We start from the raw sequence: 57,671 nt of genomic DNA, 5'->3' as shown, positions 1-57,671 counted from the left end.
CGCGATAAATATGGAATAAGAGATTATATCCAATAAGCACAACTAGGTTAGGAGCCTGCTTGTGCTTATTATATATATCCAGTTTAGCTTGCACTCCTAAACCGATCGTTTTATACTATACCAAATGAAACAGAAGGCGAGGAGATTTTATTGAGTACAATCACTCCCCCATTTAGCCGCGAATCCGCAATTCATAAAATCCAGATGGCGTATGGGAACGAGAATTGTGAGGTTGCTGCCGGTAGTCTGATGAAGCGTAGGCTCGCTTCGATCAATGATATGCCGATTAGCGAAGACGAACGTAAAATTCATTGGCCGCTCGGTCGGCGTTGGGATGATCATCCTGGTCTTACCGATCTGGGCCTATGACTCGTACTGTATTCGAAAGGGCCGATGTTATTCCTATGGTTGCTGAGGTATTTCGCGAGCTTGGCTACGAGGGTGCATCCATGAGTAAAATTACAGCCCGTACACGTCTTTCAAAAGGAAGCCTGTATCATTTCTTTCCTGGGGGAAAAGATGAGATGGCCGCTGAGATTCTCGCACACATTGATCAATGGTTCACAAGCCACATATTTGAGCCGCTTGAACGGGACGAGCCCCGTGAAGCTATCCAGAACATGTGGCGAGAGGTCAATGCTTATTTTCAGTCAGGTCAACGAATATGTCTTGTTGGTGCTTTTGCTCTTGACGAGACACGAGACCGATTCGCTTCACTAGTTCGGGAGTATTTTAAAAGATGGATCGATGCCTTATGTGCCGCAATTGTTCGAATAGGAGCATCTATGGAGGCTGCAATCAAAATCTCCGAAGATACGGTTGGCGGTATTCAGGGGGGATTAATACTTAGTCGAGCACTCCATGATCCGACCGTTTTTGAACGTACATTAGCAGGAATCACTGAGCGAGTAACTATATTTATAGAGGAGATTTGAACGAGAGCAGCCAACGACTGGCTGCCAACAGGGATTCTTGCTACCGCTTTATCTTTGTGTCAGCGGGTATCCCAATAAATCCAGTAAGCCGATTCCCTCCCCCATTGCCGTCAATAGCTGGGGGAGCAGGATTTCGAGAGGCTCACCCTTCAAGGGATTGCGCTGCGTATCAAGCCGACCTCTACCGTGGAACGGTCTATTTGCATTTTACTGACAAATACCCCCTTACACCGTCAATTCTTATGAAGAACAGATGCATCATGTTCAGAGGCCATCATGTAACTTGCGATTTCTTGTATTACTTGTTCACACGAGCTAATCTCTTTGATTCCCCCTGCTGATGGAGAAACACTAATAGTGCCATGATCTAAGTTCCCCAAAAGAAGAGCCTCTTTATACCCGTTTTTATGGTAAGGAATCGCCTCTTCAGCCTGCCCTTCCTGGATTAAGTGATAAGCCATTACTCCAGCTGGTGTTGGAATAGTTCTTTCGTGTGCTTCCGCGAGCTCAATCATTTCTTCACTTTTTACTCCGATGATGGCTTTCTTTGCAGCAGCGCTAGCCGGGTTTTCTACAGTCGCTATGAATCGAGTTCCCATATATACCCCCTCTGCTCCCATTGCAAAGGCTGCCTTGGCTCCACGACCATCAATGATTCCACCAGCAGCAATTACCGGTACACTAACAGCGGCCGTTACTTGGGGTAAAAGTGTAAAAAGACTTACATTATTTCGCTAATATGTCCACCTGCTTCGCTGCCTGTAACAATTACGGCATCAGCTCCATGTTGTTCAGCTTCCATAATGTTTTCTACTGTTGGTGTAATAGGTCTATATAAGACGATTATTCCGTGTTCTTTCAATTTTTTCATTTCGCTGGCGATCATCTTGGTTCCAATGGCGACAACATAGTTCACCTCTTCTTCAAGCAAAATATTAAAAAGTAAAGTAGTAAATGGGTTGTATATCATTTTCGTTGAAGGGAAATACGTAATTTACTGCAAAGCTCTTATCGGTCAACTTCTTCACTTTACGAATCTCATTTCGCACATTTTCCGCATACTCTTCCATACTTTTTGGATTTTGTGTTTGGCCTGCGTTGGGTCCGAGTACACCCATCCCTCCGGCATTGCTAACGGCTGCGACAAACGCTGCTGAGGTCACCCAATTCATTGCTGCTGAGATAATGGGAAATTCTGTGCCTAACAGCTTGGTAATCCTGTTCATATTTATAATCACCTTTCTACATAACCTAGATTGAGGAAGCAATCAATGTCTTTTATAATAATTGAGACCTCTATGTTTTAGAAGAAGGCAATAATAATGGACATAGTCGCATTTTTAGTACTAATAGATGTTTAAGGAAGGACAGAATGTATGACGCGAATATGCAAGGATGGATTTCACAGGGAGTTTAAGGAACATCATCCTATGATTTTTGGGATGGCTTACACACAGAACGTGCTTTCAGGACGCTGGAAATTTCTTATTATATGGTTTTTGAAGAATCAAAAACGACGGTTCCATGAGATTAAATCATTTCTCAGTAGTATTTCTCAGGGATCTTTGACCAAACAGTTAAAAGAATTAGAGGAGAACGGATTTATTGTAAGGGAAGTATTTCCTGAGGTTCCGCCACGAGTAGAATATTCCCTGTCTGAGAAAGGACGCGACTTCTTACCTATTTTAGAGATGATGGAGAGGTTTGGAGAGAAGCATGGAGAAATACAAGATATAAATAATACTAAAATCAGTAGTACTACTGATGAAATCTAATGTGAATTTTGTGTATGTACACCTCTAATCTGTTATCGTGCTGTTCCTGTCCATTGCAGAAATCGGTACAAGTTCGTGAGTCTACTCGGAATATGAATTTGTACCGAAAACATAAAAAAAGCCGCTACCATAGCGACTTCAATGAGAATATGTACTTGTCCCTCGACAATTCACCCGCATTTGCTCTGTAGCTTGTTTAATCCCTTTAACAGAATGGTTGTTTTTTGAATATCTCCGCCACGATCAATATATACAGACCATTTAGGGAACACCTCTTTGAAGAATTCATTTCCTAAATCAGTTAAATCAGAGCTTCGTAGTACCAAATCGTCCCTGAGCGATCCATCTTCTTGGAAAGGTTCTATAACAATTAACTTGTGCTCCACTAAAAAATTTATTAGTACCGTTGTCATGGAATGAACTTGCTGTTGATAAGACAAGCTTTTACTTCTTTTTAACATCGTCGGATAACTATATCTTAATATACTCACGCTTATCACCTCGGATTCCACCTACTCGCTATGACTATTCTAACGGATACGTAAATTTCCAGTCAAATGAGGAGCAGATAAAATATGACTCTTCCAGCAGAGCGTGAAGACGTATCTGATGGTTAATTAGTGGTAGGGCATTCAATCCATGCGTATACGCCGGAAGAAATGGTTCTTTCCATCGGAAGATAATGAAGATAAGTATAGTTCTATCTGTGCTATAATGTAAAAATTAGGTTGCCTCTAACGAAAATCGTAATTCTAATTAGTCTAGACATTTAGGGGGAGAAATGAATGGATTTAGGATTGAAAGATAAAATAGCACTAATTACAGGTGGCAGCAAAGGGATCGGATTAGAGACAGCAGTTATTCTAGCAGCGGAAGGCGCAATGGTGGCAATTGTAGCCCGCAACGAAGGTCCTCTTCAAGTCGCGGCGCAGCGTATTAAGGAGACTACAGGGGCAGATGCGCTAGTCATCACTGCAGATATTTCAATAGAAGCAGAGGTACGACGTGCGGTGGAGCAGACTGTAGAACATTTCGGCGGACTAGATATCTTGGTTAACAATGCTGGAACCGCAGCAGCTAATCGCTTTGAAGAGGTCAGCACCGAAAGCTGGACTTCAGATTTGGATTTGAAATTGTTAGGAGCAGTTCATAGTTCTAAGGCGGCAGTTCCTTATATGCGTCAAAGAGGCGGTGGTTCCATCCTTAATGTGACGGCGACGGCAGGTAAGGCACCATCTGCGTCGTCTTTGCCAACATCAGTCAGCCGTGCGGCAGGACTTGCCCTCACGAAGGCCATGAGCAAGGACCTCGCCAAGGACAATATTCGTGTTAATGCCGTGTGTATCGGTCTAATTCGTAGCGATCAGATTGAGCGGAAGTGGAAGGTTTCCGCACCAGAACAAAGCTGGGAGGAGTTCGCTTCCGACCCGATTCATGGCATCCCACTCCAGCGAATTGGTCAGACAGACGAGGCGGCAAAAGTGATTGCTTTTCTTGTGTCAGGAGCAGCCTCCTATGTAACAGGAACTGCCGTGAACATAGACGGTGGTACATCCCCCGTATTATAAAAAACGATGCTGTAGTTATATATTTTAATAAGCGTAGTTCGCTAAAGTCCCTTGTTAGGGAACCAAGTTCTTGTTCTCGGCTTGGCGAGAAGAACTTGGTCTCCTTTATCATTTTCGGAGACACATTTTAATGTAGTTGGCGTTCCTAGTTTGGCCACAGCATGTTGAAGTAATAAATCGCTGGCTTCTCTGATTAACATGTTATCAACTCCTTAAATTCAACGTTCGGCAGCCTCTATGATTAGTTTTGCCTGTTTTTGGCCTGACATCAGCAATTCATCACTAAGCTTGGAATCACTGACCGCACGTGCCAGAGCAAGCGTGCCGACCATGCTGCTTACCAACGCATAGCCTGTAGCTCCATCCACAGTTGCCATATCGGTTATAAATTCAATAAATCTCTGTAATTCATGGGTGAAGGCTTGTCGCACCTCTTCGGATAATTGAGGAATTTCCCCTGATAACGCTGGTAAAATACAGCCGATTTCCGTCTGATCACGATGCAAGGGGCTTAAATAAAAATCAATAATAGCCTCAATTTTAGGCTGGTCTTCTTTTTTGTCAGCCACGCTTTGCAACATCTCTATTGTATCGTTAATGGCAAAATGGCATGCCTCAATCACAAGCTGCTCTTTGTTCGCGAAATGGGAGTAAAACCCTCCATGTGTCAATCCTGCTCCCTTCATGATGTAAGGGAGACTGATGTTACGGATTCCATTCGATCGAAACGCTTTAGCCGCACTCGTAATGATATATTGTCGAACTTTTATCTTATGGCCTTGTGGATAAGGCATCCCTCTTCATCTCCTTCAACTGCATTCAAATCCTTCATTCGATTAAAATATTATATCCATCATATAATTAGGTGTCAATTTATTGGCATGTCTCTTATTTAGCGCAGCTGCGAGCAACAGCATAGTATTGACTCTTTTAAAATATGATGATTATAATATATTACGGTCATCATATTTTACTTGGAGGTGCAGTACATGATTCACTTCGAGACAGTAGACACATTAGTTATTGGATCAGGGCCGGGGGGTTATATGGCCGCGTTACGCTCATCACAGCTTGGGATGAAGACAGCCATTGTAGAACGTAATCAATTAGGTGGAGTATGCACCCACGTAGGCTGCATTCCTTCCAAGGCGTTAATCGCTGAAGCTGAACGTTTTGCGCTTCGCAGGCAATGGGGCGATGTTCAAAGGGGGGCTTCTTTCGATGAGGCTCAGGCATTCAAACGAGCTGTTGTTAATAAACAATCTGGGGGCATCCGTTTTTTGTTGAAAACAGCGGGAATCACAGTGATTGAAGGCGAAGCAAGCTTAATCGACCTGCATACTGCTGTCATTCATCATGCCGATTCAAGTGAGCAGCAAATTACCTTCAAGCATGTAATATTGGCAACAGGCTCTCGTCCGATCGAAATCAAGTCCCTTCCCTTCGGTGGCCGTATCTTATCCTCCACAGAAGCGCTATCTCTCCCTCACATTCCTGACAGTCTTGCTATAGTTGGTGGTGGCTATATCGGAGTAGAGCTAGGGCAGATGTTCGCCAAGTTCGGTACGAAAGTAACGATTCTTGAAGGGGGTGGCCAAGTGCTGCCAGGATTTGAAGGTGAACTTGTTGCTCCTGTAGTTCGTCAACTTGAAGAAGATGGAATAACGATCGTTACAGGCGCCAACGTCGTAGGCGCTGATCAGCATGCACACCATCTTGAGCTTCACTATTCACATCAGGATGAGCGCTGCACGGTTCAAGCGGAATATGCACTGATTACTGTCGGAAGAACACCCAATACGGATAGGGAATTGGGTCTAGAACGCATCGGTCTGCCCTGTACAGCCCAAGGACTGATTGAAATCGACGATCAGTGCAGAACGTCCATTCCGCATATTTATGCCATCGGTGATATTATCCAGGGACCCGCTCTGGCTCACAAAGCTTCCTATGAGGCGAAGATTGCTGCAGAAGCCATCGCAGGCAAGCCTTCCATTGTCGACTACAAGGCGATTCCGCTTGTGGTGTTCTCCAGTCCGGAATTGGCTAGTGTTGGCCTCAATGAAACCGAATGCAAGCAACAATCAATTCCAGTTGTCGTTGGAAAATCTGCATTCTCTATTAATGGCCGAGCATTAGCTTTGAAGGAGCCAGCAGGTGTTGTGAAAATTATAGCGCATCAAGCATCTGGCCTTGTATTAGGAGCACAGATTGTGGGTGCTGAAGCATCTACCCTTATATCTGAGCTTGCCTTGGCCATCGAGATGGGAGCAACTGTTGAGGATTTGGCCATGACGATCCATCCTCACCCGACGTTGGGCGAAGTCATTATGGAGGCCGCAGAGCATGCCAATCGTAAGATGGAAAAGCTCTCAAGCCAATAATCCTAGTTTTATGAGAAACGACAAATAGGGAGAGATAGGATGGCTTGGATTATAGATACTTCGAGAATCGCAAGGACAACGGTCATCCATCTACGAAACGAAAAATCCATTCGAGTTCTAGAACGTTTAGGTATGAGACGCGAAGGACATCTGTTGCAAAATTACATGTCAAAAGGAAATTGGGTAGATGAGTATCAGTATGCGGTTCTCCAGTCAGAATGGTTAACTAGACATCGTTGATCGTAACACACATAAGCAGCCTGCCAGCAGGCTGCTTGAGCCACATTCCTTCAATCTGGTTCTATGATTGCAAGTTCTCATCCTTTCCAATCAACAGGTGTGCTGGTCCGTTTAAATCATGATCTGTCTTCGTTCCATACCAGCTACTGCACCGCCAACCCGGACCTGTTTGATTTCACCGCGATCGTCCAGGAGCAATCCTGCTTTGATTTCGGAAGGGCAATCCATCGAATACCCCTGACTGAAGGTGACCTGCTCCACTTCCCCCATAGATCGCTGACCATGTCGGAACAAATAGCTGAGCAAGGCACCGTTGGATGTTCCTGTCGCGCTTTCCTCAGGAATTTCATAAAGTGGAGCAAAATTACGGCATTCTGCAACAGCATGGTCTGGCGTATCCATCGTGAACAAATGATATCCAACCACATCATATTTTTCGGTAATGGCGGTTATGGCGTCAAAATTTGGCTGAACCTCATTCAAGAGCTTCCTGGTGCGGATCGGGATTAAAATGTCCCGCAGCCCCGTCGAGACAATCTGGATGGGCAACGCGGTTCTCAGAACCTCAGGCTCTATCCCCAAGGATGGAGCGATTTCCTCACAGGCTATCTTTTCATGAAACTGTGGTAAAGCCTGTGCTAAGTAAACAAGACCTTCAGAGCTAATATCCACCTCCAAAATTCCTGCTTTGGTTTCAATCGTATAGGAGGCTCCTGCTTTAGCCAGGCCCAGCGAATGCATGAGTCCAAATGCAGCAATCGTGGCGTGCCCACACAGATCAACCTCGTTGACGGGGGTGAAATAGCGGATTTTGTAATTCGCTATCATGGATTTCTCCACAAAGGCTGTCTCGGAGTAGCCCACTTCCTTCGCTATGAGCTGCATTTCAGCAGCATCCAGTGAAAGGCTATCGTCCAAGACTACGCCTGCAGGATTACCGCCACGCTCACCTTTCACAAACGCATGTAACGTATACACTTCCACATTCATATTCCGTTCTTCCCCTTCTTCAATCCAATAAAACCACATGTATTATTGCACGTATCAATATACCATGCTCCACAGAAATATGAACTCATGGGTATTCTTTTTTTCTTTCATGTTGAAATTGGATAAGCAACTCCGCCTCCAACGCATCCCAGCTCGGGGTAGGCACATCCGACTTGGCTCTCTCCTCAGTAAATGCCTCAATCAGTGCCTTGAGCTCTACTGCCGTCCCATCAATCAATCGGCTCACCGGGAGCGCGAAGAAAAGCTTCATGGCCCAGCGGGTTAAGCGTGGATGGCGCGTAATCCAAGATGCTTGCGCCGCTGGGGTCAGCGGATACCCTAATGAATCCAGTACGCGGAAGCCCTCCCCCATCGCGGCCACCAACTGACGCATTCGCTTGTCGTCCCGGACAATCTGTTTCATCTGGAAGCGATGGAACAGAATGACCATGTTCATAGGCACGACCAACACCATGTGATTTTTCAGCCAGGCATCGATCTGATGATGATGGTTGAGCTTGTACTTGGTTCGCATGAATGCCTGCTCCAGCAGGGATTCGAAGGGAATAGCCCCGTTTAATCCCCCGATGACCATCTGCCCGTGGCCGGCACGTATGCAAATGGCTTGCCCGTTCGCACGTGTACCCCCGGTAGTCTGGAATCCAAATGCGACCTGCTTGGGAGAGCGCCCAGATTTGCTCAGATAGTCCTGCATAGCATAAGTATCCATATTGTTGCCGACTAGTACGATATGACGGCTATCGTTGTCTGCGAGGATCGGCAGCACAGCCTCGAAATCTGAAAATTTCATGGTGACGAAGATCAGGTCATACGCGTCACCTGGCTCCAGTGTTCGAATCACACGAACCGGATCGACGGTTGTCTTGCGCTGAAGGTAATGTCGGATGACCAGTCCAGACTGTTCTAGTTCCTCTGCTCGTTTTCCTCTTGCCAACACGGTCACGTCATGCCCTCCCCGTATGAGGACATGCGCCAGATAGCTTCCTTGCACACCTGCACCGTACACGAGTATATTCAATTACATCCTCTCCTCCTACAATTAACAGTTGTTGAATATCTAACATCTGTGTACTACAATCAAGGTATCATTCGAATGGATGCAAGCGCAATGGCTAATAACATTCGCTTTTGTTGAGAAATGAACAACGGATGCTGGATGTGTTCAAGAAAGAGGGGAAGATTATGGATCGACGTATTATGCGATCAAGACAAATGATTATGCAAGCGTTCATAGGGCTGCTGGGGGAGCAGGATTTTGAAAGGATTACCATTCAGGGGATTGCGGATCGGGCCAATGTCAACCGCGGAACGGTCTATTTGCATTTTGCAGACAAATATGACCTCCTGGAACAGAGTGTGGAGACGTATCTGATGATGCTTGCTGACAGCTGCGTACCGGATGAAGAGGCAGACACTTTACTGTCCCAGGATCTGCTGATTCGTACGTTCACGTATCTGAAGGAGCATGCAGCAATCTATAGCGTTTTGATCACTAACAAAGGCATTCCGGCTTTCAGACACCGCATGACGCAGATGATAGAAACGAATATAACCGTGGTGGTGAACCATATGGAACTGCGTACCGATATCCAAAGAGATGTGCTGGCACAATTCTTATCCGTTTCTATCACGGGGTTGATTGAGTGGTGGATCGTCCAATCCATGCCATATACCCCAGAAGAAATGGTCGAACAGATGACTAAGATTCTGGAGGCCAGACTGCAGCTATGGTGAACCCTTATCTAAGCCAGACATCTTTGGTTTTGAACTCAACATTTAGCTATGCATCGAAATCGGTAATCGAAGCCAGTCCTTGTCCATTTCGGCAATTAGCCTGTTATATCAACTAGATTCATATGTTATCTCTAAATCCTTGTTAAGGAAATAGAGTTAAAGACTGCTTTCGTCTGCCTCATCGAATTTCAATTCTCCATCCCTTCAATTGCTCTGACCCATAAGTAAGGGAATATTTTTGAATTAGCTGCTGTATTGTTACTATCTGTTCTGAAATAGCTTCACTACTCGCTTTCACAATAAATACAGGATGAATATCGTTTTCGCTTAATATTTTAATAATCAATGTCAGAATTTTAATATCACTGTTTAGAGGATCGGATATTTCTTCAAATCCAAAAATTTTGTATGGACTTAAATTATTAACCTGAAGAATCATCTTAAGATACTTATGTGAGTTGTTTTTGACTAATTCAGATATTTTTATCAAATACGGAGAAGTTGAATTTTGATCATAGGGTCCAAATATATCGAGGTTAATCCATTTGTTTTGTTCACTGCCAATGGTTTCGTGACTGTAAAATAACCCATTATGCCTTGGAAGAACAAATGCTGGATCGATTATTTCCCTACAGTATTCTCGCATCTCATGCTTTTTCTTATTTTCATTGCGAAATTCTTTTGGTCCCTCTGGGAAAATTTTATTGAATTTTTGATAAAAATATCTAGGAGAAGAAAAACCACTCTCGATTGATATTTCAACTAGACTTTTGTCTGTAGTTAATAATAGTTTTATCGCGTGCTCAATTCTTAAGTAATGAAGTAAATTTTGCAGCGTATCTCCTATTAACAATTTAAATTGTGATGATAAATAATCTAAATTTAAATACTCCTCTGTAATTTTAGCAATATCATTTAAAGATGCCTTGTTGGTGTAGACCCTACTATTAAATAAATATTCATATAGTTTCTCCATTCGTTGCAGCTTGGTTGGATTTCCTTCGAAAATTCTTTTGACATTAAAATTTGTAGTGAGCAGATCCAACAATTGTTCTGTTATGTTCATTAGAGCTAAGAAGCGGATCTCACTCTTGTTTACAATTGGCGATATTAACGTACAAATTGTTTCATTCATTTCTTTTATTCGTTCTAACCCTAGATAGGTACCAGGGCTAAATTCATGCGCAAACCAGATTTTTGATATATCCGGGCAATACTCTTTTGCGAATTCAGCATCTATATTTATCTGGAGTACTAAATTATTTTCATTAGTCTGAAATAGACGGTGAACTTGATTGATATTGAAAATTTCTATTGCACCGACCCCTAATTTCCTGCCCTCGTCTGCAATTGCAACATGAACGCTACCTTCCAATACAATCACTACTTCAATGGAATTATCCCACCGAAACGGTTCATCTTTGACTCTTAGAAGCTGCGCTTTTAAGGGAGTATTTTGGCCCAAAAAACGTTTACTACTCATCTTTTATTTCCTCCTCTCAATTCAAATATTAATAAGCAGCAAATAAATGAGTCTAAGAAATGTACCAACAACTCAAAGAAATGTGAATTGTTCACTCGTCTTCATTTGAGGAAAATGAAATACATAACAACAATGAAATTTAAAATCAAGAATTGGGGGAGAAATCATTGAATCAAATTGAAATCACATCGAAGCTTAATCCACAACAACAAGAACAAGTTGCAAATTTATTTTACGAAGCTTTTCCATTGAAAGTAAAACATCTATGGTTTTATGCAAAAACTAGAGAGCAGGCAGTTGAGCTATTATCTCAATCTATTCAATTTGAACAAGGTATATATGCCATAAGAAATGAAGAAGTAATTGGATTTCTAGGATACAATATAGGAAAAAAAGCTTTTACACCTGCGAATTATAACGCTTTTCGGAATGTTTACTCTCCATTCATAGCGATTTGGCGATTTTTATTTTATACGTTTTATTTAAGGTTCCATTTATACAATGAAAATATATTGCATATTGACCCTATTGCTGTGTCTGTAAAAGCTCGTGGCAATGGAATAGGGAAGTTGCTATTAAACAAGGTAGAGCAACTCGCAAAAGATATGCAAATCACTAAAATAAATCTAGAGGTTGTTGATACTAATCCGTCAGCACAAAAATTATATGAACGTTTCGGTTATATTATCAAAAAAGAACTTAAATCCAGCTCATTTACTGTAAAAGCTGGTTTCAAAAAGGTGATATTTATGCAAAAATGTTTAGAGTTCACTACCACGACCTAATCTGCACGTTACTTGAACAAAAGCAGCTGATCATGTTAATCAGCTGCTTTCTTCGTTTCTAACAATTAAGAATATAAAGAGCTCCCAAAATCAGAAAATGGAATGCGATGCGCATATGTACTTCGACATTTCACTTTTTAATTGTGCGAACACCGCAAGATCAATGTACCTGCCTTTCTCAAACTCATGCTGACGAAGTACACCTTCCTGTTGAAAACCAAGCTTGTGCAGCAGACGAATGGATGCCTCATTCTCCGGTTCAACCTTTGCTTCGATCTTGTTCAACTGCATGCGCATGAATCCAAAATGCAGTACAGCACGAGCCACTTCCGTCATAACGCCGCGGCCCCAGTAGTCGGAATGCAGATCGTATCCGACCTCTGCACGGTTATGTACATTTTCATAATTCAGAAACCCACACGTTCCAATTACACGACAGGACTCACGGTCTTCAATCATCCAGCGCAGACCCGTCTGTTCCTTGAAAATCTTCGCATACCAGCTCATCTCTCCCCTAGCATCCTCTTCAGATTCGAAGGGAGCAAACGGCATATATTGCACCACAGCTTCATCCGAATATAATGCCAATAGATCCTGACTGTCCTTGTCCTCGGGTGCCCGGAGAATGAATCGTTCGGTCTGGATTAACGGAAATAAATCAAATGCAAATGGATCACTCATGCTCGGTCTCCTCTGTTTTATAGTTACTTGTTCATTCACAACGATGCGTGAAACGATATCCTGAGTTATTTTACTACGTTAACCTGATTTATCCAAGGGCTGTCCTGTTCCCCTAAAGTGAAAAAAGCCGCTATAATAGCGACTTTTAGTGGGAATGAAGAATACGTGTATAAAAATACCCTTTCAAATGGATACTGCCTTTCTCCAGCCGCCAAGATGTGTAATGTCCACCGCAGTCTCTATAGCTGAGGCCTCACAAATGAAGCCCGACACCACCCTGCCATCTTGAAGCAGAATCTTACCTATCCCTAGCGGAGCTGGAATGGCTGCTGTAAATACACCAAAGGAGGTAACGGGTATACTCCATAGCTCCAGATCAATGGCTGCACCATCTTCCAATGTATGAACCAGACCTGGCTTTGCTGGACTCGTATTCAGTTGGTACAGGCGATATGCGGGAGCTGTGCGGGCTTCCTCCACAAAAGTAGCTCCCAGGCCCGTCATCTGAGCTTCCAATAACATGCCTCTCATATGCAGGCCACAGACAGCGACCAGAATACGAGCCTGATTCTGTCTGAACATCTTAGCGGCTTCAAGCATGGAGGCTTCCTGCTCAGGTAATGTGAAGAGAGTTATTCCAAAAGGCGTGTTCTCCGCTACCTCCCCTGCGGGAATCGCAAGCGCACTCAAATCGAGCAAATTGCAATGATTCGTGTATAGTCCCATCTGACTATTCGTATGAATGGGGTCCTTCTGCACCTGTTCTCTCGTCCATGTTCCCCCACAAGTAGGCAGCACCAAAATGGCCTCTTGCAGCAATTCTTTTGTAATGCGCTGAATTTCAGCCAATCGGTGCTGTGCACGAAATAATGCAGTAGCTGTATGCATCTCCTTGCTGCCTGTTCGAAGGATATTCTCCGTTACAGGTAACAGTGCACCAGGATGCAACTCGACGAATGATTCCAGGTCAGCCCATCGTTCAGCTACAAGTGGTCCTTCGTACAGAAGTGTTGCGGCTTCTTGCAATAGAGAGATATCAACCTCCTCAACATATAACCCTGACTGCAGTAATGTTTGTTTGACCGTGTGCCAAGCCGCCTCGTACTCTTTTGCAAATGGACCATAAAATGTTAGCTCTCCCTTGGGTAGCAACCACTTGGCAGGTGCGCGAGATGGACCCACAGGGCGCGATCTTGAGAAAGCATCTTCAGCATGTGGTCCTCGCACGATCCGGTCCACGGAAACAGCGTCTTCCAGCTCATAAGCAAATACGGTGATGCAGTCAATGCTACGGCATGCAGGTACTAGGCCCGTGGATGGCCATGCGCCTACAGCAGGCTTATAGCCAACGAGACCATGCAACGCTGCCGGAATCCGGCCCGAACCGGCTGTATCCGTGCCAAGTGAGAAGGCTGCTTGACCAAGTGCTACCGCTACCGCCGAACCAGAGCTTGAACCTCCGCTGATCAGTTCGGGACGTAAGGCGTTATGTGTATCCCCATAAGGGCTTCTCGTACCGACCAACCCGGTGGCGAATTGATCAAGATTGGTTTTACCGACAGGAACGGCACCAGCAGCAATTAGCCTTTCCACGACTATGGCATGTTGCTCGGAGACCGCTGCGAATTCAGGGCATCCTGCCGTGAGAGGCCACCCTTGAACCGCGATGTTGTCTTTGATGGCAAAAGGGATGCCCCATAGTGGATATTCTGTCATGCACATATGTTGAAGCTTCTCCAGATACGGAGCAATAAGCTCCAGGGACGGCGGCGTGATCCAGACATGGTAGTCCTTGGTGTTACTTGCGCGCTGGATGATGCTCTCCACCACCTCCGAAGGTGTGAAGCTACCTCGAAGATAGCCGTTACGGAGTGCATGGATCGACATGGTGTTCGGAATGGCATTCACCGTCATAGCTTAACCTCCTCCTTGGTCGTTGGAATGATGGCAGCGATCCAGTCTCCTGACTTGATCTGATCACCCGGTGAGACATATATTGAAGCGATCTTTCCATCTGTCGGAGCGAGCTGTGGGAACTCCATTTTCATACTTTCTTCTATTATAATGGTGTCACCTTTTCGAACCTCCTGGCCTGGCTCTACTAATACTTTCCATACGCTACCCGACATCGAGCTGCTCATGCCCAGACTGCCTTCAGGCATCTCCACTTCCTCCAAGGTTGCCGCTACTTCAGGCTCAGATACATATTCTGCGATTCCGAGCTCCTTCCAGTAATTCCGTTCCGCTTGGAATGCGCTCTGCTGCTGCTGCCGGAAAATGCCAGATTCCTGTTCGATGGTTCCCAGCCAATCCAGATACGTGCCCAAATGGAATGTGGTCTCTTCGACCTCCAAAGTAAAACCTCCCCGCGGGAATTCCTCACGCATGTTGAGAAGCTCTGCTTCTGACACTGGATAAAATTGAAGCTGATCAAAGAACTGTAGCAGCCATGGCTTGCCTGCCTCGAAATTGCCTGTTTCTCTGAACGAGTTCCACATTTGTACCGTGCGTCCGACGAACTGATATCCGCCAGGGCCCTCCATACCATACACGCAGAGATACGCACCACCAATGCCGACGGCATTTTCCGGAGTCCACGTCCGCGCCGGATTATACTTGGTGGTTACAAGTCGATGTCGCGGGTCCAGTGGTACAGCCACTGGCGCACCAAGGTATACATCTCCCAGCCCCATGACGAGATAGGAGGCGTTAAACACGATTTCAGCAACCTCTTCCAGCGATCCGAGTCCGTTCATACGCCGGATGAACTCCAGGTTGCTTGGGCACCATGGCGCATCGGGTCTAACATTTTGCTGGTATCGCTCAATGGCAAGCTGGGTTGCCGGGTCATCCCATGACAGTGGTAATTTGACAATCCGTGAAGGCACTTCAATGCTCTCCAGCTCCGGAAGCTGCAGGTCCAGCTCCATGATCAGGCTAGCCGCTTCTTTTACCGTCATACGGGACGCATCCAGATGGATTTGCAGTGATCGAATACCTGGCGTCAGCTCGATATAAGGAATGTTCCCCTTTTCTTTGATCGCTTCCATGAGCACGTAAGCCTGGAATCGGTATAACAGGTTCAACTCGCGCTCCCCGTACTCGACCAGAATGTTCTCATCACCAGAGCAGCGTATAGTGATAGGGAAGCGTCTACCTTCTACCGCTTGGGCTAGAATCGGCATATACTCACCAGTAGATGTTGCGGGGAGAGCGGGCAGCATTGGCTGTACGTCAAGCTCCTTTAGATAAAGCTCTTGTGCCGCTCGTAATTGCTCGGCTTCCTCAACAGTTACAAGTCTGAAGCGGACCATGTCGCCAGGGCTTAGTTGTCCGAGCTTCCATAATTCAGCGGTCGCCGTTGTTACCGGGCAGACGAACCCTCCAAGACTCGGACCGTCTGGTCCTAGCAGGATTGGCATGTCGCCCGTCAAATCCAATGCACCGACAGCATAGGCGTTGTCATGAATATTAGAAGGATGCAGCCCTGCATCACCGCCGTCGGTTCTCGCCCACAGCGGAGCAGGACCAATCAATCTGATGCCTGTTCTGGAGCTGTTGAAATGTACCTCCCATGTAGTCTCGGTCAACTGGTCCAGATAAGCAGGAAGCACGTATTCATCCGTACAGTGTGGTCCAGGTATCACGCCAATCGTCCATTCATTGTTGTACTTCGGTCTGCAATCGGCTGTGAGGGGAGCAAGCGTGACCTGCTCCTTTCCTTTTACATCATGTACTCGCAGAATGACACCAGTGCGCAATGCACTACCACGATGACCACCGAATCCACCCAAAGTAAAGGTTGCTGCACTACCAAGCGTGAGCGGCATATCCAGCCCCCCGGCCACGAGCAAGTATGTCCGCAGGCCCTGTCTGGCTTCACCAAGAGTAAGCACCGAGCCTGGAGAGGCAACTGTCGGCGTATATGGCTCAACAATCACACCATCCAGTTCGGCCTTCATATCAGCTCCTGTCAGGCAGAAGATGATTTCGTCTCTGAAGCGATATGCTCCCCCGCGTAGTGTCATTTCAAGTCCAGACGCATGTGCATCATTGCCAAGCAATCTGTTGCCAATACGAAAAGCAAGCTGATCCATCGGTCCGGATGGGGGCACACCGATATCCCAGTAGCCAATTCTTCCAGGACAGTCCTGTACCGTGGTCTGAATACCGCCGTCCAACACTTCAATGGTACACTCCAGTGGTTTAAAGTCAGAAAGCATTCGGGTATGCACTTCCCCATTCTCGAAGGAAACGGTGTGTAAAAATGCTTCTATATAGGACTGATTGGTCGTTACGCCATACACCCGAAGCTGAAGGAGTGCATCCTTCATTTTGTCAATTACTTCGCTGCGCGTGTTGGCGTGCACAATGATTTTAGCCAGCATCGGATCATACAGTGTAGTCACATTCAATCCAGGTTGAATCCAGCTCTCAATTCTCACATCTTCGGGCCATTGAATTGCATCAATACGTCCATCGCTCGGCCGAAAATCATTCATGCAATCCTCGGCGTACAAGCGTACCTGAAGACTATGCCCCGTTGGTGAAGGAGTTGAGATGTTCAATGATTCGGTCTCATTCGCGGCTTCCTTGACCATCCATTCCACCAAATCGATGCCTAGTACCTCTTCTGTCACCCCATGCTCTACCTGAAGTCTTGTATTTACCTCCAGGAAGTAAAATTGCTGCCCATCGGGATCATACAGGAATTCCACCGTTCCAGCATTGCGGTAGCCTGCAGAAATCGCCAGTCGTCTGGCACATTCAAGCATCTCCTGTCGCACTGCATCCGGTAAGCATGGAGCCGGGGTCTCCTCAATGATTTTCTGATTGCGCCGTTGTACCGAGCAGTCCCGTTCCCCCAAAGCTACGGCTTCACCGTTACCTGTACCGAAAATTTGAACCTCAACGTGACGTGCCCGCGCAATGTACTTTTCGAGGAATACACCACCATCATTAAAATTGGCTGATGCCAAGCGAGATACGGATTCAAATGCTTCCCTCAGCACCTCCTCCTGCTCACAGATCCGCATGCCAATTCCTCCACCACCAGCAGTCGATTTCAGCATCACGGGATAGCCAATTTCTCTGGCCTGCTGAACCGCTTCATCCAGAGAATGCATCAGGCCTGTGCCAGGCAGCAAAGGTACGTCAGCTTCTGCTGCCATGGCCCTTGCCGTATGCTTCAAGCCAAATAGCTCAATGTGTTCAGGAGAAGGGCCAATAAATGTAATGCCCTGCTCCGCACACGCTCTGGCAAAGGCTGCGTTCTCGCTCAAAAATCCATAACCGGGATGTATAGCATCAGCCCCTGCCTCCTTGGCAGTCTTGAGGACCAATTCGGCATTGACGTAGCTCTCTCTTGCCGGCCCCTCACCAATGAGCACAGCTTCGTCTGCAAGCTCGACATGCAGGCTGTCGCGGTCCGCCTTGGTGTAGATGGCTACACTGGAAATACCCATCTGACGTAGAGTCCGAATGATGCGTACGGCAATGGCACCGCGATTGGCGATCAATACTTTTTTAAACATCGGCGTTACCTCCTTCTGCATCCCAGATAAGCACTTTGGCTGGAGTGGGGTTATAGGCATTACATGGATTGTTCAACTGTGGACAGTTGCTAATCAGAACGGTCACGGGGGCCAGCGCAACTAATTCAACGTAACGACCTGGTGCCGATATGCCATCTGCAAAGGTTAGCTCGCCTTCTGGTGTAACAGGCACATTCATGAAAAAGTTGACGTTAGGGGCGAGATCCCGCTTGGTATATTCATCCCGCTGTGAGAGCATTAGCATGAAGGTATCACGACAGTTGTGCATCGAGAGCTTATCATGGGCGTAGCGGACGGTATTACTCTGTGCCGAGCAGGCACCGCCGATCGTGTCATGCCTTCCGCAGGTATCAGCCGTAATCCGCAGCAGCTCTTGGCCCGATTCAGCGAGCAGAGTCGAACCTGTCGTCAAATACAGATTTCCCTGACGGGTAATTGTGCGAATTGCGCTGTAATGGTCAGTCGGATCTTCAGTAGAATAGAACAGCGTGTCGACGGCCTGATTGCCCTCCATATCAACGATGCGAAGAACTTGGCCTGGCCGAAGATCATGTAGCCAGCCATCACCAGCTGGGATCACGTGCTCATATATGGCTTTTTCCGTCGGCAATTGGCTCTCTATAAGTTGAGGAGTATTCATGTTAGTTGACCCCCTTTAGCAAAGCATAAGCATTCCATGTATTTTCAAAAGCTCTTTGGTTCTCTCCACAGTGAAGCACACAGGGGTCCTCTTCAGAAACGGGCTCGGCATCTGTCACCGATACGATAATCGAGGTATTTGGGTAGTGTGCTGAAGGATCAAGCGGGTGAGGTGTATTTGATAGCACCAGCAACATATCCATTTCCGTGCGGATCGTCACAGACCGTGCTGTTGTCTCTTGCCATGTGTACTTCATTGTTCCATCCAGTTCGCACACAACCTTTGAGAAAAAGTTAACCGGAACCGCGATGTCACGAGGCGACAGTTGATGCCGGAACAGCTCGACCTTAAAGTTCTCTTCCCCGCTTCTCAACCAGTCGTTGCGCTGGTCCTGATATGTGGTAATTCCATATTTTCGATCCGTCGCCTCACGAGTGGTATATCCGGATAAAGGATCATGCCAGCCTACCGTATCCTCCGTAATGGAAGCCAGCACCCTCCCTTGATCACTCATCAGTACGTTGCCTGTCGTCAAATAAGCGGTGTGTTGGGCTTTCAGGGTATCAGGCATATTGTAGCGTTCTGCCGGATCTTGTGCATGGAATAACAATGCGGATACATTCGCACGAGCTCCTGTTGCTGTTAATGTGATCGCTTTTCCTCTTCCTACATGGGCAGACCATTTGCTGCCAGGCTGCATAGTCATCGTGAATAATGCTGTCATTGTTCATTCCTCCTGTAGAAAAATATAAAAAAGCCCGAGAGAAACATCAAAGATTGCTCTTTGATTGATTCTCCCGGGCTTTTTTCCCGCCGTGTACATTAGGTAATGCACCCAATGCGTTTTCTCTCGGACCAGTCAACCAAAGTTTGGTTCGGAACCCTAGAAAACATTTTATGAAATTTATGTTATGAATACTAACACTCAATATCACAAATCACAATAGTTTTTTGAAAACAATCTTAAAAAATATCACTTTCGCTTAGACTCATGGCATGTTTTTCTCAAAATGACGAAAAAACTACTATAGAAAATGACTGAACGTACGTATATGCTCAAAAAAATAGCTTGATTTTTACTAAAACGCCTGTAAAAATGTGAAATATCATGACACGGGAAAACTGCATATCATTTTTGATTTCGAAGGAGGTTTATTATGTCACAAAAACTAACACTAAAAAGAAATCTCTCCTTAAGCCATGTGGTGACCATGGGACTAGCCTGGATGTCTCCCATGATATTTTTCACGAGCTTTGGTGTCCTTCATGAGGGTTCTCAGGGGATGCTGCTGGCTGCATACGTTCTTGCTTTTGTAGCTATTCTGTTTACTGCAGGCAGCTATGGACAAATGGCCAAGGCTTTTCCGGTGTCCGGTTCGGCATACACCTATGTAAGCCAGGCAATGAACCCATTTATCGGCTTTCTAGTCGGTTGGGTGATTCTGCTCGATTATCTGTTCTCCTGTATTGTAGCTGTACTGATGTTTGGCATTAATCTTCATGCCCAATTTCCTTCCATTCCTTCTCCCGTCTGGATTGTGCTCCTTACCCTTATTGTGATGATCATCAATGTGATCGGCATCAAAACGTCCGCAAACGTCAACAAGATATTTGTGCTGATGCAAATCATTTTTATAGCAGGTTTTTGTGCCTTTCTTGTATACAAAGCCGTGACACAAGGGGTGACTATGGGACTTAATCCTCTTCATTCCGTAGAAGGCGTTCCCTTCTCAGCCATACTGGCTGGTGCTTCTCTCGTCTGTTTTTCTTTCCTTGGCTTCGATTCCATCACGACGATGGCAGAAGAAACGAGACAACCGGAAAAAACGATACCCCGTGCCATTCTGATCATCGTTAGTATCGCTGGTATTATGTATTTCGCAACAGCCTATTTAATTCAACAGATGTATCCTTCCTTTACGTTTGCCCATATGGACTCAGCTGGATTTGAGTTAATGCAAGTTATAGGCGGAGGAACCCTTGCCTCCATGTTCACCTTTGTCGTTATTTTCTCCGTGCTTGCGCAAGGCATGTCTTCTATGACAACTGTCTCCAGGCTGCTGTTTGTCATGGGCAGATCCTCCTTGCTGCCCCGGAAATTCAGTTCTATTCACCCCAAATTCCGCACGCCTGTGTTCAATATTGTGCTCGTCAGTGTTATTTCCCTCGCGGCCTTATTCATCAGTCTGGAGACGGCTATCATGTTTGTCAGCTTTGGTGCACTAACAGCCTTTCTATTCGTGAATCTCTCTGTCATCGGGCATTATATCATTCGTCAGAAAAGACGCAGTTTGCAGGATTGGATTGTTCGAATGATTTTCCCCTTGTTGGGAGCCATGTTCATTCTATATCTCATCACTCAACTGGGGGCTTCCTCTCTTCTTCTTGGCACCGGATGGATTGTGCTAGGCCTGCTTCTGTATATGAATCACCGAATGAGATCTGCTTCAATCCACAACTCATTACCTGAGATTGAAGAGGCGATGTGAGCGGGATATGCGATCAGGTAAAACGAGCCAACCACGCAAATGAGACTAGTTTGCTGGTTGGTTTTTTTACATTATGCCTCTATAACATCCCTCATTGACAGAGCGACGGCAAAGTGGTGTATTTAACATATGCATTCTACTAATTAATTACAATTAAAACTATTATTACACATTCTCATTTAATTGGAAGGAGGAGCATAATGAATACGCAGCCTGAGCAAGCACGGCACATCATCCGATTTTGCCAGGGACTTCTAAGTCATGTAGAGGACAGTGTCGCTATGGAGCATCCAGTAACGATTAAGATCAATGGTGAGGAATTCGTAACTCTCGTCTGTACGCCAGAGTTCATCGAGGATATGGTTATCGGCTATCTCGCCTCCGAGGGAATTATACGCCATATGCAGGATATCCAGCATATTTGGACCCAGGAGGAAGAAGGCTTCGTGCATGTCACGACGAAACGCTGGAATCCCCTGCATCGCCAGCTGTTCGCCAAGCGGTACGTCACCTCCTGCTGTGGCTCGGGGCGTCACAGCTTCGTGTACGTCAATGATGCACGCACAGCCAAGCATACCCATGGCGAACCTATTGAATTGAGCTATGCTGATTGCTTCCGCTTGATGAATACGGTAATGTCGGGAACCGAGCTGTTCCAGCACACCGGAGGCGTTCATACTGCAGCATTGTGCAGCCATAAGGACGTATTTCTGACCCGCAGTGATATTGGGCGTCATAATGCACTGGACAAGATACTGGGACACTATCTGCGACAAGGAATTCCCCCCGAGCACAACACAATCGTACTCAGTGGAAGAATCTCTTCAGAAATATTGTTGAAGGCCTCTAAGCTCGGAGCGGAAATCGTCCTGTCCAAATCCGCTCCGACCAGTCTTGCGATCGATCTGGCTGATGAGCTGGGTATAACCGCAGTCGGCTTCATCCGAGCAGATGTCTGCAATGTATACAGTCATCCCGAGCGAATTATAGCTGATTAGCAGTCAATTGAAAACCTAAAAGGCCCCTAACAACACATAAATGCGACTGTTGGGGCCTCCTTTCTATTTGCTTTTCATATATAATTCGCTAGAATCGCAAATCCCGCTCACCGCTTCGAATTCGTTCCAGCTGCCTCATGGTGGCCTTTCTTACTCCTTCCTTAGGAATACTCTCAAGATTGTCCCGAATAATCTGCTCTCCCAGCTCCTTCATCTCCTCATCCGCGTAATCGAGCAAATATTCCAGCAGCGTCATCAGCGAATTTGGCTGACATACATTATGGATCTGTCCAGACTTGGCCAGTTGCATGAAACGGTCCCCAGTACGGCCCTCGCGGTAGCAGGCTGTGCAGTAGCTAGGAACGTAACCATCCCTGCATAGCGCCTTGACGATCTCGAGTGGTGATCGGTGGTCGCCAAGCGTGAACTGCGATACCTGTTCCTTGTCTTTGTTGACGCTGTAGCCCCCTACGCCTGTGGCAGAGCCAGCGCTAATCTGTGAAATGCCTAGCTGAATAATCCGATCACGGAAGCCAGTGTCTTCGCGTGTGGACAAAATCATACCTGTATAAGGGACGGACAAACGCAGAACAGCCACGATCTTGGCAAATTCATGATCATTGACGAGATATGGATAGTTATCCAGATTAACATTTTCAGCCGGACGCAGGCGAGGAACGGAGATCGTATGAGGGCCGCAGCCGAATGCCTCCTCCAGATGCTCCGCATGCTTCAGCATGGCGATCGTATCGTATTTGTGATCATACAGACCGTACAGAACACCGATACCGACATCATCTATACCCGCGCGCATGGCTCGATCCATGGCGGTCGTATGCCAATCATAATCCCGCTTCGGACCATTGGGATGATAATGGCGATAGCTGGGCCGATGGTAGGTCTCCTGGAAAAGGATATACGTCCCGATCCCTGCTGCAGCCAAACGGCGATAATTCTCCTCCGTCGTGGCAGCAATATTGATGTTGACGCGACGGATTTGACCGTTATCCAGCCTCGTCTCATAGATGGTACGTATGCAATCGAGCACATAGTCTATGGAGCAGTAGCGCTCATCCTCGCCAGCCTCCAGCACAAGTCGTTTGTGACCAAGGGCTTGCAATACCCGGACTTCCTCCGCGATATTGTCGGCACTCAGGCGACAGCGCTCCAAATCCGAATTAGAATGCTTATAGCCGCAATAGACACAATTGTTGACACAGTAATTGCTTATATATAGCGGAGCAAAGAGTACGATTCGGTTGCCGTAAATTCGTTCCTTAATCTGTCTAGACACCAGGAACAGCCGTTCCAGTGTCTCCGCATCCTCCACATGCAGTAGCACAGCTGCTTCCATAGAGCTGAGCCCCTTGCATGCGCCAGCCCTGTCCAGTATATCCTCCACCAATGCACGGTCCTGCACCGCCTCGGCGCCATAGCGAAGGGCGGCAATTATGTCCTCATCCTGAATAAAATCTGCCGGGCGATGCTCATTCAGCTTGCTCACAGCAATTCACTTCTTTCTATAAAATGGATGTGTAATACTTGGAGTGGTCTTCCGTCAAGTGCACGTTGTTACATCGCGTGTACTGTGCTAATTTGTGCTGGGCCCTTCGTCATCATCTTGTTCTTTTATGGAATGAGTGGAGCGCTAGGCTGTCCACTTCGGTCCAGGTATTTCAGACTATCACCGCGTCCCATATCCATATAAAGTCCAACTGCTTCAATGCGCCGCTCCAGACAGAAGCGGCATTGTGCTGATTCGTCTCCCGTGCAGATTTTGTTGTTATAGAGCATGTATTTATCGCGCACGGACATCGGTGATAGATTCGGCATGACGACATTGGCACCTGCCAGTAGTGCCAACTCCCGTCCCTGCGGGTGGGCCGTGCCCATTGCCGTCGTAGCCGGAATCAATGCCTGCGGAACTAGCAGTCGGGCCAGTGCAATCATATCAAGGGTACGCTCCACTGTACCTGGGGGCTGATCCCTGAGCGGGGTTGCTTCATGTGGCAAAAAAGGGCCAATCCCGATCATATCCGGCTGCAGCTCCTGTACATACAGCAGGTCCTGCGCCAAGTCGGCTGAAGTCTGTCCCGGCAGGCCGACCATGAAGCCTGCCCCGATCTGATAGCCGATGCTTTGAAGAGCCTGCAGCCGCTCTCGCCGCTGCTCGAACTGCATGGTCGGGTGCAGAGCATCGTATAACGCACGCGATGCCGTCTCATGGCGCAGCAAGAATCGATCAGCTCCTGCCTCATACAACCGTGCATAGCATTCATCGCTTCTCTCACCGATGGAGAGCGTGACGGCTGTGTCTGGATAGGAGTGCTTGATGCAGCGTATCAACTCGGCTAGTCTGTCAGTTGTATACCAAGCATCTTCACCGCTTTGCAGGACGAAGGTTCGGTAGCCGAGCCTATAGCCCTCATCGCAGCATTTTATGATTTCCTGAAGCGACAGACGGTAACGGCTCAGCTGCTTATTGCCTGAACGTAGTCCACAATACAGGCAGTTTTGCTTGCAAATATTCGAGAATTCGATCAGCCCACGCACATATACGCTATTGCCATACATAGATACACGTACACGGTGTGCCGTACGCCGTAAATGCTGATGTACAGACTCATCAAGAGAGTCGATCAGCGAAATCAGCTCGAATCTGCTTAGTGTACCTTGACTGCCAAGTTTGCTTATGAGGTTATTCGTTGGGCCTCCCTCCATTCCTACAGCAGCCTATTGCATCCTTTGATTAAGGTGTGTACGCAAACGATCCCAAAGAACTATGGTGCGCAACTTCGCTCCGAGCAAAGCCCCAAACTAAGCTCCCAAGCAAAGCTCCAAACAAAAGAACCCTTACGATCGCTGCTATGTCTGATCTACCTTTCCATCGAGACTTCTAGTATCGTATCCAGTGTATTATTGAGGATTGAACACGGTCTCATCCCAGGCCAATCGCGCCTCAGGGAACATATCAATCGCTCGCGGGAACACTCCCTGCACATAGGCGATGAACATCCCGTAATTCACGATGGGTACCCCGGCAGCTGCTGCCGCAGCCAGGCGATGCAGCATAGCCTGGCGATTCAGCATGCATGCACCACAGTGGATAATGAGGGCAAAGGAGTCCAGCGATGGGGGCAATTCGCCGCCTGAGGCGTGCTCAATACATAGCTTCTTGCCGCTCCGCTCCCGCAGCCAGCGAGGGATCTTCACCGTACCGATATCATCGCATTGACGGTGGTGAGTGCAAGCCTCGGCAACCAGGACCCGATCCCCTTCCTTCAGGGTGCTAATCGAGCGTACACCCTTGACGAGCTGCGGCAGATGCCCCTTGGCTCTGGCGAACAGGATCGAGAACGATGTGAGCGGCACGTCCAAGGGCGTATCCGCAGTGGCCTTCATGAATACCTGAGAGTCCGTAATGACGAGACTGGGCCTGCGACCTAATGAAGCCAGTGTATGTGCGAGCTCATGCTCCTTGGTCACTACAGCCGTGGCATCACATTCCAAAATGTCACGGATTACCTGCTGCTGTGGCAATATCAGCCGTCCCTTCGGTGCAGCCTTGTCAATCGGAACGACGAGCACCGCCAGCTCTCCTGGCTGCAACAGATCGCCTACGAGCCGAAAGCGCTCCTCCTCCTGAGCTGCCAGTCTGACAGCCATCGCCTGCTTCAGCTTGACAATGCCGCTATGTGTGAGGCTGCTTACCGCGTGCAGCTCCAGCTCGGAGCTTGCCCCCAACTCCCGCGCGATGCGATCGCAGTACTGTTGTATATCCGCTGGCCCATCATCTATACGATCTAGCTTATTTATGATTAGCATGATGTGAGGGACTGTTGCCTTCAACCTGTCCATAAGATCACGCTCCAGCATATCGATACCATACTCTGGATCAATGACCAACAGCGCCATATCCGTCTTTTGCAATATGCTTAGTGCGACACGTGAACGTTCATTGCCGAGCACACTGTGATCATCCAGTCCCGCGGTATCAATGAACACGACCGGACCGGCCGGGAGCAGCTCCATGGCTTGATAGACCGGGTCCGTCGTCGTGCCGCTTACCGGGGATACGATCGCTGCTGTGTGCCCACAGATCGCATTAATCAGGCTTGATTTCCCCGCATTACAACGCCCGAACACGGCAATATGCGGTCGCTGGCCACGCGGCGTGTGATTCATGCTCAAGCGATTCACATCGTTCCCTCCTTCGTCCCGCAGACCGGTTCGTTATTCTCTCTTGAATGCCCAGGAATGCCAGGGCTCGTCACAGCGTAGGGGCTCAGCACCTGACGGATCTGCTCGGGTGTCATTAGCCCTCGCTCCAGCAGCAGTTGCTCCAAGGGTCGACCTGACGAGGCAGCTACCCTGTGCAAGTCCGCGGCTGCATCATAGCCGAGGTACGCCACTGTGGCTGCCGCCAGTACACCAGAACGCTCCAGATGCTCTTGGCAGCGCTCTTCATCCAGTGTCAAGCCTGCAATACAACGCTCCTGGAACAAGGGGACGGCGTGGATGAGCAGCTCCAGCGATTCCAGCAACGCCTCCGCTAACAGCGGAATGAACGCATTCAGCTCCAGTTGACCGTGTGACGCGGCCAGCGTCACTGCCGTGTCGTTTGCGATTACGCGCATCGCTACGCAGCCCAGCATTTCAGCCATCACCGGATTTACCTTGCCCGGCATGAGTGAGGAGCCTGCCTGTACTGGAGGAAGGACATATTCACCTATTCCACCAGCTGGTCCAGACGACAGCAGTCGGCAGTCATTAGAGATTTTAAGAAGATTCACGGCCGCAGCCTTTAGCAGACCCGATACTTCTACGAAGATGTCCATATTTTGCGTCGGATCCATCGGATAATCGCATCTGCACAGGCCAAGCCCTGTCAGCTCGCGCAGTTCGTCTGCCATGGCATATGCATAAGCAAACGGAGCATTCATACCCGTACCTACCGCTGTACCTCCGATATGAATTTCTCTCAGCCGCTCCTCCACCTTATAGAGCCGCCAGCGGTCCCTGGCAACTGCCTTCGCATAAGCCCCGAAGGTCTGCCCTGCCAGAATGGGCAAGGCATCCATCAATTGAGTGCGGCCCAATCGAAGTACCTCTGCATACTCCTGCTCCTTGAGCTGGAAGATGGCTTGCAAGCACGCCATCGCCTCCGCCAGCTCCCTTACCAGCGGAATCAAGGCTATACGAAGGCCAGTCGGATAGACGTCATTCGTAGATTGGTAGCGATTCACATCATCGATGGCATGAACGATGTGGTAGTCGCCCTTTTGCTCGTCCATGTGCTCCAACGCGCGGTTCGCTACCACTTCGTTCACATTCATGTTCGTGCTTGTCCCCGCGCCCCCTTGATAAGCATCCACAACAAATTGCTCCTCCAGTTCACCAGCCAATATGTCATTGCAAGCCAGCTCAATAGCTCTTGCCTTATCGACAGGCAATTCGCCACTTCTGCCATTCACACGGGCAGCTGCCTTCTTCACAAGAACCACGGCTCGTATGAGTCTTAGGTTCACTGGCCGCGAGCTGACTGCAAAATTCATCTTCGCCCGCATGGTATGGACGCCATAATAGGCCTCAGCTGGAATAGGCAAAGAGCCTAGCGCATCCTGCTCCTGTCGAAAGGCCTGCCTGTGCTTACACGAGGGAGCCGAATGCTCCACAGCGTCTAGATGCTTCGTCTGCTTCATCCTTACATCATCCTCCTATCTTCATCCTCCAATCTGCGACATTTGCCGAGCTGTCCCTTTTTGCCTCCCATGCTGTGGCTCATCCTGCAGTCTTGGTAGCACCGACAGGTACTGTTCCGTTTGTGCTGATTGCCCTAGCTTCACTGCATCTGCTGTGCAGGTGGAGCAGGTAGAATGTGATGGACAGCCAGAGTACATGGAATGTGCGGAATGATCTGAGGTCCTGCAGGACATTGCTGAGGCTCCCATGTCATGGCGAAGCGGCTTGAGGCCCAGCGCCCTTTGCAGGGCCAGCTTCAGCTCGAAGTGATTTCCAAGATACGGCTTGATGTCAGATTCTTCATTCCAATAGAGACAGGACTTGATACAGCCGTCCGCCGTCAATCGCAAGCGATTACAGGCAGCACAGAAATGCTCGCTGATCGGCGAGATCAGGCCAAAGCAACCAGTCGCCCCGTCGATTCGGTAGTAACGCGCGGGTCCGCCCAACGTCTCCAGACAGCCTTCAGCCTTGCTGCTCGCCTGGTTTCCGACCTCAGCAACGGCCTCATACCTCCAGCCAACTCTCTCACAGAGCTCCAATACACCTGTCAGTGGCTTATAGCTGTCGGCCCAGCCTTTCGTGCTGCGTCCGATGGGCATATATTCGATGAAGCGGACGGCAACCGGTCTCTTTAGAGTCAGCCGCAGAAAATCCTCCACCTCATCGTCATTCGTTCCACGCATATACACGACGTTCAGCTTCACTCGCTCAAAGCCGGCGGCCAAGCTGGCCTCCAGCCCTCTCCATACGTGGTCAAAGACATCAGCTCCAGTAATCGCCGCAAATGTCGCGGGTCGCAGAGAATCCAGACTAATATTCATGTCCGTCACCCCAGCTTCCCGCAGTGAGTAAGCTTGCGCAGCCAGCAGCATGCCATTCGTCGTCACCCCAAGCCGCTGAATGCCGTCAATAGCGCGTAGTCTGGCAGCTAGTGCAGCCAATCCTGGTCGTAGCAGCGGCTCGCCGCCGGTAAGCCGAACCTTCTTGACTCCCATCTCCGCCATAGCCGACACCACAGACACAATGTCATCATCCGTAAGTACATCCGTTGATGTATTCAGCGGTTGTTCACGACCAAGCATGTCCTTGAGCGCTGGCCTACAATAGCGGCAGGACAAGTTGCAATGCTCTGTCACAGCGATACGTACATAAGTGTGTACACGACCAAAGGAATCCTTCAAGGAATTGAGCATCTGCTTCACCTGCCTTTTAGCAAAAATTCACACCCCTACCGAATCAGACCACCGAACTGCCGCAATGTGCGTGCCGTGTTCAATCTTTTGGAGGCAATCTCCTGCTCTAGCTCCTTGTGCTGAACTAGCTGCAGCGCCTGTGTCGGGCAGATCCGGACACACTCTGGCCCCTGCCCGCTGTCCTCACACAGATCACATTTACTTGCAACCATCCGCTCCTTGGGCATCCAGCCTCCACCGTTGCTCATTCGCAGGCCTGCCTGGTATTCCTTCCTGCCGCTCTTATAAGCGGGAATCATCGTAATCGCTCCGTACGGGCAGACCAGCATACAGGTTTTACAACCAATACAAGTGCTCTCATTGATGTAAATGCTGTGGCCCCGGTTCACGATGGAACCATTAGGGCAGACATTGGCACATGGAGCATCCTCACAGTGGCGACACTGCACAGGTGCAGTAATCTCATTCGTCTCCATCACTCTCAATCTGGGGTAAAAGGGGACCTGCTCCTCCGAACGCAGCAGCATATCCTCCCCCGCATGGGCCGTGGCACAAGCCACCTCGCATGTGCGACAGCCGATACAGCGCTCGGGATCAGCAATGACAAAGCTATTCATCTTGATTCAGCTCTCCTTCCTGCTTGTAGGGGAGGACAGGACGATGGCTTTCTTGATCGGAACACAGTATGCAGCAAATGATGAGATACATGTCCCAGCGGCTCCCCTAAAAATTGCGCATATAATTCAATAATGGCGGGATTCTCATGTGACTTGCGAACCTGTTGATGGGCATCATGGCGATAGACTGCGTTCTTCCTGGCCAGATATGCCTGCTTGCGCTGTGTCTCCAGTAGCAGCTTCGGCTGACCGCCCCCGCTGATACAGCCTGCCGGACAAGCCATCACCTCAATGAAGTGATAAGGGCAGGTTCCCTCCCGGATCTGTTCCAGCACAGGCTGGACGTACTGAAGACCGGCTACTACTGCTACTCGCAGGCATAGCTCGCCTACCTGAACCTCTGCTGTCCGAATCCCCTCCTCACCGCGTACAAAATCCAACTGGAGCTCCATCAGCTTCTCCCCAGTCATGAGCTCATACCCGGTGCGAATCGCGGCCTCCATCACACCTCCGGTGACACCGAATATGGAACCGGCACCGGAGTACAGACCAAGTGGCGCATCAAAAGGCTCATCTGGCAATTGCTCGAAGTCAATGCCAGCATCCTTGATCAACTGAGCCAGCTCTCGGGTCGTAATGACCACGTCCACCTCACGATGTCCGTCCACCTCCATCTCCTCACGGCTGCACTCGAACGCCTTGCATGTACATGGCATGACCGCGACACTATAAATGTGCGACGGGTCAATTCCATCAAGCTGCGCTCCGAAGGTCTTGATTAATGCGCCTACCATCTGCATAGGAGACTTGCAACTGGACAGATGCTCCAGGAGATCAGGAGCCGCCGTCTCTGCGTGCTTGACCCAGGCAGGGCAACAGGTAGTGAACATCGGCAGCCGCTCCCCCGCCATCACACGTCCGATCAGTTCCGTTCCTTCCTCCATAATGGTCACATCTGCACCAAAATTCGTATCATAGATGCGGTCGAACCCCAGGCGTCGCAGTGCCGCTGCCATCTTCCCAGGAGTAAGCGTACCGAAGGGCAAGCCGAATTCTTCCGCCAGCGATACACGTATTGCTGGCGCGCACTGCACGACCGTGTGCAGCTGCCCGCTTCTGAGCGCCTGCTTCACCTTCAGTACCTGTCCGGTTGAGTAGGCTGCGAAGAGCGGCTCACGTACAGATGGCAGTTGTCCACGCCGTTCCCGCAGGGCAGCGAGGTACTTTTCTTCCTCGTTGCTTTCACCTGTATAGGAGGTACAAATCTGCACACATTGACCGCAAAGGACGCAGCTGTCTGTATCAATCGCCTGTGGTTGACCATACTCCCCCACAATGGCATTTACCGGACAGACCGTTGCGCAGCGTCGGCAGCCTGTACACAGCTCTGCATCAATTTGAACAAAAAGCTCACTATTTGACATGGCAGTCATCCCTTTAAGGTTCTTTTTGATGGAATATATGTCTTGTTCAAGCTTACAGGCTTATTAAGCCCATACCTTACGAGCTCTTAGTGCCTCGGATTCGTTCGACCATAGAGAGGTACAGGAACTGCCTGGTGTGAAGGCAATGCCCCTGGCTTGATCAGTTTCAGGGCGTTCACCGGACAGACAGCGACACAAGCCGGCACACGATCGCGAACCGCATTCGGGGGTGCATTCAGTTCCTCCTTCTCTTCATGCCCTTCGAAGCTGCTCAGATCAGCTTCCCGGCACAGGTCACATTTATAGGCAACCATTTTAGTCTTAGTGCAAATACTCTTGCCCCTATCCCCCTTTTCCTGTCGCTCATACACCTCTTGCTGTCGCAGCTTTTCCTGCCTAACCTCCACACCTGCACTGTACGCCTTGTACAGACTGATCGCACCGAATGGACAAGCGAGTGAGCAGGCTTTACAGCCAATACATGCATCAGCTGAAATGTCGATGATCCCTTCCGTCTGACGGATGGCTTGCACCGGGCATACCTCGGCACAAGGTGCATTCTCACAATGACGACACTGGACTGGCATGGTGAAGCTGTCTTCACGAATGACATACAGCCGGGGAAGAACAGGTATGGTGACCGTTCCTACTGCAGCCTGCACCCCGTTATGGCGGTGATGTACTGCAAAGCAGGCCAGCTCACAGGCCTTGCAGCCAATGCATCTATCCGCTTCGGCAATGACCAGCGCATTGGGCTCTACAGCACTCATCCCCTGCTCTCCCCTACCAGCATCTGCTCACGGAGCAGCTGATATTGACGGCGTACCTGCTCCTCGGCCTGATCCTGATCCGCGATCGCCTCAATCCGAATCGCGCAGTATTTGAACTCGGGTGTCTTGGATACCGGGTCCAGCTCATCTACGGTCAGCTCGTTGCATGCCCCAATCCAGAAATGATACGTCATGTACGTCGCTCCTTTGGCTACACGATCCGTTACCAGGGCCCTGGATATGACCTGTCCCCGACGTGAGACGATACGTACCAGTTGACCATCCTCAATGCCAAGTGAAGCGGCATCCTCGCGGCTCATCTGCACCCGACCAGGCTCATCGGACAGCAGACTAAGCGCGCGGCAATTGCCTGTCATCGTCCGAACCGAATAATGGCCTACCTCGCGCACCGTCGACAGTACAAGCGGATATTCCTGATCCGGTTGCTCGAGCGGCGGTCTCCACTCACATGCGAATAACTGACCTTTGCCGTTCGGAGTAGTGAACTTATGACCCTTATAAAGATAAGGAGTGCCAGGATGCTCCTCTGACGGACAAGGCCACTGCACACCTGCAAGTCCATCGAGCTTGGCGTAGCTTGCTCCGGCAAAGCTTGGGCATAACCCCCTCATTTCATCCCAGATCTCCTCGGTGCTGCCGTAATTCATCGGGTATCCCATCGCCGTGGCCAGCTCGCTAATAATCTGCCAATCAGGCTTGACTGAGGCAGGGGGCTCAATCGCTTTACGAATACGCTGGAAGCCGCGGTCCGCTGAGGAATAGACTCCATCATGCTCTCCCCATGAGGTCGCTGGCAGAATTACATCCGCATGCAGAGCCGTCTTGTTCATAAATATATCCTGCACAATGACCAGTTCGAGCTGATCCAGAGCTTCTCGCAGTTCTGCAGCGTTCGGATCGCTTTGTACAGGATCCTCGCCAAAAATGTAATAGGCCTTGAGCTTCTGCTCCTTCAAAATGAGATGCGGTACCTCGGTCAGCCGATACCCTGGTCTATCTGGCAAGTCGACTCCCCACGCCTCCTCGAATTTACGTCGTACCTGCTCATCCGTGACTGCTTGATAGCCCGGATATACATTCGGCAATGCGCCCATATCGCAAGAGCCTTGTACGTTATTTTGACCCCGTACAGGTCCAATACCCACAGAGGGTCTGCCAAAATGTCCCGTGAGCAGTGCAAGTGAGGCCAGGCCCTTGACCACGTCTACCGCCTGCGCGAACTGGCATACGCCCATGCCATACAGAATCATTGCCTTGTCTGTCCGCGCATAGCTGCGCATCGCCTGACGAATATCCGCTGCACGTACCCCGGTGATTGCCTCTGCATACTCCGGCGTATACTTCTCTACATTGGAGCGATATGCATCGAACCCATCCACATAACGGGCTACAAAATCTGCATCATAAAGCTTCTCCTCAATAAGCACATGTCCGAAAGCATTAACCAATGCCATGTTCGTGCCGCCCTTGAGCGGAAGCCAGAGATCGGCAATGCGCGCGGATTCAGTCTTACGCGGGTCACCTACTACGAGCATGGCCCCTTTCTGCTTCGCCTTCACGATCCGACGGGCTACGATGGGATGAGTGGCCGGGGCATTATAGCCGAAGATCAGCAGCATATCCGCATCTTCAATCTCCGGAATCGAATTGGACATCGCGCCATCCCCCAGAGAATAAGTCAGACCTGCGACCGACGGACCGTGACATACCCGCGCACAATGATCAATATTGTTCGTGCCAATGACCGCTCTCATGAATTTCTGCATTACATAGTTCGCCTCATTGCCAGGCCCTCTAGCGGAGCCTGTCCCCATGATAGAGTCCGCGCCGTATTTCTCTTTAATCTCTAGCAGTCTGGCTGCAGTATACTGAATAGCTTCCTCCCAACCCACCTCGGTCAGTTTCCCTTCCTTGCGTATCATAGGGTGACGTAGACGCGAGGTTAGCAGCTGCGGGTCGTGGAGGAAATCCCAGCCATAATGCCCCTTCAGACACAGGTTCCCTTCATTTGTACGGCCATCCGCCGCTTCTGCTCCGACAATCTGTCCATCCTTGACACGCAAATACATTTGGCAGCCACTCCCGCAATAAGGACATATTGTGCGAACCTTTTCTTCCATGAAATCGGCCTCCTTGTGAATTTATACACATAACATGCAATAAACGTAGGTTACAGCTAGAAATCAATTACTAATCTACTGTCTGCATAAGCCGCAATAAGACAAAATTGCAATAAAAAAAGCCAATACAAAGGATACAGCTCTCCGCCGCACCTCTGTAATGGCTTATTAAAAAGCGAAGGGCTTGGTCCCTTTCTCTTTAATCAAACCGTCTTATGAAGCTGAATAATGACTGTACTGCTCTCCTGCTCTAGATTAGGTAGCTGCCAGGAATACGAGAATGCACTTCCAATCGTCACCATTACCTCATCCATAAATCCGCGCTCCAGATAAGGTCTCAGCACCTTCCAATATTCTGTGACGAGATCTGCCGCGCCTTCCCTCAGTAATATTTCAGATAGACTCGATAGCATCCCCTTAATCTCTATCGTAATCTGTGACTCACTGTCCAGCTTGACCTTCACCAGCTCAGGTCCTTTGCCCCGATAATGCTTCACGATTTTGACAGCCAGTCTGCGAATACGTTCCTGATATTCATAAGCAGCTTCAGCCATACCAAATCACGATCCAATCATTCCTTTTTTTGGAATTTCATCGCTGATTCATATGTTAAGCTCCGTGCAAAATAATGTCAATTCACAAAATAGGACGGATTTGGCCCGAAATTAGCGTTCATAAGCAGAAATCATCCCCTCTTCGCGCCAATGCTGCGATTCGCATCATTGCACAGCCAAAAGTGCTCCCTCTGGGGCGGACACGGTCTGTCAGCCTGTTGTCTTGAAGAGCTAAGTAACGCCTACGCCTATGCTAATGCTGAAACTGTAAACAAAGGAATCACCAGATTGGTGACTCCTCCAGGAACTGTACAATGATAAAAGGAATGGGGAAAATGATGATCCGTAAACTCTTTTGATTCCTTTGCGCAAGTCTTTAAGCTTCTCTTTTCTTGGATCTTTGAGCTTGCGCTGGACATTTAGAGCAAGCTGCTTATTTTCTCTACAAGATTGAATTTCTTCCGCTGTAAACATCTTCATCCCATTGTGCCGGGTTATATTTTGGCATTTAAAGCCACGGCCCTAATAACGATTTCACTTGATAAATCAGCATTTTTGTTTGTTTAACGTTCATTTTCCTCAGCACGAATACGAAGCGCATAATAAGGCTTACTTGGCAAAGGGATGCGGCATTTTCCACGATAACTCAAGGGTAACTTTGTGATACTTAAGCCTTGCGTGTCGATCCATTCAGCCGAAAAATCTACGTCCTCCGGGAGCTCAAGCTCACGGTAGCCCGGCTGATGTTGGCCATAGTAATGCAAGTAATATGAACCCTCCACTCCGAGTGCAGGCACGTCACGAAGCGGGGTCGGCTGCGTATCAAGAGGCATTTCCTCGGCAATGTTGCGTAGAAAGCGTATCCGCTCCTGACTTCGTCCATATAACCTCCCGCCTTTGGACCACCAGATTTCATCATCGGGGTGAAGGTATGTCTCGCCGTGACTCGCATAGCCACCGCGGGTGAAGCTTTCCCAGACACGATGCGTCATTTCCTCGGCACTTAGGTTACCCCAACGTTGCGGCAAATTCCCTTCATAACCACATTCATCAACAATAACTGGCTTCTGATAGCGCTCTCGCCATGCCGTGACCAACGTGACGTCCCAGTGTTGAATGCTGCAGTGGGTAATCTCAGAGCGAGTATGATCATACATTACAACGCTTTCAGGAATATACATCGCTGTCCCGTTATGAATGGACAATAGATGATGGTGAGCATCTGCCGCTGATGCAATGCTTACCAGACGCTCCCAGTCCGGCATTGATTTGTCCCTCATGAAATCATATTCATTCGCCATGGACCACCAGATGTTCCGATAAGCCCCAAGTCGTGCGATGGCATAACGGAGATATCGTTCATCCTCCTCCGCAGACATGCGGTCGAAGCCCCATCGACCTTTATCATACGGATGAAACAAGATTACATCCGCTTCGATTTGAAGCTCAAGCAATGATTCGATGCAGCGCTCGACATGCTCCCAGAATACCGGGTTAAACCGTGCTTTATCAAAGCCCATGGCTGGCGAGCCCACAAAAGGAAATGACGCCGGCTCCTGGACATTAAATGAGTAATTTTTGGGAAATAAGCACATTCGTATTTTATTAAAAGGGCCCTCCGCAAGTGTCTGCAGCGTTAGCGTACGGATGGCTTCTGTCTGATGGATCCAAGCGTACGCTGTCGTACCGAACGGGAAGTATGGAGTGCCATCCGCATAGGCAAAATGATTCTCACCCTTCACCCTGACTGGACCATGAACCATGTGTGCTGCAGTGACACAAGTGAAGCTCCCGTGCACCTCATTCAGCTCAGACGTATTGCTATGCGTTACGTATGTCCACTTTCCGTTGACTTCAGGCATGAACCTGGTGATATACAGACCACCTCCCGCATAAAAGCCAGCAGCCATGATTTCCTTTTCTTCATGGCGAAAAATGACACTCCATTCTACATCCACGTAGGGATTGCCTTTGTCTGGGCCTAGCAACCGAAGTTCGAACCTTTCCCATTGAGCGACCGTTTCTTGGCACATAGTATTTTCCACGAAAAATCCTCACCTTTCTCATAGTGATCATCCAAGCATGAAAATGTCTGTGTTACATGTATCACGTGCACAGTTAAGTTAACTTAGTACATATATATATATCAATACAAAATGGAACATTCAACAACTATTACAATGCGAGCTGGAGTCCAAAAATCCTTCCGAAAATCATCCTTTTCATAGTCAAATTTAGAAGCAAATTCCCCATCTTTTGTCTCCATTTTGGCTGAACGAAAATTTAATTTGCATGGCTCAAAAATGGGAGTATAATGATCTAGGAAATTCGGCAGTGTAACTTTCACGCTGGCATTTTCACACTCACTACACTGTCTAAAGGATGCGTGTCAAATTGAATAGACATAAGGCCAATTTGCTTGTTTTGCTCGTTACTCTTGGATGGGGATTTTCCTACCTGTTCATGAAATTAGGGTTGGAGTCCATCGAAGAATTTAACCTGCTTGCGCTTCGGTTCGGAATTGCCTTTATTGTAACAGCTGCTATTTTTTACAAGCGCCTGCGTGTTATCGACAAAACAACTATTGGTTACGGAGCGCTGCTCGGAGGTATTTTACTTGGGGTATGCGCTTTTATCCTGTTTGGTCTGAAGACCACCAGCACCTCAAATGCCGGCTTTCTAGTCGGGCTCACAGTTATTTTTGTTCCTTTGTTAAATGTAATCCTTTTCCGTAAAAGGATGGAGGAAAGTCATCTGATCGGTGCTCTGCTGGCTATCGCCGGGATCGGTATGCTGACCTTGAATAGCGAGCTAAGCATGCACCCGGGCGATATACTATGTATTGCAGGGGGAATTTGTAATGCGCTGTATATTCTGGTCACTGGTGCAGCGGTGAAAAAATGCGATTCAATTGCGGTGGGCGTGTTGTCCTTGGGCTTCACAGCCGTTTTTGCACTGATTCTCTCTTTCTTTTTCGAGTCCCCGGTCCTTCCTGTCACATTCCATGGCTGGTTGGCTATTTTGGCTCTCAGCCTGGTCTGCAGCGCTTTTTGCTTCATTGCCCAGTCGATATCTCTAAAGTATATCGCACCTGTGCAATTGGGATTAATGTATGCTTTGGAGCCTATATTCGCTGCTGTCGTTGCCTTTATTTTCGTGGGAGAACGATTAACCTTACAGGGATATGTGGGAGCTATACTGGTAGTGAGCGGAATACTTATCTCTCAATGGATGGAGCAGCGGAAAAAGCAAGGTCATCGGTACGCATACGTCCTCTCTCCTTCGGGAAGGGACAAGCATCCTACGTGATGTGCCCTGACTTCGCGAGTTAGCGACAAGCAAGGTGAATTACACACAAATGCTTGGCTAGATCAACAATAAATTCCTGGTTAAATTGAAATCATGCATATGGATAAATGTGTCTAATTCATTATATATGCCCCGAGATTTTTTTCATATTGTATGGACTAATGTGTAAAAAGCCGCTAATCTCAACAGAGCGGCTTTTTTTATTCCTTTTGATTTTTTATTTCTTTTGTTCATATTAGTTCCTATAGTCCTTTTTGGTGCTGATGTGCAGCAATTTGAGCATGATTATCGAATCAATAGGTTCTTTGCTGTGCGGATACAGCATAATCATCCAACTCCTTCATCACGCCATGGAGCAGTGTGCTCTCAAGCTGAAGGTAAGTATGCAGTTTTTGTTCGATCCGGCTGAACAGCATTCTATCGTTTTTAAAATTAAATTTCAAAACCAGATTTCTTAGTGACTCGTGCTGCTGCACAATCAGGGTATAGCGTTCGATCACATCATCGTCTGGCTTCAGAATCGACAGCTCCATCAAATATCGCAAGCGTTGCAGCATTATTATTTTGTGCTCCCAGAACAAGTGAAAGGCTCTGCGATCGATTTGAACAAATGATGTTGAATGAAGCTTGTCCTTTACTTTCTCAATCGAATGTTCCACCGCCTTCATGCCGAACAGCGTCTTCTCCTTGAAGCTTAGATCCACTGTGATCGTTGAATTCAGGTAGCGGCGAATCGACTCAGCGATCTGATCAATCTGCAGCGAATAATCCCGTTCTTCACGAATACTGAGAAGATGCACATTCTTGAAAAATTCATTATCGCTAACTATACTGTAATACCCTTGCTCGATCTCTTCGATTGGACACTCCGTCTTTATATATTTGCCATCGGCCAAATTATCTGCCATCAGAAAGGTTCGTTTCTGTTCATCATAGCCATACACCAATATTTCGTGCCAATGACTTACTTGCTGATATTGCTTAGATACAGATATGTAGGAGCGGTCTACGTAGAAGTAAAGATAATAATTAGAATGAAGAGATTCTATGATAAAATCCGTCAGGCTCACCCATTTTCGATTCAGAATATCACGGGGGATGATATGATGATTAATCCATGGAATATTATCCAGCAAGGTATGATGGTTATCGAAAAAGTAGGAATCCCAGTCCTCCACATAGCGAATCTGAATGAAATTATTGTACAACCAGGGCAAGTAATGATCGTTGTTCGAGAGCATAGAAGTGACACTTCCATAGATATTGTATGTGTAAAATGTCGGCTCATAGAATGGCAGGATAATTGAAGCCATGCTCATACCTCCCGCGGTTTTTAAATTGACTTGCACTCCGTAAGATAAATACTTCTACAATAATTACCAACTCCCTCCATGTTAGCCTGTTTTTTTGGATGAAAGATTCAAGATATGCGACAATTTCCCTGAGTCTATTGGTTTGTTTATATCCGCGTGCAACATTGGAACCACCGTAGGGGCCGCGCTTGGCGGCTTATTTATATCAGGCCTGGGTGTGAAACATGTTGTATGGGTGGGCATTCTTTCTGTGATATTAGGTCTGGTAACGATCTTGCTCAGACAATCCACTCACAGCTCGGCCACACACAAGGCTAAGCAATATTCAGCCTAAAATTAATCCGCCTCATTGGACGTTGCGTTGAAATGAGGCGGACTATCTACACAGCTACACACTTACAGCACTGAAAAAATACGTACCGTTAATCCCCCTGAATATCCCTCAAGGACTGCTGTCAAATCAGAATAATTTAGAAATGCGAGTGCCTTGCAGTCTGTATTCACCTTCGGCTTCCATTCCTCATTTATCCGTTGGTTCACAATATGTAATCGGCACTTCTCACCCGCATAGTCCGTGCCCTCCAGTATATATTCAGCTCGAAGCTTGACAACTCCATTCCCAAAGTACTCCTGTACATCCTCAGCTCCGGGTAAAATGTGACCTGTAAAGTATGGACCTTCACAGCTGCCTGTGAAGAATATTGCGATCTGTCTATAAGTACCTTCTTCCCTCCGAAGCTCCCTGGCTGTAATCTGTATGTCGATCGTTAACACTTCTTTTTTGCTAAGTAAAAATTGTTGGATGGATACGATTGCGCTAGAGGTCTGCTTTTCCGTAAATTGATGTCCAGCATCTTTTATCAGCTGCAGGTGACACTGCCCTGGTTCATAGCATTCCTTGGCCTTAATGGAGTAATTGTAATGTACGATTTCATCCGCTGTGCCATGAAGCAGCAGCACGGGTCCATGATAGGGCCTAATTTCGTCGAACGGGTCCATATCTACCACGGCATTATGGAACTTCTTACTGATTAGCATCTGCCCACAATCAATAAGCTCTGGGACATCATGGACATTATATGAGGAGTTGGCGAGGGTGCCGCTGCGTGCATGATCCGGAATACAGAGTGCGGGATAGATGAGGATTAACGACTCTACTTCGTCCGGGCATTGTGCAGCTACGAGAGCCGAGACGAATCCACCCTGGCTGAAGCCCATGAGAGTCAATCGCTTGGCATCTACATAAGGCAGCTTTACAATATCATGCATAACAGCTTTGAGATCCTCGCATTCGGTCAGGATTGTCATGTCCGTCGTTTCTCCATCACTTCTCCCCTCCCCATTGGCAGAGCCCCCACAGAAGTCAAAGCAAAACGCGGCATAGCCCCATGATGCAAGTGCCCTGCAATAGTCCACTAGATTCATGTAATTTCCACCGAATCCATGACTGACGATGACGGCCGGGAGATGATCTCCCTGTGGCAAGTATTCTCTTCCACGAATGGTTAACCCATCTCGTATGCAACAAAAATCACGCTCACTAATCGCATTATTCATTCGCTCCATCCCTCCTTCTTTGATAATAATACGCTTACATCAAAACATATATATGTTTATTTCTGTTTTCTAAATATAGACAATTATCTACAGTAAATATCATAAATAATGGTTTAGTTACATAATTTGTGTTGACAATACAATATTTGAAGGATACAATCATTATGTAAAAATAAGGATAATTAAAAAAAGGATGGTGAATTTTTATGAAAGGGTTTACAAAATGGATGGTTGCTGCTGCGCTTCTGATCTTAACGTTCTCTTCTATCACGCCTACTTATGGTGCAGCCAACTTTCCGAACACGGGCACGACGGGGCTCACTGGATTCGCGGGGAATGCCAAAAATGAAAATGGTGTCTCCAAATCTGCAGTCACAGGCGGCAAAAACGGTCAAATCATCTACATCAATAATCTGAATGATCTGCGAACGCACATTGCGGACACGACTCCTAAAATTCTGGTCATCGAACGCAACATCTCGTCGTCCTCATTGCAGAAAGTTAATTTTGGCGCAAATAAGACAATTGTCGGCTCATATGATAACCATACGCTTACGAATATTCATTTCCGCTCCACCTCCAGCTCCAGCAATGTTATCTTTCAGAACCTGAAATTCGAGCATTCTGCCAGCATCAACGCGAACGATGATATCCAGATGTACATCACCTCTGGCTCGAACTACTGGATTGATCATGTGACATTCTCGGGCCACAATTACAGCTCTGGCGGCGGAGATCTGGACAAGCTCCTGTATATTGGCGATAGAGCAGACTATATTACCGTCAGCAATTCCAAATTTGCTAACCACAAATACGGAATTATTATGGGACACCCCAATGATGGCAACAGCAGCTACGATGGTGTGCCTCATGTGACCATAGCTAACAATTATTTTGAGAATCTGTACGTTCGTGGTCCTGGTCTCTTCAGATATGGGTACTACCATATCAAAAACAACTATGCCAACAACTTTAATCAATCGATTACGATTGGTGAGAAAGCTCGAATTTACTCGGAGAACAACTATTTCGGAGCTGGTGCGGAAAAAGGCGGTATACTCGATGACAAGGGTAAAGGTGAATTCACCGATACAGGCAGCACACCTGCTCTAACTGCTCCAAAGTCCCCAAAAACCAACTGGAAACCTAGTAGTAACTATAGCTATGAAGTGCGTGATGCGAGCTATGCGCGTGAGTTCGTGACCAAATACGCTGGCTCATCCAATACAACGCTTGTCTTTGGTAAATAATGATGCACTAAGTGATTGTGGTCCTGTGTGAGACAGAGATGAGTGTCTAACTCTCTGTTAATGTGTAGATCTGTCTCACACAGTAGGACTAGATCGAAATAATATTAAACTACGTAAAATGACCGCGAAACCGATCCTCGTCTCATCCTCTTATTCGCTATTTGCTGCATTTCGTTCGGCAGAAAAATGAAATGCGCAACAATATGAATTGCCCTACCGAACTACACATGGACGTAGCCCTTAGAGTTAGCAAAAGAAACCCGAAGTCTCATAAAAGACTTGGATTTCTCGTCAATCTGAGTAGCCTTTAGGACTACTTTTTATTTTCCGATATTAAACCAACCTGGCATTGCTTGAATTACATTCCAAAGTTTTTCTGGAATATTAAGCTGTTCGAGTTTTGAAACGTTCAACTCAGAATCTACTTCGGCTTCATGACCATTTGCGACCTTTTCAACCCAGGAAGGATCCATAATTAACGCATGCCCAATGGCGATTAGCGGCAATCCTAATTTCGCAGCTTGAAGAGCATCATCCGGTGTTAGTATGGAACCAGCAGCCATCACAGGTATCTTGCCGTTTGCTCTTTCAAGAATTAATTCAAGCCGTGTTTTTTCATCTTGACTATCTACTGGCTTTGAAGACACATTATCTAATGAAGCATGTATATAATCCAAATTCTGTTCAACAAGGATATCAATTAATTCATATGTGTCTTTCATACGTAATCCGTCCACTTTGGAGGATTCTTCAGGGGAAAATCGGTATCCTACAATGAATGGTTTTGTAGCATGCTTTTCAATGACATTTTTGATTTCTTCAATAATTGCCAATGGAAAACGCAAGCGATTTTCAAGTGATCCTCCCCATTGGTCAGTCCGTTGATTTGTCGATGGCGACCAGAAATTTTGAATTAAAAATCCATGAGCTCCATGAATTTCGACGCCATCAAATCCGGCTTCAATCGCTCTTCTCGTTGTGTCCCCAAAAGCACGTACAATCGACAAAATCTCCTCATGTGATAGTTCTCTTGTTTCTGGAGTTGAACCTAAATTAGTAATTTCGGGTTGCAATGCACTCGCACTAACTGCATCCAATTCGGGCAAAGCTTTATTGCCAGCATGAAAAATCTGAAGGATCGCAGGAGAGCCTCCGCTTTTCGCTGCCTCCGCTAATCTTCGTAAACTTGGAGTAAATTCATCATTGTACCCGGCGAATTCATTCGTAAAGCCCTGTCCATTCGGTGTAACATGAGTACACCCTGTAATGACGAGTCCTACTCCATTCACTCTTTGTTTGTAATACTTAACTTCGTCATCCGAAATGGTAAGATCGTCATTACTCGACCAGGTTGTCATAGGTGCCATAACAATTCTATTCTTCATTGCTATTCCACTTCTGAATGAGAAGGATTCAAATAACTTACTGTATTTTTGGTTCATTTCTTTAACCTCGCTATCATATTTTCTTTTCTATCTCAGTGTATTTGGTTGCCGTTACGGCAAGTCAAGGATTTATTTTTATATGATTACATATAGAATTGTTGTGCTTCCATTCACTTTATGATATATATTTAGTTACAGTTACTGTAACTAAAGGTGGGACAAGTAGATGTTTTATTCAATGACATATGTAGTGGAGAATTTAAATGTATCTGCAAAGACACTTAGATTTTATGAAGAGCAGGGGATATTACCCAATATATCTCGTGACGAAAAGGGCCGTAGAGTTTATAACGAACAACAAATAGACTGGATTTCTTTTATTCGTTGTCTCAAAGAAACAGGAATGCCTCTTTCAAAAATCAAGGATTACAAGGAACTTTATGAATTGGGAAATAGCACCTATTTGCAAAGAGAAGAAATGTTGATGCAGCATAAATTGGAGCTTCAGAAGAAAATTGACGAAAGTCAAAGACACTTGGAAGAAATAAACTATAAACTAGCTATGTATGAACTTCAAAAAGAAGAGGTTATGAAAAATTCTAACTATAACTTTAAGTGCCACGGCCTGGAGATTAAGACGGCTAATTAATGTAATGTACTTGCGCTAACTCCTTTGGAAGACAGCTCGGCATGGAGATTGGTTCTAATCGAAATTTTTTTTTAGTATGCCATTGCAGGCTTGATAGCTGTCTTAATGATGTTGTGGATGGCTGGGGGATTGCACATCCACAACATCAAGCTTTATTTGGCTGGCGAAATGCTTTGCGGGTTGTTGAATACATTTTGCGGATCGTACTTCGCTTTAACTTTTCTCAGTCTGGCATAGTTCTTTCCGTAATAGACCGGTCCGGAGCATGTAATGCCTTGGTCTGGTACGTTGATATACGAGCCTACTATATAAGGCTCCAGTTTCTTTCTCGTGCTTCGGGTCAAAGCGATATTTCTGGCTGCATGGGATGGCTTTACCCATGAGCTGTTCCATTCAACATAGTAATCGGCCTTTCTCCAGTAGAATGCCGTGGCTTGTGGTGCAACCCGACTGACAGCCCCACCCCAATTCAAGAAGTAGAAGCCGGCTGGTGTACCTCCCTCCGCCTTTTCGAGGAATTCGCGCATGGCTTTGAAGGCTTTTTCAGGGAATGGACGTCTACCAAAGCCACTGGAGAACTGATTGCTGACCCTTTGCGTGAGCACAGGGTCCGGAGCCAGCATGAACTTCGTGACTTGCGTGTATGGAAGGTACTCAATAGTTTTCTGAGTTGGTGTCCCTACCCCAAGAATGGGTGCCAACTGCCGAAGAGCCTCCCTTTTTGATCCGAGATACAGCCCCAGCATGCTGACGTTTCCACCTTTTTTGGGACCAACGCTTAGTTCACTCCCTAGCTTGGTACTGGCATTCGGTGCCCATACCTGCCATTTCTTCACGACCTTCTCGAATTGTGCCCATGGCCAGGTAATGCGGAATACAGTCGCCTTAGCTGGAGCGCGTCGCACCTTGAACTTATATTTGGTATATACACCGAAGTTACCGCCTCCGCCGCCTCGTGTGGCCCACAGAAGATCCGAATTTTGTTTTTTGTTCGCACGAATAACCCGTCCTTTGGCATCAACCATTTCAAGCTCCAGCAGGTTATCGCTGATCAGGCCGATGGTTCTTTGCAACGGGCCAATGCCTCCGCCAGGCGTAATTCCGCCGATGCCGACAGTTGGGCTATCACCAAATGGGGCCATGAACCCTTGCTTTGCAAGCGCATCTACGATTCTTCCTACCCGATTACCCGTCTCCACAACAACCGTTCCGCTTTTTTTGTTTAGCTTTATTTTCTTCATTTCGCTAACGTCAATGACGATCCCACCATTAACCTGTGACAGGTTAGTCTCTAATGCGTGTCTCCCGCTTCTTGGACGAATCGGAACCTTGTTATGACGTGCCCAGCTTATGGCGTTCGCTACATCCTTTGTCTGCTGAGCGAACACAAATACTTTGGGGAATCTGTCTGTATGTGGGTCCCAGTTCTTACGCGCCCTTTCGTATCCAGGGTCCCCCTTGAAAATAACTCGCCCCGTTAGCTTCTTTTGTGAACTCACCGATCTACTCAACTCCTTAGATTAAGTAACCATCCATGTTTGTTCGTGACAATCTGGGCTGACTCCATATAGCCTATGTAATAGGCTCGCGATGTGTATAGGCTAGTGCTGAGATGTCTTAGGCGTAATTAATGAGTAGACAACATCCCAAAAAGGCCTATGCACGCAAATTACGTACATAGACCTACTTCTCCGCAGTGTAGAACGGGTTGGCTTCGTTTCAATTTAGTACTTATATCTCTACGGCTACTGTCGTTCGTACTTGTGGAGTCTTACATATCCCTCTGTACGGTTGAGAGAGAGACCAGCACAGGCCCGGCAAAATCGGAGGCCTCCTCTTCCTTCGGATTATGAAGGCGGAACAGGAAGGCATCCCCTGCCTCTGATGTCCATACCATGTAATCACTTATCCCCTTCTCACCAGAAGCTTGCAGATACAGCTCTGCGTAGCCAAGTGGGTGCTCCACCAGCTCGCCACTATAATCGGATACCTTACCAGCCTGGCTTAGCTCATCCTTTCCTGCAGCTTCAAGCTGAGCAACATTATAATCTGCAGGCAGCAGTTCAATGTCTACATAATAATCCGGATTACTACTCAAGGATAAGCGGCCCGCAGCTGGATCAAATGTGAATTTCTCGAAGACATACAAGGAGAACCCGTCCCCCTCTTGCAGTACCGCCTCCAGAGCTTGATTTCCTTCCGTTGTCATCAGTTCAAAGCTTTGGGTAGCTGGACGAGTTGCAGCTTCCTGAACCTCCTGCTTGGACGAAGGAGGTCCAGTTCCTTCAGTATTCGGTGCTCCAGATCCTGAGGTGTCGGTAGTGTTGGTAGTATCTGTAGTATCTTCAGTGTCGATAGGAACCGCACTTCCCGTACAGGCCGTTAGCATGAAGATGATGACGAACATCAGCATGAGAATTCCCAAGGAATGCTTGTTATTCAATCTGATCGCTCCTTTCGTATCTTCTCCTGTGACTATGGATATAACACAGCACACTACATTAACGGTTCAGTGCGCTTTAATGTTTCAATGATATGTTATTACCCATTATGGAGAAGCTAGCCTCAGGCAGAGCGTAACTGGGCCTTCTGGTTCTTCCCGTTAATAGCCCTACAGATCAGTAATCTTCTTGCCTAGACAATGTTGATCACAAGCTGCGCAGAATGCATGCCTTCGCAATAGGCTGATAAGACAGCGCGTCCTCGCTGGCCAGTCAGCCGAATGACTGCACTGACACAACCGTGATACATATGCATCCAATGGCTGTCGTAGGATTCGCTTGAGCTGAGATCTCCGTTATCCACAGCGACAATTTCTGCCGGCCCGTTAACCTTGAATACAACTTTTGCACTCTCTCGGAAGACAGGTATGTCAGCTCCATCTTTAGCTCGAACGGTGAATAGCTTCAAATAACCAGCGCCTGCATCCAGAAAAACTTCCTCCTTGTCAAAACGGAGCTTAGCCGCAATAGCAGCTGTCTGTAAGGTGTACGTACTAACCTCTTGTCCATCTATTAAGCCTCGCACCGTAACTTTGCCTGGTAGATAGGGAAGATAGCCTGTGATCATTCGATTGGGATAGGAAGAAGGTGAATTTACGTAAAATACTCTGTCATTCAGCTCAATCGTTACCTTTTCACAATTGGTTGCAATCATGTAAGGGATTACCGATTTATTGAACTGTGGAAAATCCCAGTGACTCGCATATCTTGGCGCATCCCAATGCTCCTTGACTCCTTCGTCCTGCAGTGAATAATCCATAACAGCCATATATACGATAGGCTGATCTGACCAATAGCTTTGATATAGATAGGACATGGGCTTGCGTTCATTATTTGTCCAGAACAAGGACCCCGCCCACCCCTTGGCTGGGTATCCCATGGATTCACCTAAATAATCAATCCCCGTCCACAGCATGCCCCCGATGACATAATCATTTTCCTCCACATCAAGCCATGGCACCTTTTCGCTATAATTCTGGAGGTGATCTGGATGTCCCCTGAAGAATTGATACGTCTCTGTCCCCAGGATCAATTTGTCTGGAATGGCCTTATGAATCTCAGGATACCATTGCTCCTGATAGTTGCAGCTAATGACATCTACAATCTCTGCAATCCTGCGGATGCGCTCCACCCGATCTTGCAGGTCATAAATTTCGGTATCGTCCACTTCATCCACAAATTGCTGAATATCTGTCACCTGTGACACGTCCACATGGCTTTCATATTTGAAATGCGGGTTCATAGCATACGATATCGGTCTCGTGTTATCCATAGTTAGCAGATACTCCTTCAGCATGCTCATAATCTTCAGCATCGACTCCTGCCCCTGGTTCTCAACCTCGTTGCCGACGCCCCACATGAAGATACAGGGATGATTGCGATCCCTTCTTACCATGCATTCCACATCACGCTGCCACTCCGTCTCAAAATATCTTCCGTACGCTCCACCAGTCCATTTGTCAAAGGGCTCCTCGTAGACTAGAAGTCCCAGCTCGTCACACAGATCCAGAATTTCAGCCGCTGGAATATGATGCGCCGTACGGATGGCATTGCACCCGATTTCTTTGAACTGGACGAGTCTATCCCTCCAGATCTCCGGGGTGACAGCTGTTCCGAGACAGCCTGCATCCTGATGAATGCAGAGTCCCTTCACCTTAGTCATGGTTCCATTAATATACATCCCTTTTCCGGGGATCATCTCAATTGTCCTGATGCCCACGTTCAGTGCATAGCTGTCAATGACCTCTCCGCCCTCCACCAACGACAGCTCCAGTCGATATAAATGAGGCTTTTCTGGGCTCCACAGCTTCACATTTGGAATCTCCAGTTGAATGTGTCCGGTATCGGCTTCAGCAGTCACGCTCAGATCGTCATCGAAAAGGCATGCTTTCACCAAGGAGGAAGTCCCTGTCTTGATGGTCACGATTCCTGTTACACCATCAATTCCCGTAGTTACATGAATTTCTCCTGGCTGTAGGTGGTTAGAATTCAGTTCCATCAGCGTAACCGTTCTGTATATACCTGCTCCCGAATACCACCTGTCGGCCGGTAATGAGGTGTTATCCACCTTTACCAGAATCAGGTTGTCCCCCTCATGAATCAAATCCGTAATATCCAGCACAAATCTTGAGTATCCGTATTTTTGAGTGCCGGCTTCCTGGCCGTTCACCCATATCGTACTATTCTCATACACACCATCGAACTGTAGCTTGTACACATGGTCCTTCTTCATTTGATCCAATACAAGCTTTCTTCGATACCAGCCAATTCCCCATCTGTCCCTGAACCCCTGCTCCTTGGCTTGACTCATCGTTCTTGAGATCGGGGCTGTAATAGCCCAGTCATGAGGAAGCGTGACAGGTTCGAACTTATTGTCCTCGGGTTGCTGCAATGTGAACTCCCAATTCTGCATCAGCTTCGTTTCCAATCGGCTCATCTTCTTCACCATCCTTTTGATTGTAGTCGCATATTAAGCTTTGTTATATTTATATTGTAGGATCCAATCCAGACCCGTACAATCTGAGAATATTAAAAATAACTTTAAAATAACTTTAAAATATTAAGGTGATTCTATGTATAAGAGGCTTCTGCCAGTGATTACAGATGCGGACAAAGAGCTCCCCTACTATCTAGTGGATGCGGCATGCAATTGGCCTCAAGAGCATGTCATTCGTCCGAAGGGTTACCTGCACCAATGGATTCAATGTGTGGAGGGTGAAGGGGAGTTGATCGTTGCCGGGAAAGCCTATCGAGTTAAAGAGGGGTCTGCCATGCTGCTGCTGAAGGGGCTTCCTCACGAGTATTATGCAATTAGTCCAACCTGGACTGTGAACTGGGTCGTATTCGAGGGCCAGCAGGTGGAGCCTTTTTTGAGGAAAACGGCAGGGATGAACACCTCAGGTGTACTGCACATCTCCAGACCAGACATTTTCTGGGCGAAGATACAAAGTATTATGGAGGTTGAACAATCGGATCATGCTTTAAGAGGTCTCCAGTGGTCCAGCCTTGTCTATTCCCTGCTCACGGATATTGTTCAATACACTTCTGCCCATTCGCATAACAGCATTTCCCATCCGAATCTCAGACTGAAGCCGCTGCTCACATTTATTGATGAGAACTTTAGCAATCCACTAACTCTGGATGAAATGGCCGAGATCACGGGGATTACCCCGCAGCATTTGTGTACGGTCTTTAAGAAGACTATGAACATTAGAATCTTTCAATATATTCAATCGGTTCGAATCAAGAAGAGCAAGGAGCTACTCCTGCATCAGCCCCTCTTGTCCATTAAAGAAATTGCTTTTATGTCCGGCTTTGAGGATGCTAACTATTTCTGCACGGTCTTCAAGAAGCACGAACAATTAACCCCCAAGCAATTCCGCAGGCTTCATCATTGAAGGGGGCATAGTTCATCCGCGCAGCGCTCTTTCCACCGCCATTATTTCTCGACTACAATAGGAAGCTCGGCTCCGTTCCTCAAGAACAATGGAATATGCTCTAATGGCGCTTCTACCTTGATGGTACAGCCCCCTTCCAGCGTGTCACCGCTATAGGCATTCTTCCACGAGACTCCTGCAGGCAGATAGACTTGGCGGCTTCGCTGACCCTCTCGGACTACAGGAGCAACCAGTAAATCCGGGCCGAACATATACTGATCCTCCACCTCCCATGCCGCCGGATCGTTATCAAAATCATAGAACAGCGGGCGCATGGGTGGAGTGCCCTTTTCATGGGCTTCCCGCATCAATCCAGCAATATAAGGCTTCAGGCGCTCACGCAAATACATGAATTCCCGAAAAATCTCATATGCCTCATCCCCATAGCTCCATACTTCATTATCCGAGCCACTACCACAGATACCGCCCCCTGCTGTACCAGTGGGTGGAATAAATGGCTGTCGGTCACCATGAAGACGAAAGACAGGACACAACGCACCATACTGAAACCAGCGAATCATACATTCCCGGAATGATGGGTTCCCTGGATCTCCACCATGAAAACCACCGATGTCTGTCGTCCACCAAGGAATCCCCGCAATTGCCATGTTCAAGCCCGCCTTCACTTGGATCTCCAACACCTTGAAGCTGGAGTGTATGTCTCCTGACCAGACAAGTGCACCGTAGCGTTGACTTCCCGCCCAGGCACAGCGCACCAGATTGACAATATTCGCTTGTCCTTCTGCTTCCATTCCTTCGTAGAACGTTTGGCTATACTTTACTGGATAAATGTTGCCGATCTGCTTACTGGAGCCCATATGATAGCGGTAAATATCATGATCATAGACGCTTAGCTCCGGCTCCGCCTCGTCCAGCCAAAACACCCGAATGCCTTTGTCGTAATAATTCTTCTTAATCAGCCCCCATAAGAACCTACGTGCTTCGGGATTTGTGGCATCAAAAATAGCATTTTGACCGAGAAATTGAAATTGGGTACGCACGCCGCGATCGGAGCGTAGCAGGTAACCCTTTTCCAGCATCTCCCGATAGTTCTCACTCTCCGTCTGGACCGTAGGCCATACTGAGATCATCAGCTCGATGCCCATCTCCCCCAGCTCCTTGACCATCCCTTCAGGGTCAGGCCAATAGATTGGATCGAACCTCCAATCCCCTTGATTGGTCCAGTGAAAGAAGTCGATAACAATTACATCAATTGGCAATTGTCTAAGCTTATATTCTCTTGCTACTGTAAGTAGCTCCTCCTGAGTACGGTAGCGAAGCTTGCACTGCCAGAAGCCAAGACCATAGTCCGGCATCATCGGTACCTTGCCTGTGGCGGTAGCATAACTTTCTTCAATCTCTGCAGGAGAATCACCCGCTGTGATCCAGTAATCGAGCTGCTTGGTGGAGGGGGCGCTCCACTCCGTGACGTTCAGACTAAAATGGACTTGTCCAATGGCTGGGTTGTGCCACAGAAAACCGTAGCCAGCGCTTGATAGCACAAAGGGCACGCTGATCTGACTGTTGCGGTGAGTCAATTCCAGTGAGCAGCCCTTCAAATTAAGAAAGGAATGCTGATATTGTCCCATGCCGAACAGCTTCTCGGATGGATCGGACTCCAATCGTAGCTTGACGGAATAATCACTGCTACCCGGGTAAGGCTTGAGCTCTCGGCCACCGTATTTCAATTGATAGGTGTCTTCCGTTTCATGAAGTAGCAGCTTTCCATCCTGGTTATAAAAGGAGATTTGTCCTTGCTTGCTAATCTCAGCTTTGATTTTGCCGTTCACTATCGTTGCTCTGTCCTCTTCAATTATCACCTGCGCGTGGGTTGAAGTAGCTGGCAGCAGCGCCCACTCATCATTCTGAATGTCGTTGTAGGAGGCACGAACACGAACAGCATTCTCCCCCCATGCCTCGATCCATACCCGCTCATGATCATATTCTCGTATCAGTCTTCCATTTTCCGAGCGAAACATAGCAGTAGACCTCCATCTCAGCATATAATTGGATTACAGCCCCATTATAGCGGACAAAGCCAGAACAGAATCTACGAAAACTACGTATTATTCATACGATATTACGTTTGTAATGGAGATGAGCATGTTCATGGATATGCAAGACGAGAATCTATATTCCTGGAGACAAGAGCACACGGAAATACCGGAATTCACCTTTCCGGTTAATGTGTTTCATATTCATTTTCCCGACCGTTATCTGATACCGCCTCATTGGCATGATCATTTGGAATGGATTTATATTACGAAGGGGAGCTTTCAGGTACAGATTGGTTCCGACTCTAGACAATTGCATGCAGGAGAAGCTGCCTGGGTCAACCGTAGACAAATGCATTCCGCTCATCCGATGGAACACGGAAGTGAACTATATGCCATTGTGTATAATGAGGTTCTGCTGAAAGGGGTACAAGATTATACGGAGGTGCAATATATCCAACCGCTGCTAGGTGGAGAGGTCTCACTGCCATTGTTCTATGATAGGGACTTGCCCATGTCCGACATGGTTCGTGAATCACTTGAGCGTCTGATTATGCTACATCATGAACAGAGTCCAGGCTACGAATTGCGGTTCAAAGGTGAGCTACTGAGTCTACTCGGCTTGGCATTTCAACAGACCAAGCAACGAAAGCGCAACCAGCACATCCGCTTGGATACCGGAATCCATCCGTTACTCGCGCATCTAAGCAGTCATTTCCACGAACCCATTACAATAGAGCAAGCTGCTCGGATGTGCTGTGTTACGCCCAATTACTTCTGTTCGCTGTTCAAAAAGACAACGGGTACAACGCTAATTAAGTATATTCACATGCTGCGAGTCTACGAAGCCTGCCGACTCCTCCAGCTTCAGCGCTACTCCGTGCAGGATGTGGCCAGCCAGGTCGGATTCTCCAACCTGACTTATTTTGGAAGAGTATTCAAGAGCTTCACTGGAATGTCACCGAGACAGTACATGACTCATTCTCTCTTCTAGCAAAGACATAGTGCCTACAACGGTTCATCGGAGCTCAGGCGCTGCTACTCCCATTGTAATCGCATTCAAGGTGCGGAGGCATCGTCGAAGGACTCATAGTCGAACCAATCAAAATGAGCTGGTGTAATAGATCGTGCTCCATTACCAGTTGCATACATTGCTATGAAGACTCCTGTGAAGCCACCTGCTACTTCCGTGGCAAGTAGTCCGGATTCACCTTTTCCGAACCAGAACGGTTCCTTGTCTTCGCTCTCGGAAAATCCAAATTGATAGTGTGTTTTATCTGCTTGGATGACTAGAAGGATGTGATCAGATGACCAAGGAATCTCACTCTCGACCTTCCACAGGGTATCCAATCGTCTACGAAAGATCAGTTTGCTGTCGCCAGCCAATCGAACTAAAGCCATGTCATAATGAAAACGTTCGTTCATATACACGGTAATGCCTGCTTCTTCACCGTCCTGCTGTGGCTTAAAGGATAAGTGCGTCGAGGCTCGGCAATGAAAATCCTGCTGTCTTCTACCGACGAATGCTGGTGAGTCCGCCTCATTCAATGTAACTGGAGAACCATACAAGGTAAGGCAGCCTCCCTTCGCGCTGAGTGACCAATTCTCGGGCTGCGGCGAACGGAGGAATGTCCAGCTAGCAGCAAGGCTCTCGTTATTGAAGTCATCCCTCACGGGAGCAGTAATTGGTGCTACCAGCGTGAGATCCTCAGCGGACATGGTGTCATCTATCGTTCCGTTGTTACCGATTATTGGCCAACCATCATCCGTCCAACGGACAGGTGCGAGGAAGGTCTCACGACCAAGATGGTGGCGCGGAGGATAACCATTCGGCCTTATTCCCAGAAATACGGTCCACCAGCTACCCTCGGGAGTCTGAACCAGATCGGCATGACCTGTGGCGTGAATGGGCTTGAGAAGGCTCCGATGCGATAGAATCGGGTTGTAGGGACAGCTTTCAAACGGACCATCTGGCCTCTTGCTTCTAGCGATCGTTACCATATGACCGTACTCTGTTCCGCCTTCTGAGATCATCAAATAGTACCAATGTCCAATGCGATAGAGATGTGGGGCCTCAGGATATTGACCGCCCGTACCCTTCCATATTCGTGTTATGTCTGATAGCCGTTCTCCTGTTCTTATGTCGATTCGGCTTTGGTATGCGCCCTGACCCATAGCATCATGAGAGGTAGTAAAGTAAACCTGTCCATCCTCGTCAAAAAACAGATCCGGATCAATGCCTGGCTGGTCTACGAGAATAGGGTCTGACCACTTCCCAAAAGGGTTCTCAGTGTGTACATAGAAGTTACCACAGTCCGACACATTGGTGGTTGTCATGTAGAACGTCCCATTATGGTAACGAATGGTTGGCGCATAGATGCCGCCTGAACTGCCGGCGTTACTAAGATTCAATTGTTCCGTTCGCGTTAGTACATGACCAATCTGCTGCCAGTTCACCAGATCAGTGCTATGAAATAACGGGACGCCTGGGAAGTACTCAAACGAACTGGTCACGAGATAGTAGTCATGGCCAACTCTGCAAATGCTGGGATCAGGATGAAAACCACGGATGACGGGATTATGATAATTCATAGACAAGCTCTCCTTCACACATTGTTATGATATCAATCCCATTATAGATAGTCAGTTGTCCTTCAGCCTTGATTGTAGAGTCAGAAAATAGCAGGATAAGGACAGCCTTTCATCACCAACTTCATTGTGAAAGGATATTCCCATGAGAAATATTCATCTGAATTGGTTCACAGCAGACGAGGATTTTAACTTCTATATCCAGTACGGGGAGCATGAGGAGGACATGTTTGTTCACCAGCATGTTGATTTTTCCGAGCTTGTTATCGTTTTACATGGCCATGCCACGCACATCGTCAATACCGAAGAAATGTTCATCAAGAAGGGCGACAGTTTTGTGATTAACGGAGCTACCTCTCACGGATACAAAAATCCATATGAATTTCGAATCTGTAACATCATGTATAAGCCTGATCTACTGGAGCTGGCAGGTCCTGAATTAAGAACCATAAGGGGGTATCAGGCCCTTTTCGTTATAGAGCCGTATTATCGCAATATTGACCATTCCTTGAGTAAAATGAGCTTGCCAATCTCAAGCTTTGATTACATATCCTCGACTCTTGATTTTATGATTGAGGAATACGACCAGCAGCTGGATGGCTATAAATCCATTTTGCGTTCACGGTTCATGGAGCTGGCTATCCAATTGTCAAGGCTATATGAGGATCAGGAGCAACAAGGAACCCGTGGCCGTCTCCTACATTTGGCAAAGGCAATCTCATATATGGAGGATCATTATACGATGCCTTTATCCCGTGAGGAAATTGCGGCCCAATCGAATGTATCCGTGAGACACTTAAATCGACTTTTTCAGTCGTACTACCACACAACACCCTTCGCCTATCTCCAGCAGCTGCGCTTGGAGCATGCACGTAGATTACTGGAGACCACTTCTCTTCCGATCTCAGACATAGCCTTTAAGAGCGGGTTTAATGATAGCAATTATTTTACTCGCCAGTTCACAAGTGTACTTGGCCAATCACCAAGAGCTTATCGAAAAAAAAGCTGATTGCTGCAGACTACCCAACAGTATTAATACTACTCAGTTCTCGGATAAAGGATTGGCGCTGCTCTACAGACAATTTTGACACAATGGTCATACCAATACCCGCCGAGACACTGCAAATGATCCTTTCGAGTCTGGTCTGTTCTAATATAGAGCATTAACCAGAATACTAAAGGGGGCTACAGAGTATCCATAAATATTGCGTATCTCAAAGGGCGCAACCTATTCCTGGGTGCGGCCCTCTTTACTAATTTCAATAGGTGATCCCTTCATGGCTAGAGATTTCGTTCAAGCAGGCTTCCTACCTTCTGTGCCATTTCCTGAGGTGGATGAGGCATTCCATTCTTGAGCCACCATTCCACAACACCTACATAAGCATTCGCAACAAATTCAACCACGACTTCTTCGCTTTGACCGAGGTTTTTACCTTTGGTGACGTCCACATCTTTCCTGAATTCGTCGATATTATATTGAACAAACCGACTTCGAAAATATGGAGCTCCAGCGCTTGCAAGCATCGTTGAGAAGAATAAGTAATTATTAGCAAGGTATTCCATACAGTGTACTGTAGATTCAATCCAATCCAGATCAGCTTCCAATTCACACATATTAGCCATGTTATGGATGTGTTCCTCTATGATCTTATCAAGCAGATCAAATTTATCGAGGTAATGAAGATACACGGTTGCACGATTAACATTAGCCCTGTCGGAAATATCCTGAATGGTGATGTGATCAAAGCTCTTTTCTGACATCAATTCGAGAAATGCTTTTTTGATTGCTTCTTGCGTTCTAATAATTCTTCTGTCTACTTTTACCATGTTACACCCCATGCTTTCTTTGAAATAGTCGACAATTTAAGTGAATATGTTGTTTATACAGCAGAATGGCTGGAATTAGCGAGTGCTATGCCTTGCTTTGTTACTACATAGATTATAAATTATAGACAGATGTCGATAAAACATCAATAGTAGCTTAATTCTTAAATATCAACTGAAAGGATGAAAAAACATATGGCCATTGAGAATAAAGTAGTCATTATCACGGGCGCTAGTTCTGGAATCGGAGAAGCAACTGCAAAGCTGCTGGCTGAGAAAGGTGCAAAGCTTGTACTTGGTGCAAGACGCGAGGATCGCTTGGTGCAATTAGTGAAAGAAATCCAGTCAAACGGTGGACAAGCGGTGTATCGCGCCACCGATGTTGTGAATCCAGAGGATAATCAGCAGCTGGTTCAGCTGGCTAAGGACACTTTTGGCGGTGTTGATGTCATCTTCCTGAACGCTGGGCTGATGCCGAACTCTCCCCTTTCCGACTTGAAAACAGACGATTGGAATAGCATGATTGACGTCAATATTAAAGGTGTGCTGAATGGCATTGCTGCCGTACTGCCTACATTTACATCGCAAAAATCTGGACACATCATCACTACTTCATCCGTAGCTGGTCTCAAGGCCTATCCTGGTGGTGCGGTGTATGGCGCAACCAAGTGGGCTGTTCGTGATTTGATGGAAGTCTTGCGAATGGAGTCTGCTCAGGAAGGCACCAACATCCGTACAGCAACCATCTATCCTGCTGCGATCCATACGGAATTGCTGGATACGATCTCGAATAAAGAAGTGTCAGCAGGCATGACTGCCCTGTACGAACGATATGGTATCTCATCGGATCGAGTGGCCAATGTTGTTGCGTTCGCAATTGATCAGCCAGAGGACACGAATATTAATGAGTTCACTATCGGACCAACAAGTCAGCCTTGGTAACGGATATTGGCGAATTCTAAGGTTCAGCCTATAAAGATTTTGCATATGGTGAGTACGGGCTTCCTTTTTTAATGATTAGGGGTTACCCCTAGTTGAGTGCCAACCTATCACACCAGCCTACGTACCTTTCGGTATACGGGTTCAGTCGCTTAAGTGCAATTGACGTAAACGCTCGTACTAAGCAGGGAAGTCATAATAC

General features: G+C 47.4%; 51 protein-coding genes, 1 pseudogene and 1 riboswitch (1 of these 53 running past the window's edge). Of the genes and pseudogenes, 18 read left to right on the top strand and 34 right to left on the bottom strand.

The genetic code is table 11. The annotated features are described in order from the left end of the window. The 3 genes from MKX74_RS28215 to MKX74_RS13555 all read left to right on the top strand — a co-directional run. Positions 1-36: the final stretch of a helix-turn-helix domain-containing protein gene (locus tag MKX74_RS28215; protein WP_445667269.1), read on the top strand. Its footprint begins 159 nt before the window's first position; 36 of the gene's 195 nt are visible here — the last part of the coding sequence; its start codon lies beyond the left edge, outside the window; its stop codon occupies positions 34-36. 114 nt (positions 37-150) lie between these two features. After that, a complete protein-coding gene (locus tag MKX74_RS13560) occupies positions 151-369 on the top strand; it encodes a DUF1348 family protein (protein ID WP_341178753.1) in 219 nt (72 codons plus the stop codon). Continuing rightward, on the top strand, positions 366-935 hold the full coding sequence (locus tag MKX74_RS13555) for a TetR/AcrR family transcriptional regulator (protein ID WP_341178752.1): 570 nt from the start codon (positions 366-368) through the stop codon (positions 933-935). Before MKX74_RS13560 ends, MKX74_RS13555 begins: the two co-directional genes overlap by 4 nt. A gap of 233 nt (positions 936-1,168) precedes the next feature. On the opposite strand, the gene MKX74_RS13550 is transcribed toward MKX74_RS13555, so the two are convergent. The 3 genes from MKX74_RS13550 to MKX74_RS13540 are packed head-to-tail and all read right to left on the bottom strand — an operon-like array spanning position 1,169 to position 2,161. Further along, the gene (locus MKX74_RS13550; RefSeq protein WP_341180577.1) at positions 1,169-1,606 is read right to left on the bottom strand and encodes a nitronate monooxygenase; all 438 of its coding nucleotides are present in this window, start codon (positions 1,604-1,606) and stop codon (positions 1,169-1,171) included. A gap of 50 nt (positions 1,607-1,656) precedes the next feature. Next, complete coding sequence (locus MKX74_RS13545; protein WP_341178751.1) at positions 1,657-1,866, bottom strand: nitronate monooxygenase; 210 nt, start codon at positions 1,864-1,866, stop codon at positions 1,657-1,659. Between the two features lie 4 nt (positions 1,867-1,870). Continuing rightward, complete coding sequence (locus tag MKX74_RS13540) at positions 1,871-2,161, bottom strand: nitronate monooxygenase (RefSeq protein WP_341178750.1); 291 nt, start codon at positions 2,159-2,161, stop codon at positions 1,871-1,873. A gap of 150 nt (positions 2,162-2,311) precedes the next feature. On the opposite strand from MKX74_RS13540, the gene MKX74_RS13535 reads away from it, so the two are divergent. Then, complete coding sequence (locus tag MKX74_RS13535) at positions 2,312-2,710, top strand: winged helix-turn-helix transcriptional regulator (RefSeq protein ID WP_341178749.1); 399 nt, start codon at positions 2,312-2,314, stop codon at positions 2,708-2,710. Positions 2,711-2,880: 170 nt separating this feature from the next. Here MKX74_RS13535 and MKX74_RS13530 read toward each other — a convergent pair whose 3' ends face one another. Next, on the bottom strand, positions 2,881-3,201 hold the full coding sequence (locus MKX74_RS13530) for a hypothetical protein (protein WP_341178748.1): 321 nt from the start codon (positions 3,199-3,201) through the stop codon (positions 2,881-2,883). 294 nt (positions 3,202-3,495) lie between these two features. Here MKX74_RS13530 and MKX74_RS13525 point away from each other — a divergent pair, with 294 nt between their 5' ends. Next, a complete protein-coding gene (locus MKX74_RS13525) occupies positions 3,496-4,278 on the top strand; it encodes an SDR family NAD(P)-dependent oxidoreductase (RefSeq protein ID WP_341178747.1) in 783 nt (260 codons plus the stop codon). 41 nt (positions 4,279-4,319) lie between these two features. On the opposite strand, the gene MKX74_RS13520 is transcribed toward MKX74_RS13525, so the two are convergent. Together MKX74_RS13520 and MKX74_RS13515 are read right to left on the bottom strand one after the other, a co-directional pair. Beyond that, a complete protein-coding gene (locus MKX74_RS13520) occupies positions 4,320-4,478 on the bottom strand; it encodes a hypothetical protein (protein WP_341178746.1) in 159 nt (52 codons plus the stop codon). An 18-nt stretch (positions 4,479-4,496) separates the two neighbouring features. After that, entirely contained in the window at positions 4,497-5,072 is a 576-nt protein-coding gene (locus tag MKX74_RS13515; protein ID WP_341178745.1) for a TetR/AcrR family transcriptional regulator, read from the bottom strand. Between the two features lie 195 nt (positions 5,073-5,267). On the opposite strand from MKX74_RS13515, the gene lpdA reads away from it, so the two are divergent. Together lpdA and MKX74_RS13505 are read left to right on the top strand one after the other, a co-directional pair. After that, positions 5,268-6,662, top strand: a complete 1,395-nt coding sequence (gene lpdA, locus MKX74_RS13510; RefSeq protein WP_341178744.1) for a dihydrolipoyl dehydrogenase — start codon at positions 5,268-5,270, stop codon at positions 6,660-6,662. A gap of 90 nt (positions 6,663-6,752) precedes the next feature. Next, a pseudogene (locus tag MKX74_RS13505) lies at positions 6,753-6,902 on the top strand (GNAT family N-acetyltransferase); the annotation flags it as partial. A gap of 111 nt (positions 6,903-7,013) precedes the next feature. On the opposite strand, the gene MKX74_RS13500 reads toward MKX74_RS13505, so the two are convergent. Further along, the gene (locus tag MKX74_RS13500) at positions 7,014-7,892 is read right to left on the bottom strand and encodes a PhzF family phenazine biosynthesis protein (RefSeq protein WP_341178743.1); all 879 of its coding nucleotides are present in this window, start codon (positions 7,890-7,892) and stop codon (positions 7,014-7,016) included. 85 nt (positions 7,893-7,977) lie between these two features. Further along, a complete protein-coding gene (locus MKX74_RS13495; protein ID WP_341178742.1) occupies positions 7,978-8,931 on the bottom strand; it encodes a ketopantoate reductase family protein in 954 nt (317 codons plus the stop codon). A 164-nt stretch (positions 8,932-9,095) separates the two neighbouring features. On the opposite strand from MKX74_RS13495, the gene MKX74_RS13490 reads away from it, so the two are divergent. Next, on the top strand, positions 9,096-9,647 hold the full coding sequence (locus MKX74_RS13490) for a TetR/AcrR family transcriptional regulator (RefSeq protein WP_341180576.1): 552 nt from the start codon (positions 9,096-9,098) through the stop codon (positions 9,645-9,647). 178 nt (positions 9,648-9,825) lie between these two features. Here the strand turns inward: MKX74_RS13490 and MKX74_RS13485 are convergent, their stop codons facing one another. Further along, the gene (locus tag MKX74_RS13485) at positions 9,826-11,130 is read right to left on the bottom strand and encodes a helix-turn-helix transcriptional regulator (RefSeq protein ID WP_341178741.1); all 1,305 of its coding nucleotides are present in this window, start codon (positions 11,128-11,130) and stop codon (positions 9,826-9,828) included. Positions 11,131-11,297: 167 nt separating this feature from the next. On the opposite strand from MKX74_RS13485, the gene MKX74_RS13480 reads away from it, so the two are divergent. Next, complete coding sequence (locus MKX74_RS13480) at positions 11,298-11,915, top strand: GNAT family N-acetyltransferase (RefSeq protein WP_025677270.1); 618 nt, start codon at positions 11,298-11,300, stop codon at positions 11,913-11,915. A 90-nt stretch (positions 11,916-12,005) separates the two neighbouring features. On the opposite strand, the gene MKX74_RS13475 is transcribed toward MKX74_RS13480, so the two are convergent. From MKX74_RS13475 to MKX74_RS13455, 5 genes are all read right to left on the bottom strand, one after another. After that, the gene (locus MKX74_RS13475; RefSeq protein ID WP_025677271.1) at positions 12,006-12,596 is read right to left on the bottom strand and encodes a GNAT family N-acetyltransferase; all 591 of its coding nucleotides are present in this window, start codon (positions 12,594-12,596) and stop codon (positions 12,006-12,008) included. 183 nt (positions 12,597-12,779) lie between these two features. Then, entirely contained in the window at positions 12,780-14,510 is a 1,731-nt protein-coding gene (gene atzF, locus MKX74_RS13470) for an allophanate hydrolase (RefSeq protein WP_341178740.1), read from the bottom strand. Further along, positions 14,507-18,130: an urea carboxylase gene (gene uca / locus MKX74_RS13465; RefSeq protein ID WP_341178739.1), complete on the bottom strand. Its 3,624-nt coding sequence runs from the start codon at positions 18,128-18,130 to the stop codon at positions 14,507-14,509. The genes atzF and uca overlap by 4 nt, the downstream gene beginning before the upstream one ends. Further along, positions 18,123-18,791, bottom strand: coding sequence for an urea amidolyase associated protein UAAP2 (locus MKX74_RS13460; protein WP_341178738.1), 669 nt, complete (start codon positions 18,789-18,791; stop codon positions 18,123-18,125). Before MKX74_RS13460 ends, uca begins: the two co-directional genes overlap by 8 nt. A gap of 1 nt (position 18,792) precedes the next feature. Further along, positions 18,793-19,515: an urea amidolyase associated protein UAAP1 gene (locus MKX74_RS13455; protein ID WP_341178737.1), complete on the bottom strand. Its 723-nt coding sequence runs from the start codon at positions 19,513-19,515 to the stop codon at positions 18,793-18,795. Positions 19,516-19,583: 68 nt separating this feature from the next. Then, positions 19,584-19,689: riboswitch (guanidine-I (ykkC/yxkD leader) on the bottom strand. 259 nt (positions 19,690-19,948) lie between these two features. Between MKX74_RS13455 and MKX74_RS13450 the strand changes: the two genes are divergently transcribed. Further along, on the top strand, positions 19,949-21,280 hold the full coding sequence (locus MKX74_RS13450) for an APC family permease (RefSeq protein WP_341178736.1): 1,332 nt from the start codon (positions 19,949-19,951) through the stop codon (positions 21,278-21,280). A 200-nt stretch (positions 21,281-21,480) separates the two neighbouring features. Continuing rightward, on the top strand, positions 21,481-22,278 hold the full coding sequence (fdhD, locus tag MKX74_RS13445) for a formate dehydrogenase accessory sulfurtransferase FdhD (RefSeq protein ID WP_341178735.1): 798 nt from the start codon (positions 21,481-21,483) through the stop codon (positions 22,276-22,278). 88 nt (positions 22,279-22,366) lie between these two features. Here the strand turns inward: fdhD and hydG are convergent, their stop codons facing one another. The 11 genes from hydG to MKX74_RS13390 form a co-directional block, all read right to left on the bottom strand. Further along, complete coding sequence (gene hydG / locus MKX74_RS13440) at positions 22,367-23,782, bottom strand: [FeFe] hydrogenase H-cluster radical SAM maturase HydG (protein ID WP_341178734.1); 1,416 nt, start codon at positions 23,780-23,782, stop codon at positions 22,367-22,369. Between the two features lie 125 nt (positions 23,783-23,907). Continuing rightward, on the bottom strand, positions 23,908-24,999 hold the full coding sequence (hydE, locus tag MKX74_RS13435) for a [FeFe] hydrogenase H-cluster radical SAM maturase HydE (protein ID WP_341178733.1): 1,092 nt from the start codon (positions 24,997-24,999) through the stop codon (positions 23,908-23,910). 195 nt (positions 25,000-25,194) lie between these two features. Next, entirely contained in the window at positions 25,195-26,469 is a 1,275-nt protein-coding gene (hydF, locus tag MKX74_RS13430) for a [FeFe] hydrogenase H-cluster maturation GTPase HydF (protein ID WP_341180575.1), read from the bottom strand. 5 nt (positions 26,470-26,474) lie between these two features. Continuing rightward, the gene (locus tag MKX74_RS13425; protein WP_341178732.1) at positions 26,475-27,980 is read right to left on the bottom strand and encodes an aspartate ammonia-lyase; all 1,506 of its coding nucleotides are present in this window, start codon (positions 27,978-27,980) and stop codon (positions 26,475-26,477) included. A 21-nt stretch (positions 27,981-28,001) separates the two neighbouring features. Further along, positions 28,002-29,204 (bottom strand): GTP 3',8-cyclase MoaA, encoded by a 1,203-nt coding sequence (gene moaA, locus MKX74_RS13420; protein ID WP_341178731.1) that lies wholly within the window; start codon positions 29,202-29,204, stop codon positions 28,002-28,004. A 47-nt stretch (positions 29,205-29,251) separates the two neighbouring features. Beyond that, positions 29,252-29,833, bottom strand: a complete 582-nt coding sequence (locus MKX74_RS13415; RefSeq protein ID WP_341178730.1) for a 4Fe-4S dicluster domain-containing protein — start codon at positions 29,831-29,833, stop codon at positions 29,252-29,254. Next, positions 29,830-31,257: a [FeFe] hydrogenase, group A gene (locus tag MKX74_RS13410; protein WP_341178729.1), complete on the bottom strand. Its 1,428-nt coding sequence runs from the start codon at positions 31,255-31,257 to the stop codon at positions 29,830-29,832. Before MKX74_RS13410 ends, MKX74_RS13415 begins: the two co-directional genes overlap by 4 nt. A gap of 86 nt (positions 31,258-31,343) precedes the next feature. After that, on the bottom strand, positions 31,344-32,027 hold the full coding sequence (locus MKX74_RS13405; protein WP_341178728.1) for a 4Fe-4S dicluster domain-containing protein: 684 nt from the start codon (positions 32,025-32,027) through the stop codon (positions 31,344-31,346). Further along, positions 32,024-34,168, bottom strand: a complete 2,145-nt coding sequence (gene fdhF / locus MKX74_RS13400) for a formate dehydrogenase subunit alpha (protein WP_341178727.1) — start codon at positions 34,166-34,168, stop codon at positions 32,024-32,026. Before fdhF ends, MKX74_RS13405 begins: the two co-directional genes overlap by 4 nt. A 203-nt stretch (positions 34,169-34,371) precedes the next feature. Continuing rightward, complete coding sequence (locus MKX74_RS13395; protein WP_025677939.1) at positions 34,372-34,722, bottom strand: Na-translocating system protein MpsC family protein; 351 nt, start codon at positions 34,720-34,722, stop codon at positions 34,372-34,374. Between the two features lie 563 nt (positions 34,723-35,285). After that, positions 35,286-36,755, bottom strand: coding sequence for a DUF5060 domain-containing protein (locus tag MKX74_RS13390; RefSeq protein ID WP_445667319.1), 1,470 nt, complete (start codon positions 36,753-36,755; stop codon positions 35,286-35,288). 361 nt (positions 36,756-37,116) lie between these two features. Between MKX74_RS13390 and MKX74_RS13385 the strand changes: the two genes are divergently transcribed. Next, on the top strand, positions 37,117-38,031 hold the full coding sequence (locus MKX74_RS13385; protein WP_025677943.1) for a DMT family transporter: 915 nt from the start codon (positions 37,117-37,119) through the stop codon (positions 38,029-38,031). 293 nt (positions 38,032-38,324) lie between these two features. Here MKX74_RS13385 and MKX74_RS13380 read toward each other — a convergent pair whose 3' ends face one another. Together MKX74_RS13380 and MKX74_RS13375 are read right to left on the bottom strand one after the other, a co-directional pair. Then, positions 38,325-39,344, bottom strand: coding sequence for a hypothetical protein (locus tag MKX74_RS13380; protein ID WP_025677945.1), 1,020 nt, complete (start codon positions 39,342-39,344; stop codon positions 38,325-38,327). Positions 39,345-39,740: 396 nt separating this feature from the next. Beyond that, positions 39,741-40,901 carry an alpha/beta fold hydrolase gene (locus MKX74_RS13375; RefSeq protein WP_341178725.1) on the bottom strand — a complete coding sequence of 387 codons (1,161 nt, stop codon included), beginning with the start codon at positions 40,899-40,901 and terminating at the stop codon, positions 39,741-39,743. Positions 40,902-41,107: 206 nt separating this feature from the next. On the opposite strand from MKX74_RS13375, the gene MKX74_RS13370 reads away from it, so the two are divergent. After that, positions 41,108-42,151 carry a pectate lyase family protein gene (locus MKX74_RS13370; protein WP_025677949.1) on the top strand — a complete coding sequence of 348 codons (1,044 nt, stop codon included), beginning with the start codon at positions 41,108-41,110 and terminating at the stop codon, positions 42,149-42,151. Between the two features lie 320 nt (positions 42,152-42,471). Here the strand turns inward: MKX74_RS13370 and MKX74_RS13365 are convergent, their stop codons facing one another. Then, the gene (locus tag MKX74_RS13365; protein ID WP_341178724.1) at positions 42,472-43,593 is read right to left on the bottom strand and encodes an NADH-dependent flavin oxidoreductase; all 1,122 of its coding nucleotides are present in this window, start codon (positions 43,591-43,593) and stop codon (positions 42,472-42,474) included. Positions 43,594-43,762: 169 nt separating this feature from the next. Here MKX74_RS13365 and MKX74_RS13360 point away from each other — a divergent pair, with 169 nt between their 5' ends. After that, on the top strand, positions 43,763-44,185 hold the full coding sequence (locus tag MKX74_RS13360; RefSeq protein WP_025677953.1) for a MerR family transcriptional regulator: 423 nt from the start codon (positions 43,763-43,765) through the stop codon (positions 44,183-44,185). 152 nt (positions 44,186-44,337) lie between these two features. On the opposite strand, the gene MKX74_RS13355 is transcribed toward MKX74_RS13360, so the two are convergent. The 3 genes from MKX74_RS13355 to MKX74_RS13345 all read right to left on the bottom strand — a co-directional run bounded on the left by MKX74_RS13355 (position 44,338) and on the right by MKX74_RS13345 (position 49,123). Then, positions 44,338-45,684, bottom strand: a complete 1,347-nt coding sequence (locus MKX74_RS13355) for an FAD-binding oxidoreductase (RefSeq protein WP_341178723.1) — start codon at positions 45,682-45,684, stop codon at positions 44,338-44,340. Positions 45,685-45,956: 272 nt separating this feature from the next. Continuing rightward, complete coding sequence (locus MKX74_RS13350) at positions 45,957-46,628, bottom strand: hypothetical protein (RefSeq protein WP_341178722.1); 672 nt, start codon at positions 46,626-46,628, stop codon at positions 45,957-45,959. 191 nt (positions 46,629-46,819) lie between these two features. Further along, a complete protein-coding gene (locus tag MKX74_RS13345) occupies positions 46,820-49,123 on the bottom strand; it encodes a sugar-binding domain-containing protein (RefSeq protein ID WP_341178721.1) in 2,304 nt (767 codons plus the stop codon). Between the two features lie 136 nt (positions 49,124-49,259). On the opposite strand from MKX74_RS13345, the gene MKX74_RS13340 reads away from it, so the two are divergent. Beyond that, a complete protein-coding gene (locus MKX74_RS13340) occupies positions 49,260-50,084 on the top strand; it encodes an AraC family transcriptional regulator (RefSeq protein WP_341178720.1) in 825 nt (274 codons plus the stop codon). Between the two features lie 41 nt (positions 50,085-50,125). Here the strand turns inward: MKX74_RS13340 and MKX74_RS13335 are convergent, their stop codons facing one another. Then, on the bottom strand, positions 50,126-52,102 hold the full coding sequence (locus tag MKX74_RS13335; protein ID WP_341178719.1) for a glycoside hydrolase family 31 protein: 1,977 nt from the start codon (positions 52,100-52,102) through the stop codon (positions 50,126-50,128). Positions 52,103-52,232: 130 nt separating this feature from the next. On the opposite strand from MKX74_RS13335, the gene MKX74_RS13330 reads away from it, so the two are divergent. Further along, positions 52,233-53,111: a helix-turn-helix transcriptional regulator gene (locus MKX74_RS13330; protein WP_341178718.1), complete on the top strand. Its 879-nt coding sequence runs from the start codon at positions 52,233-52,235 to the stop codon at positions 53,109-53,111. A gap of 65 nt (positions 53,112-53,176) precedes the next feature. Here the strand turns inward: MKX74_RS13330 and MKX74_RS13325 are convergent, their stop codons facing one another. Next, positions 53,177-54,709 carry a glycoside hydrolase family 43 protein gene (locus MKX74_RS13325; protein ID WP_341178717.1) on the bottom strand — a complete coding sequence of 511 codons (1,533 nt, stop codon included), beginning with the start codon at positions 54,707-54,709 and terminating at the stop codon, positions 53,177-53,179. Positions 54,710-54,851: 142 nt separating this feature from the next. On the opposite strand from MKX74_RS13325, the gene MKX74_RS13320 reads away from it, so the two are divergent. Further along, on the top strand, positions 54,852-55,715 hold the full coding sequence (locus tag MKX74_RS13320) for a helix-turn-helix domain-containing protein (protein WP_341178716.1): 864 nt from the start codon (positions 54,852-54,854) through the stop codon (positions 55,713-55,715). 272 nt (positions 55,716-55,987) lie between these two features. On the opposite strand, the gene MKX74_RS13315 is transcribed toward MKX74_RS13320, so the two are convergent. Further along, positions 55,988-56,533 (bottom strand): TetR-like C-terminal domain-containing protein, encoded by a 546-nt coding sequence (locus MKX74_RS13315; RefSeq protein WP_341178715.1) that lies wholly within the window; start codon positions 56,531-56,533, stop codon positions 55,988-55,990. Between the two features lie 192 nt (positions 56,534-56,725). On the opposite strand from MKX74_RS13315, the gene MKX74_RS13310 reads away from it, so the two are divergent. Then, positions 56,726-57,472, top strand: coding sequence for an SDR family oxidoreductase (locus MKX74_RS13310; protein WP_341180574.1), 747 nt, complete (start codon positions 56,726-56,728; stop codon positions 57,470-57,472). Positions 57,473-57,671: the final 199 nt, after the last annotated feature.

The organism is Paenibacillus sp. FSL K6-1230 (assembly GCF_038002385.1).
GTDB lineage: Bacteria > Bacillota > Bacilli > Paenibacillales > Paenibacillaceae > Paenibacillus > Paenibacillus massiliensis.
Note: the sequence above shows the minus strand (reverse complement) of the source record. Positions and strands in the feature narration are given on the sequence as shown.

What these genes read in the sequence shown, in the direction of transcription:
- MKX74_RS13520 (WP_341178746.1), bottom strand. Translation starts at nt 4,478, where the DNA reads ATGTTAATCAGAGAAGCCAGCGATTTATTACTTCAACATGCTGTGGCC.
- MKX74_RS13320 (WP_341178716.1), top strand. Translation starts at nt 54,852, where the DNA reads ATGAGAAATATTCATCTGAATTGGTTCACAGCAGACGAGGATTTTAAC.
- MKX74_RS13455 (WP_341178737.1), bottom strand. Translation starts at nt 19,515, where the DNA reads ATGACAGCATTATTCACGATGACTATGCAGCCTGGCAGCAAATGGTCT.
- MKX74_RS13515 (WP_341178745.1), bottom strand. Translation starts at nt 5,072, where the DNA reads ATGCCTTATCCACAAGGCCATAAGATAAAAGTTCGACAATATATCATT.
- MKX74_RS13475 (WP_025677271.1), bottom strand. Translation starts at nt 12,596, where the DNA reads ATGAGTGATCCATTTGCATTTGATTTATTTCCGTTAATCCAGACCGAA.
- MKX74_RS13500 (WP_341178743.1), bottom strand. Translation starts at nt 7,892, where the DNA reads ATGAATGTGGAAGTGTATACGTTACATGCGTTTGTGAAAGGTGAGCGT.
- MKX74_RS13540 (WP_341178750.1), bottom strand. Translation starts at nt 2,161, where the DNA reads ATGAACAGGATTACCAAGCTGTTAGGCACAGAATTTCCCATTATCTCA.
- MKX74_RS13535 (WP_341178749.1), top strand. Translation starts at nt 2,312, where the DNA reads ATGACGCGAATATGCAAGGATGGATTTCACAGGGAGTTTAAGGAACAT.
- MKX74_RS13370 (WP_025677949.1), top strand. Translation starts at nt 41,108, where the DNA reads ATGAAAGGGTTTACAAAATGGATGGTTGCTGCTGCGCTTCTGATCTTA.
- fdhF (WP_341178727.1), bottom strand. Translation starts at nt 34,168, where the DNA reads ATGGAAGAAAAGGTTCGCACAATATGTCCTTATTGCGGGAGTGGCTGC.
- MKX74_RS13345 (WP_341178721.1), bottom strand. Translation starts at nt 49,123, where the DNA reads ATGAGCCGATTGGAAACGAAGCTGATGCAGAATTGGGAGTTCACATTG.
- MKX74_RS13375 (WP_341178725.1), bottom strand. Translation starts at nt 40,901, where the DNA reads ATGAATAATGCGATTAGTGAGCGTGATTTTTGTTGCATACGAGATGGG.
- MKX74_RS13450 (WP_341178736.1), top strand. Translation starts at nt 19,949, where the DNA reads ATGTCACAAAAACTAACACTAAAAAGAAATCTCTCCTTAAGCCATGTG.
- MKX74_RS13405 (WP_341178728.1), bottom strand. Translation starts at nt 32,027, where the DNA reads ATGAGTGCTGTAGAGCCCAATGCGCTGGTCATTGCCGAAGCGGATAGA.
- MKX74_RS13340 (WP_341178720.1), top strand. Translation starts at nt 49,260, where the DNA reads ATGTATAAGAGGCTTCTGCCAGTGATTACAGATGCGGACAAAGAGCTC.
- MKX74_RS13415 (WP_341178730.1), bottom strand. Translation starts at nt 29,833, where the DNA reads ATGAATAGCTTTGTCATTGCTGATCCCGAGCGCTGTATCGGCTGTCGC.
- MKX74_RS13360 (WP_025677953.1), top strand. Translation starts at nt 43,763, where the DNA reads ATGTTTTATTCAATGACATATGTAGTGGAGAATTTAAATGTATCTGCA.
- MKX74_RS13485 (WP_341178741.1), bottom strand. Translation starts at nt 11,130, where the DNA reads ATGAGTAGTAAACGTTTTTTGGGCCAAAATACTCCCTTAAAAGCGCAG.
- MKX74_RS13410 (WP_341178729.1), bottom strand. Translation starts at nt 31,257, where the DNA reads ATGTCAAATAGTGAGCTTTTTGTTCAAATTGATGCAGAGCTGTGTACA.
- MKX74_RS13330 (WP_341178718.1), top strand. Translation starts at nt 52,233, where the DNA reads ATGGATATGCAAGACGAGAATCTATATTCCTGGAGACAAGAGCACACG.
- uca (WP_341178739.1), bottom strand. Translation starts at nt 18,130, where the DNA reads ATGTTTAAAAAAGTATTGATCGCCAATCGCGGTGCCATTGCCGTACGC.
- MKX74_RS13310 (WP_341180574.1), top strand. Translation starts at nt 56,726, where the DNA reads ATGGCCATTGAGAATAAAGTAGTCATTATCACGGGCGCTAGTTCTGGA.
- MKX74_RS13490 (WP_341180576.1), top strand. Translation starts at nt 9,096, where the DNA reads ATGGATCGACGTATTATGCGATCAAGACAAATGATTATGCAAGCGTTC.
- MKX74_RS13555 (WP_341178752.1), top strand. Translation starts at nt 366, where the DNA reads ATGACTCGTACTGTATTCGAAAGGGCCGATGTTATTCCTATGGTTGCT.
- MKX74_RS13525 (WP_341178747.1), top strand. Translation starts at nt 3,496, where the DNA reads ATGGATTTAGGATTGAAAGATAAAATAGCACTAATTACAGGTGGCAGC.
- MKX74_RS13460 (WP_341178738.1), bottom strand. Translation starts at nt 18,791, where the DNA reads ATGAATACTCCTCAACTTATAGAGAGCCAATTGCCGACGGAAAAAGCC.
- lpdA (WP_341178744.1), top strand. Translation starts at nt 5,268, where the DNA reads ATGATTCACTTCGAGACAGTAGACACATTAGTTATTGGATCAGGGCCG.
- MKX74_RS13395 (WP_025677939.1), bottom strand. Translation starts at nt 34,722, where the DNA reads ATGGCTGAAGCTGCTTATGAATATCAGGAACGTATTCGCAGACTGGCT.
- MKX74_RS13365 (WP_341178724.1), bottom strand. Translation starts at nt 43,593, where the DNA reads ATGAACCAAAAATACAGTAAGTTATTTGAATCCTTCTCATTCAGAAGT.
- MKX74_RS13325 (WP_341178717.1), bottom strand. Translation starts at nt 54,709, where the DNA reads ATGAATTATCATAATCCCGTCATCCGTGGTTTTCATCCTGATCCCAGC.
- MKX74_RS13335 (WP_341178719.1), bottom strand. Translation starts at nt 52,102, where the DNA reads ATGTTTCGCTCGGAAAATGGAAGACTGATACGAGAATATGATCATGAG.
- MKX74_RS13315 (WP_341178715.1), bottom strand. Translation starts at nt 56,533, where the DNA reads ATGGTAAAAGTAGACAGAAGAATTATTAGAACGCAAGAAGCAATCAAA.
- fdhD (WP_341178735.1), top strand. Translation starts at nt 21,481, where the DNA reads ATGAATACGCAGCCTGAGCAAGCACGGCACATCATCCGATTTTGCCAG.
- MKX74_RS13380 (WP_025677945.1), bottom strand. Translation starts at nt 39,344, where the DNA reads ATGGCTTCAATTATCCTGCCATTCTATGAGCCGACATTTTACACATAC.
- MKX74_RS13390 (WP_445667319.1), bottom strand. Translation starts at nt 36,755, where the DNA reads ATGTGCCAAGAAACGGTCGCTCAATGGGAAAGGTTCGAACTTCGGTTG.
- atzF (WP_341178740.1), bottom strand. Translation starts at nt 14,510, where the DNA reads ATGACGGTGAATGCCATTCCGAACACCATGTCGATCCATGCACTCCGT.
- hydE (WP_341178733.1), bottom strand. Translation starts at nt 24,999, where the DNA reads ATGGAGGGAGGCCCAACGAATAACCTCATAAGCAAACTTGGCAGTCAA.
- MKX74_RS13425 (WP_341178732.1), bottom strand. Translation starts at nt 27,980, where the DNA reads ATGAAGCAGACGAAGCATCTAGACGCTGTGGAGCATTCGGCTCCCTCG.